This is a genomic window from Chitinophaga solisilvae (assembly GCF_009928525.1).
GTDB lineage: Bacteria > Bacteroidota > Bacteroidia > Chitinophagales > Chitinophagaceae > Chitinophaga > Chitinophaga solisilvae.
In genome coordinates this window covers 1-50,757 of record NZ_JAABOK010000028.1, presented here as the reverse complement: position 1 = coordinate 50,757, position 50,757 = coordinate 1, and the positions used below count along the sequence as shown (strand labels likewise).

Genomic DNA, 50,757 nt, shown 5'->3' with positions numbered 1-50,757 from the left:
CGCCCGTGCGGTACATGCTGCCGTTAGTTTCAAAAGGATGCGGTATGAACTTCTCTGCCGTCAGCGCGGGCTGATTCAGGTAGCCCATGGCCACCTGTATACCGCTGACGCACAGCTCCCCTGCAACACCTACTGGTACCGGCTCTCCGCCGGGTCCAAGAATATAGGTGCGGGTATGTGATACCGCGCGCCCGATAGGCGGCACCCGGTCGCCGTCAGCAGCCGTCAGTTCATAATAGCTGGTCACTACCGTATTTTCAGTAGGGCCATAGTTGTTTACCAAACGGTATGGCAGTCCTGACAGATCCACTGCCGGCAGGCGGTCGCCGCCGGTCAGCAGGTACGACAGGGATGAGGCGCGGCCGCGTAAACTATTCACCACCGAAGGCACCAGGCCTGTAGCCACAAAGCTGTGCGTGATGCCCGCAGACAGATAGAAAGCAGGTAATTTATCAGGAGATAAACGGGTATCGTCGTCCACCAGGTACAGCCCTGCACCCGCAGCCAGGTAAGGCCATACCTCCCAGCCGAAGGCATCGAAGCCGATGCTGGCCATCGCCGTAGCGCGGCAGGAAGGCGTCACCTCGTAGGTGGCGATATGCCAGTGCGCCAGATTCACCACACTGCAATGGCTCACCATCACACCTTTCGGGCGGCCCGTAGAACCGGACGTATAAATCACATAGGCCATTGAAGAAGGCGTAACGTTTACGGCAGGATCAGTAAGCGGTTGCGCTGCCAACAGCGCGGAGGCAGTATCCAGGCACAGCGTTTCCACATCGCCGCACAAGGCAGCGTGTGCGCTGGTTGTCAATACCAGCGAAGCATTTACATCGGACAACATGTAGGCTATCCTGTCCTGCGGGTAGCTCGTATCCACCGGAACGTAAGCTGCGCCGGCCTTCAGGATACCCAGCATTGCCATCACCAGTTCAGGCGTACGGTTGGCGCACACTGGTATCAGATCTCCTTTTTGTACACCCCGGCTTAACAGATAATGCGCCAGCTGTGCTGCGCGCGTTTCCAGTTCGCGGTACGTCCACGTGATGCCTGCATGTGTCAGCGCTGCTGCATCTGGCGTCTGTGCGGCCTGTGCAGCAATAAGGTCTGTTAACGTACGGTCAATATCTGCAGGGTACGACGCCAGAACGGAAGAAAATTCTTCCAGTAAGGAAGAACGTTCGGCCGCGGTCAGCATCGGCAGCACGCTGATTTGCTGCGAAGGAGCTACGGTAACAGCACGTAGCAGCTGTTGGTAATGGCGCGCCATCGCGGCCATAGTAGTGGCGGAGAAAAGATCTGTACAGTATTCCATGGACAGGAACAAGCCATCCGGCTGCTCCTGCAGGGTTACGCTGAGATCGAAACGGGACACGGTGCGGTCTGTTGCCTTCTCTGCAATGGTAACATCTCCCAGCTGCAGCGTAGCTTCTTCCGGTGTATTCTGCAAAGCGAACATCACCTGGAACAGCGGGCTGCGCGAAGGATCGCGCTCAGCCGCCACTGCTTCCACTATTTTTTCAAAAGGTATATCCTGGTGATCGTAGGCTTCCAGCAAGGAGGCTTTCACCTGCTGCAGCAACGTAGAAAATGCAGGCGTGCCGCTGAGGTCCGTGCGGATAGCCAGGCTGTTTACGAAAAAGCCGATCAGCGCTTCCGTTTCCTGCTGCCGGCGGCCAGCCACCGGTATACCCACCGTAATATCTTCCTGACGGCTGTAACGGTATAACAACACCTGGAATGCTGCCAGCAGTGTCATATACAGCGTTACATTCTCCCGCTGGCTGAATTGCTGCAGGGCAGCTGCCAGCTCACGGTCCAGCAACTCTTCATACACAGCGCCCCTGGTACTCTGCACTGCCGGTCTGCTGAAATCAGCCGGCAGCTCCAGTGGTGTTACGCCTGCCAGCTGCTTTTGCCAGTATGCCTGCTGTTGTTCCAGGATACTGCCGGCAATGTAACGGCGCTGCCACAGGGCATAGTCGGCATACTGCACCGGCAACGGCGCCAGTACTGCCGGCTGACCGGTAACAGCCGCGTTATACAATGCACTGAATTCTTTTACGATGATGCCCGTAGACCAGCCATCAGCGGCGATGTGGTGCAACACGCACACGAGTATATGTTCGGTGGGAGAACTGCTGATAAGCCCTGCGCGCAGCATATAATCTTCGCGCAGGTTAAAAGGACGGCTGATAAAGTTCTGAATGATTGTTTCCGGGTGCGCTCCGTCCAGCAGTTCCAGCTGCCATTGGTCCGCGCTGCGGATTTCCTGGGAAGCCGCTCCCCCTGTGGTATGCGGCGCCACTACCGTTCTTAACACTTCATGCCTGCCGACGATATGCTGTAAAGCCTGTTGCAACGCGGTAGCATTAATATGACCGCTGAGCTGTAATACAGCAGGCATATGATAATGCACCGAACCTTCCAGCTGATCGATCAACCATAAACGTTCCTGGCTGAAGGACAGCGGAATGCCGGCAGGTCGCTCCTGTACTATCAGCGCAGGCAGCAGGTTCTTTTTATCTCCCCGTTGTATCGCCGTTGCCATGGCGGCTATCGTACGATGCAGGAAAACATCCTTCACAGTCATCTCTGCAGATAATTCTTTTCTGATGGCAGCCACCAGCCGCATGGCGAGCAGGGAATGTCCTCCCAGCTTAAAGAATTCATCGTATATGCCTACCCGTTCTATTTCCAGCAGCTGCTGCCAGATACGTGCCAGCGCTGCTTCCTGCTCATTGCGGGGAGCGGCGTACGCGGCCAGTGAAACCGCGCCCATACCTGGATCAGGCAATGCCTTTTTATTGATTTTACCATTGGCAGTAAGCGGTAACTCTTCCAGCGACATCCACAGGTTGGGAACCATATAATCCGGCAGGCGTGCACTCAGCCAGCTGACGATCGCTTCTTCGTTAAACGCGCCTTTCGGCACCACATACCCTACCAGTCTTTTGTTACCGGTGCTGTCTGGTTTAGCGACTACTACACAACGGTATACCAGCCCGCTTTCCTGCAGCACATTTTCAATTTCACCCAGTTCAATGCGGTAGCCGCGTATTTTCACCTGGTCGTCTATACGTCCGAGGCAAACGATATTACCATCCGGCTCCCAGCGTGCCAGGTCGCCGGTAAAGTAAAGCCGTCCACCGGCTTTGAAGGGATGCGGAATAAATTTCTCCGCTGTCAGCGTCTCCCTGTTCAGGTAACCACTGGCCAGCTGTATCCCGCCGATACATAATTCGCCGGTGACCCCTATCGGGCAGAGGTTACCGTATTTATCCAGGATACATACATCCGTATTATGCAGGGGTTTACCGATAGTCACCATTTCCCCCGCCTTCAGTTCTTTTATGGTAGCCCAGATGGTGGCTTCTGTAGGACCATAGAGGTTCCATACTTTATGCTCGCCTGCAGCCACCAGTTTATCTTTCAGTTCTTCTTTAATTGCTTCTCCGCCGGTCAGCACCGTGATACCTTCGCGGTTCATCCAGCCTGCATCTGTCAGCATCTGCCAGGTGGCAGGTGTTGCCTGCATATAATCAGGACGGTGCAGGGACAGCTGTTCCATCAGCAGAAATGCATCCATTGCCTGTTCCCTGGAAGCAATGATTACTTTACCGCCTGCTGTGAGCGGCAGGAAAAATTCCAGGTAGGCGATATCGAAACAGAAGGTAGTTACTGCCAGCAATGATGCCTGCTCTTTCACCGCCAGCGTTTCTTTCATGGAAAGCAGGAAGTTCAGCAGCGAGCGGTGTTCTATGATAACGCCTTTAGGCATTCCGGTAGAGCCGGAAGTATAAATTACGTAAGCGGCGGTATCTGCCTGTAACTGAACCGGGGTGGTATCTCCGGGGCACAGGCTGATATGATACCAGTCAGCATCCAGCGAGATAATTTCTGCGCCGGCAGCCACCTGCTCTATAACGTCAACGCATACACTGCTGGTGAGAATAAATTTCCCGCGGGTATCTTCCAGCATATAGCGGATGCGGTCTTCGGGGTATACCGGTTCTACGGGTACAAATGTTCCGCCGGCCTTCAGCACACCCAATATGCCGGTGAGCATTTCCACGCTGCGCTGTATACATACCGGCACCAGCATACCCGGTTGTAATCCTTTACGGTGAAGGTAATGCGCTACTTTGTTGGCGCGGCTGTTCAGTTCACCATAGGTGACCTGCTGCTCACCGTATACCACGGCAATGGCATCAGGCGTATGTTGTACCCGGGCTTCCAGCACATCCAGGAAAGTATGGTAAGGATCCGTGACGGCGCTTTTACCGGCAAACTCCTGCAGCAGCACCTGTTTTTCCTGTGCGGTCAGCAATGATAATTCTCCCAGTACCGGTTCTTCCAGTGTTGTCAGCTGCAGCAGCAGTTCCCTGAAATGCCCTGCCAGCCGGCTGATGTAGCTGTCTTCCAGTAAAGCGGCATTATAGCTGAACTGAATCGTGATTTCCGCAGCCGCACTCACCATGATGCTGAGCGGATAGTTGGTATGTTCTTTTACGACAGGCTGTAATAACTCCAGTTTCCAGCGGCCCGAGGTCACCACATCGCTGACAGGATAGTTTTCATACACCAGGATGCTGTCAAACAGATCGCCGGTGATACCTGTCCAGCGCTGGATGGTACTCAGCGGCGTATATTCGTATTCCCTTGCTGTGATCTGATCCCGCTGAATCTGTTGCAGCCATGCAGCGGCTTTCGTTTGCCGGTCGATGTGCACATGAAAAGGCAGGGTATTGATATACAGTCCTACTTTTGTGTCAACACCCGGCAGGTCAACGGGGCGGCCGGAAACGGTGACGCCGTAGGCCACCGAAGCGGCGCCGGTATAATGATGCAGCAGCAAGGCCCATATACCCTGCATCACCGTATTCACGGTGATACCATGCGTTTGCGCATACCGTTGTATGCGGCCGGCGGCAGCAGCATCCAGGTGCAGCCATTCCGCCCTGTAGCTGCCGATACCTTTGTTACGGTCTGCCATAGTACCGATAAAAGGCAGCAGGGTACCGGATTCCAGCCCGGACATATATTTTCTCCAGTGTTTTTCTTCTTCTTCCTTATCCCTGTTTTCTATGTAACGGATGTAATCTTCATACAGGTCTTCTTCTTTCTTCACCGGTTCCTGGCCGCCTGTCAGCCGCTCATAGTGTTCAAGTAATTCTTCTATCAGCACGGGTATAGACCATCCATCCAGCAGGATATGATGCCAGGTCCAGATCATGTGATAATCTGCTTCGCCGGTCTGCAGCAGCGTAAGCCGCATCAGCGGTGGTTCGTTATAGTTAAAACCCTTGCAGCCATCAGCCTTCATAAATTCCTTGATGGCCTGCTCCCGGTATGCGGGCAGCATATTCCGGTAATCCAGTATTGCAAACGGAAGTGTTACCTCTTTATATACGCATTGCACCGGCATTCCCAGCTCTTCATAATTAAATCCGCTGCGCAGGATGCTATGTTGTTTAAGGAGCTGTTCCCAACTTTTACGCAAGGCTGTTACATCTGCATTTTTCACTTCACAGCTGAACTGTTCAATATATGCTCCGCCTTCTTCATCATACAGGCCGTGAAACAGCATACCTTCCTGCAATCCGCTCAGTGCATAGATAGCGGCTATTTGTTCGCCTCTCTTCTTTGGTACGGCGGCGGACTGGCTCGTGATATAACTCACCAGTTCATTCCGGTTGGCTTTTATATAACTGATTACTTCCTGATCTTTCCGGATCGCTGCTATCTGTTCTTCTCCCAGTTTTGTTTTATCTCCTCTCAGTATCAGTCTTCCTTCCTCTACAGCTAATGTAAAATGTGCGCGTTGCAGCCTGGTAACAAATTCCTTAATACTCATTATTAAAAATTTAGAATATCCTCTAATTCAGTTGAATCGCCATCGGTATCTCCGTTTAAAAACTGGTCCAGCTGTTCATAGCTGACAGTTGCAGACAGGCCGTAATCCGAAGGGGTGTATACCTGCTCCCGTTCGCCCTGCGCAACACAATGGCGGATCAATGCTGTCAGCACTTTCAGGTAGTCATCGGCCAGTTGCCGGATGGCGGCAGCATCAAAATGAAGCCGGGAGAAGGTCCAGTGCAGCGAGAGACATCCGTCCTGCACCACGCTGTTGACCGCCAGTAGCTCGCGTGTCTTATACGCGCTATGGATTTCATTGCCTGCAGATGCAGCAGCAGGACTTAACCTGCTGTTGGACCTGGAAACATTATCCAGCTGACCGAGGTAGTTAAAAACAATCTCCCAGGGCTGACGGCCCTGCAGGGATGGCAGCCGGTGAATATATTTCAGCACACCATATCCCAGCCCTTTGTCCGGAATCTGCCGCAGCTGTTCTTTGATACTTTTGATGAGATGGCTGTTATCTTCACAACCGGCAGTGTTCAGCAATACAGGGTACAGACTGGTGAACCAGCCAATGGTGCGGCTGATATCATATCCGTTACCGATTTCCTCCCTGCCATGTCCTTCCAGGCCGATAACGATTTTATCGCCGCCGGTCCAGCCGGTGAGCACACGCGCCAATGCAGCCAGCAGTATATCGTTGATTTCCGTATGATAAGCCTTCGGTACTTCCTGCAGCAGCTGTTGCGTGTCTTTCGCATCCAGCTGCACGGTATACTGCCCGTTGTCCTTTACGTATACAGGAGCAGCAGCAGCCTGAAGTAACGGCAACGCGGCATTTGCGGCTGCCATACTTTCCCAGTAGCGTTGCTGCGATAATAACCGCCTGCTTTGCCCGTAAGTCACCAGCTGCTCGTGCCACTGGCGGAAAGCGGTGCCTTTGGCTCCCAGCGACACCGGTGTTCCTTTGATAGCTGCCTGCAGGAGGTTTTCCATATCTTCCAGCAGAATGCGCCAGGATATGCCATCTACAGCCAGGTGATGTATAACAATCAGCAGCCGGTGATGTATGTCAGCCGCCGGTGTTTTAATCAGCACCATACGGATCAGGTCCCCGTTGCGGATATCCAGGTTTTCCTGGAAATACTGGCAGCAGGCGGTGAGCTGCGCTTCCAGCTGTTCTTCCCCGGCAGCGGAGAGATCCTTTACTTCCAGCCGGCTGTAATGCGCGCCATATTCCTGTATCCAGGTTCCTTCCTGCTGGTGATAGGTAAAGCGCAGTGCATCGTGGTGTTCCTGCAGCTGGCGCAGTACCTCTTCCAGTAGAACGGGCGTCACCTGCTTATCTATATTCAGCAGCGCACTCTGGTTGAAATGATTGACTACAGCAGCAGTATCCTGCTCCTGTTCAAAGAACCATTGCTGAATTGGCAGGAGTTCTGCTGCACCGGTAAGCAGTCCCTGCTCTCCGGTCACGGCAGTATCCTTCCCTTTACGGGTCTGCAATACCGCGGAGAGTTGTGCGATCGTCTGATGCAGGAAGATATCTTTCGCCTGCAAGGCATATCCCTGTCTTTTTGCGCGGCTGACCACCTGGATGGTGATAATGGAATCGCCGCCCAGTCCGAAGAAATTATCGTGTATGCCTACCCGTGATACTGCCAGCAATTGTTCCCAGATGGCCGCCAGCTCCTGTTCCGTTTCATTACGGGGAGCCATATACGCAGTATCTGTGAGTTCTCCTGCATCAGGGTCCGGCAGGGCTTTGCGGTTCACTTTACCATTGGAAGTGAGTGGTATTTCCTCCAGCGTTACCCATAATGCCGGCACCATGTAATCCGGCAGGCGTTCTTTCAGCGTTGTCATCACCGCTTCGCGGGTGAAGGTTTCTTTTGGCACTACATAGCCTACGAGCCGCCTGTTGCCCGACTGGTCTGTTTTTGCGAGTACTACTCCCTGGTTCACCAGTCCGCTGTGCTGCAGTACATTTTCTATTTCTCCCAGCTCTATACGGAAACCACGGATCTTCACCTGGTCATCAATGCGGCCCATGTATTCAATGTTGCCGTCTCTCAGCCAGCGGCCGAGGTCACCGGTACGGTATAACCGCTCTCCTTCCACGAACGGGTTCATGATAAAACGTTCCGCGGTAAGTCCGGGCAGGTTGAGATAACCTTTTGCGACGCCCGCACCGCCGATATATAATTCACCGGCGACACCCAGCGGCACCAGGCCCTGTTGTTCATTCAGGATATAGGCGCTCAGTGTAGGAATAGGCTTGCCGATAACGCTGGCACTGTTACCCAGGTGATGCCATTCCAGCTCCTGGAACGTAACGTGCACGGTTGTTTCCGTGATGCCATACATATTAATCAGGCGGCAGTCTTTATACAGTTGTTTCCATGGTTTCAGCTTACCCGGATTCAGCGCTTCACCGCCGAATATTACATAGCGCACCGGTAATGTGCTGGTACGTTCTGTCAGATAATCCTGTAATACATAGAAAGAAGAAGGTGTCTGGTTTAAAACGGTTACCCTTTCGCGGATGAGCAGTTCTCCGAACAATACAGCATCCTGTGTTACATGACGCGGCACCACAATCACACGGCCTCCGTAGAACAGCGCTCCGTACATTTCCCATACGGAGAAGTCGAAGCAGAAAGAGTGGAACATGGTCCATACGTCGCTTTCATCGAAATCATACAGCGGCGCATCGGTTTCAAAAAGGCGTACTACGTTTTCATTGGTCACCAGTACGCCTTTGGGGCGGCCGGTAGAACCGGAAGTATAAATCACATAGGCAACATCCTGTGGAGCAGCAGTTACGGCCACAGGGCCGGCAGGCATCCTGCTGATATGCGGTTCATCTGCGTCCAGTAATACCAGTTCGCCGGCATGTTCCATATCGCTGAAGATATCCGCACAGGCGGCGGTGCTGACCAGTACCGGCGCGGCCGTATCTTCCAGCATGTAGCTGATACGGTCTGCAGGATAGAGCGGATCTATCGGCACGTAGGCGGCGCCGGCCTTCAGGATACCTAATATACCGGTAATCATTTCTTCGCTTCTGTGCAGGCATATGGGTACCAGCATACCAGGCTGTACGCCTTTCTGCCGCAGGTAGTGCCCTAATCTGGTCGCCTTTTCATCCAGGCGGCGGTAGGTCAGCTGTTCATGTTCATATACCACTGCCACAGCATCTGGTGTACGCTGCGCCTGTTCTTCAAAGAGGCGTATAATTGTTTTTTCTTTCGGATACCCGGCAGCAGTGCCTTTCAGCACCTGCAGCAGGTGTTGTTCTTCTTCCGGCAGGAGCATGGACAGCGAACCTATTTTCTGCTGCGGCTGGCTGACGATGGCACGTAACAATTGTTCATAGTGCCTTCCCATCTGCCTTACCGTATCTTCCCGGAAAAGATCTTTACAGTATTCGATGCGCAATGACAGCCCGTCATGACCTTCTTCCATTTCAAAGACGAGATCAAATTTGGCGGTGGTATGTTCCAGCTCCTGCATGGTCAGCGTGATGCCATCCAGCTGCAATGCAGGCGTAGCGGCTGTCTGCTGCAGGGTAAACATCACCTGGAATACCGGCAGGCGGCTCATGTCCCTGTCTTTGGCCACAGCATCCACTACTTTTTCAAATGGTATGTCCTGGTGACTGTAGGCGTCGAGAAGATGTGTTCTCAGCTGCTGCAGCAATACGTGGAAGGGAAGATCGCCGGACAGCTGGCTGCGCAGTGCCAGCGTATTCACAAAGAAGCCGATCAGGTTTTCTGTTTCCTGCTGGCCACGGCCCGCTACGGGCGTACCTACGCAGATATCTTCCTGGCTGGTATAACGGTACAGCAATACTTTAAAGGCAGCAAACAATGTCATGAACAAGGTGCTGCCGAGGTGACGGCTAAGTCCGTGCAGATCTGCCGCCAGCCGGGTATCCAGCGATACCTGTATCGCTGCGCCCCTGGTGCTTTGTACAGCAGGTCTGGGGAAATCAGCGGGCAGATTCAGCGGTTCCAGTCCGGCCAGCTGCCGGGTCCAGTATTCGCGCTGCTGCGTAAGCATTTCACCGCTGATATGGGTACGTTGCCACAGAGCATAGTCTGCATACTGCACCGGCAGCGGTTCCAGCGCAGGTGTGCGTTGCTGGCTAAAGGCGTTATACAGTGCTGATAATTCCTTTAGCAGTATACCTACCGACCATCCGTCCGAAGCAATATGATGAATAGTGATGACCAGCAGGCATTTTACGGGAGAAAGCGTCACCAACCCGGCCCGCAGCATGTAGGCGGCAGACAGGGCAAACGGCTGTTCAATAAATTCGCGGATGGCTGCATCGGTATCTTCCGTAATAATATCTGTAAGCTGCCAGTTGTTCTCCGGTAATATCAGCTGCCGGGCAACATCATCTTCTTCCTGTATAATTACCGTGCGGAGTACTTCATGTCTGTTCACGATTTCCTGCAGGGCTGCTTCCAGCGCCTGCCGGTTAAGGCGCCCGTCGAGCTGCAGTACTGCCGGCATATGATAATGCAGGCTTCCTTCCAGCTGATCGATGAACCAGAGTCTTTCCTGGCTGAAGGACAAGGGAAGATGTTCCGGTCTGGGTCTGACAGCATATACAGCCGGCAAGGAAGCGGCTTTGCCTTTTTCCTGCAGATGATCGGTTAAAGCGGCAATACTGGGATAGGTGAAGATATCCTTCATGTCCAGTTCTACCTGCAGTTCCTTGCGGATAGCCGCCATCAGCCGGATGGCCAGCAGGGAGTGCCCGCCGCGTTCAAAGAAATTATCGTGTATGCCTACCCGTTCTGTCTGCAGCAGGGATGTCCAGATAGCGGCCATCGCTTTCTCCATGGCATTTCCGGGGGCTACGTATACATTGGTAACTGCATCTACCGGGTCCGGCAGGGCTTTGCGGTCAATTTTTCCGTTGGCATTCAATGGCAGATGATCGAGCGCGATGAGCAATGCAGGGATCATATAATCCGGGAGCGATTGCTGCAGGGAAGCGGTGATACCTGCTTTATCGAAAGCGCCTTCCGGCACTACATATCCTACGAGGCGCAGGTGTGCATGTTCTCCGGCGCTGTCCGGAACGGCCAGTACGACAGCCTGTTTCACCAGCGGGCAGGCTTCCAGCACATGTACAATTTCGCCTAACTCGATGCGGTATCCGCGTATTTTTACCTGGTCGTCTGTTCTGCCGAGGAATTCGAGGTGTCCGTCAGGCAGCCAGCGGCAAAGATCTCCGGTTTTGTACAGCCGTGCGCCAGGCTCCGCAGAAAACGGATCTGCGATGAAGCGTTCGCGGGTCAGTTCCGGGAGATGCAGATAGCCGGGGCTTACCTGCTTTCCGCCGATATACAGTTCGCCGCCGATACCGGCAGGAAGCGGGCGGCCATAACGGTCAAGCACATACGCACGCGTATTGCCCAGCGGCTTACCGACAGGCAGTATATCCTGTTTATGGGCATGCGTGTCTGTATACAGGTATTCTATAGCAGTTACCGTTGTTTCCGTAGGGCCGTACTCGTTATAGAAAAGGGCATACGGCGCCCAGGCGCGGGCCAGTTGTATACTGCAGGCCTCTCCTCCTGCTATGACGCGTTTTAATCCGTTGTAGGCTCCCGGCGTAACGGTGAGCAGGAAGCCGGGGGTAGCGTGCAGGTGCGTCACCTGCTGCGCGGCAAGCAGCTGCTCAAACAACTGCATGTCCGTACGTATATGCTCCGGCGTGAGTACCAGCGCAGCGCCGTTGAACAGGGCCAGGTACATCTGCTCTACTGCAGCGTCAAAAGAATAGCTGGAGAACTGCAGGATGCGCTCTGTTGCGTCTATACCGAATTGCTTCGTCTGGTACTGAATCAGATTCGCCACTGCATCGTGCTGTATCATCACTCCTTTGGGCTTACCGGTAGAACCGGAGGTATAGATGATATAGGCCAGGTCGCTGCCGGTAACCGGAATAGCGGGATTGGCAGCAGGTAATGATGCCCACTCTTCCTGCAACGTATCGATGCATATGATGCGGGCAGCAGGATTTATTTCTGTCAGCAACGACCGGTAACGGCTGGTGGTGACGATCATATTTTTGTCTCCGCAATCCTGCAGGATGAATTTTATTCTTTCTGCGGGATAGGCCGGATCTACCGGCACATACGCGCCACCAGCCTTTACGATGGCCAGGATGGCGATCATCATTTCCGGGGAGCGATCCGTACACAAAGGCGTCAGCGAGCCTGAAATGAGGCCCTGGCTACCTAAATAGTGGCTTAACCGGTTAGCGCGTTCATTCAGTTCTGCATAAGTCAGCCGTATACCTTCACAGATCAGCGCGGTGGCTGACGGCGTGGCGGCAGCCTGCGCTTCAAAGCGTGCAGGAATTGTTACCAGCGGCGCTTCCGGCATGGCGGTATCATTCCAGGTGGTTGTCAGCTGCAACTGTTCTTCGGGAGTGAGCAGGTGAATATTTCCCAGCGGCTGGTCAACACCCGCAATAAACTGTGACAGCACTTCGCGGAAGTGCCCGGCCAGCTGCGTTACATACACATCTTCCAGCAGGGAGGCATTGTAACCAAACTGCACATAGATCTCTTCTGCAGCTGCTATCAGGATACTCAGCGGATAGTTGGTCTGCTCCTTCACTTCAATATCTGCGATATCCAGCTTCCAGTTACGGGATTTCACGGCTTCACTGACCGGATAGTTTTCATATACCATGATGCTGTCGAACAGATCACCGGTGATGCCCAGCCAGCGCTGGATGGCATTGATAGAAGTATATTCGTAATCTCTTGACTGGATGCCGCGTTGCTGTATCTGTTCCAGCCAGGCTGTTACCGGCAGGTTACGGTCAGCGTGAATATGCAGCGGCAGGGTGTTGATATATAATCCTACGCGTTGCTCTACATTCGGTACAGCGCCGTTACGGCCGGATACCGTTACCCCGAAGGTAACAGTATCATTACCGGTATAGTTATGCAGTATCCAGGCCCATACGCCCTGCATCACGGTGTTGACGGTAAGTCTGTTTTTCTGTGCGTAAGCCTGTATAGCATTGGTTGCTGCGGCATCCAGCGTAAAGTGGATATTGCGGTATACGCCGTCTCCCCTGGTGCGGTCAGCAGCAGCAGGTATGAAAGGCAGCAGCGTTCCGGAGGTTGTTCCTGCGAGGTAGCTGCGCCAGTAGGCTTCTTCCTCTTCTACATCCCGGCTGGCGATATAACTGATATAATCCTGGTATTGGTCTGTTTCTGCCGGCGGCAGCTGTTTGCCCTGCAGCAGCAGATCATAGTACTGCAGCAGTTCTTCAAACAATATCGGAACAGACCATCCGTCCAGCAGGAGGTGATGATATGTCCAGATCATTTTACAGGTGGTGCCGGATGTTTTCAGCAGCGCCACCCGCATCAGCGGCGGCGTGTCATAGCTGAAGCCCTGTCTTCTGTCCTGCTGTATATATTGCTGTATGGCAGCTTCCTGTTCTTTTTCTTCCAGCAGGCTGTAGTCCGTGACTTCAAACGGTATGGCGGCGATATGATGCACGCATTGCACCGGGAGGTCCAGCGCTTCGTAGTTGAAGCTGCTGCGCAGGATGGTGTGCTTTTGCATGACAGCAGTCCAGCTGTCATGCAGCGCCTGCAGATCGGGATTAGTCACCTGGCAGATCAGTTGCTCTACATAGGCGCCGCCCTGTTCATTATACAGGCTGTGAAACAGCATACCTTCCTGCAGCCCGCTCAGGCGGTATACGGCAGAAATCTGCGTGGCCAGCTGATCCTGACCATACAGGAATGCATCCAGCTGCCGGTAATGTACGGCATTACCCAGTCCATAGTCAGATGGCGTACTTCTTGCGGTCTGTTTTCCCTGCTCCACGCAATGCATGATGAGCGCTTCCAGTTCTTCCTTCCAGGCGGCGGCCAGCTGTTCTATGACAGCCGGTTCAAAATGCAGCAGACTGTAGGTCCAGTCTACCTGTAACATCCCCTGCTGCACTCTACCGTTAACGCCTATACGTTCTTTTACAATTGTATCTTCATGTACATCGTTGCCGGTGGCCTCGGTGGCTATCGTCATCCATTCGCCTCCGGTGGTCATATTATCCAGTTGTCCCAGGTAATTGAACTCAATGTCCCATGGGTGCGGGCCGGCAAGAGCCGGGTGCCGGCGGATATATTTCAGTACGCCGTAGCCGATGCCTTTGTCAGGGATACTGCGTAGTTGTTCTTTTACGCTGCAGATCAATTCACCGGAGGTGTGATCGTTTTCTATGTTCAGCAACACGGGGAACAGGCTGGTAAACCAGCCAACCGTACGGCTTACATCGGCTTCCCGGCTGATCGCCTCCCGGCCGTGACCTTCCATACCAATCACGATTGCGGTTTGTCCGCTCCAGCGGGAAACAGTTTTGACCAGTGCTGCCAGCAGCAGGTCACTGATCTCCGTATGATAGGCCGCAGCTGTTTCCTGCAGCAACAGTTTTGTCTGCAGGGTATCCAGGCCGATTGTGAAGAAGCCGGTATCTTTCCGGGTAACGGGAACAGTGGTGGTTTTATCTACTGGCAGTGGCTGCCATGCAGCAGTTGTCTGTTCCCAGTAGTGCTGCTGTGACAGCAGTCTGCTGCTATCGCTCCAGGTTTCCAGCTGCCGGCGCCACTGGCGGTACGACCAGCTCTTGTCTTCCTGCTTCGGCTGCTGCCCCTGCATACAGGCCGACAACAGTTGGTTCATATCTTCCAGCAGTATACGCCAGGATACGCCGTCCGTTGCCAGGTGATGTATTACTATCAGCAGGCGGTGGTGTGTGGCTGTTTCCGGCGTATGTATTTTTACCATCCTGATGAGTGCGCCGCGGCTGATATCCGGACTTGCCTGCCACTGACGGCAGCAGCCGGTAATCAGGGAAGGTAATTCATCCGGAGTGGCGGCCGAGAAGTCAGCTTCTTCCAGTGGTGTATAATGATCGCTGTAAGTTTGTATCCATTGTCCGTTTTCCCGGTGGTAGGCAAAACGCAGCGCGTCGTGTTGCTGCTGCAGCTGCAGCAGTACCGCCGACAACACCTCGCTGCTGACACGTTTATCTATGGCAAATAATAAAGTCTGATTGTAGTGATGACGGATATCGGCGGTATCCGGTGTAGTATCAAAAAACAGTTGCTGTATGGGCAGCAGACCAGCCGCGCCATGCAATATTCCCTGCTCTCCGGCTTCCTGACGCAGCACGCCTTTACGGGCATCCATCGCGGCTGCCAGCAAGGCTACCGTCTGATGCCGGAATATTTCCCTGGCCTGCAGTTCATATCCCAGGCGTTTTGCGCGGCTTACCACCTGAATGGTGATAATGGAATCACCACCCAAAGCAAAGAAATTATCGTTAACGCCTATACGTTCTATGCGTAGCAGGTCCTGCCAGATAGTAGCCAGCACTTTTTCTGTTTCATTGCGGGGCGCCACGTAGGAAGCCTCCATCAGCACGGCTGTAGCAGGTTCCGGTAATGCCTTGCGGTCTATCTTTCCGTTGGGTGTCAGCGGCATTTCTTCCAGCGTTACCCAGACAGTTGGCACCATATACTCCGGCAATGTATCTTTCAGGTGCAGCTGTATAGCGTCGCGGTTGAAGTGAGGCTGTGGTACCACATATCCTACCAGCCTCCTGCTACCGTTTTCATCCGGCAGCGCCAGCACTACTCCCTGCTGTACCTGTCCGCTTTGTCTTACTGCATTTTCAATCTCTCCCAGTTCAATACGGTAACCGCGGATCTTTACCTGTTCATCAATACGGCCCAGGTATTCGAGTGTGCCATCCGGCAGCCAGCGTCCGAGATCTCCGGTACGGTACATACGCGCCGCATCATCGCTGCCGTATGGATTGGGAATGAAGCGCTCAGCGGTGAGCTGTTCCCGTTTCAGGTAGCCGCGGGATACGCCGATACCCGCCACACAGATTTCTCCGGCCACTCCTGCCGGTGTAAGCTGCAGGGCTTTATCCAGGATATAGATGTGCAGGTTCTGAATGGTGCTGCCCAGCGGCACGTTGATACGCTCCGGCGTATCATACATAAAGTAGTGGGTGATATCATCGGAAGCCTCCGTCGGTCCGTAGGCATTCACGACAGGGATATGCCCATATACGGGATGTGAAAACCATTGTTCCAGAATATGCCGGCTGATGACCTCACCGGTTACCAGCAGATATTGCAGCCGTTCCAGCGGAATGTTGATTTCCTCCTGCAACACAGAAGCCAGGTAAGACGGCACCAGCTCCAGGATACTCACCTGATGCTCTTTTACAGCACCCATCAGTACCGCAGGCTGGAAGATGATACTTTCAGTATATACAACGGTTTCGCCACCGGTAAGCAGGGCAGCAAACATCTGCCATACAGAAATATCAAAGGTATAGGAAGCAATATAGGCCACAATGGTATCGCTGTTCATCTGCAGATCATTGATTTTTGCATACAGATGATTCAGCATACCGCGGTGCTCCACCATTACGCCCTTGGGTTTGCCGGTGGAACCGGAGGTAAAGATCACGTAACAGAGATCTGCGGGCGATGGGGAGACGGACAGGTTATGCACCGGCTCACCGGCAATTGCTGCCTGCCTATCCAGTACTACCAGGGTTTTCACCGGCGGCATCTGCCGGCTGGTGGCGGTACTGCATACAACTGTATCCGCTTCGCAATCACTGATAATATAGCTGATACGTTCTTCCGGATAGGAAATATCTACCGGCACATAAGCCGCGCCGGCTTTCCAGATACCGAGTATAGCCACGAGCATATCTGCCGAGCGCTCTATGCAGAGCGGCACCAGCTTGTCGGTTCCTACCCCCTGCCTGCGCAGATAGTGCGCCAGCTGATTGGCACGGGCATTCAGCGCTCCGTAGGTCAGGATGGTATCGCCGCACCTTACCGCTACAGCATCGGGCGATTGCTGCGCCAGTTCTTCAAACACCGTCACAGCTGTTCCGGCAGCCGGGTAATCTACTACCGGGCCGGCAGCCTGCTGTATCAGCTGTTGCTGCTCCGCGCCGGAGAGGATAACGCTGCCGGCTATACGCCCTTCATATTCGTCCAGGTAAGCCCTGATAACATTGTCAAAATATATACGCAGGTCCTGCACGGTTTTGCCGGACCTGAATTGCTTGCGCTGCACGCAGTGCAGCAGGAAAACGCCATTGGTGATACTCGCTGAAAAGTCAAGCCACGTATTGGTTACCGTAAAGTCGTTGATAAAGGTCCCTTCATGGATGGCCTCCATCTTCATAAACGGAGAGATGTCTGCTACCTCGTTTTCATACACGTGGAAGTTGACAAAGTTGAAGATAACATCAAAGTAAGGGTTATCATCACCTGCTGGTTCCCTGGTGATTTTGGTGATTTCAAACAGGCTTGTTTTTTCCCGCTGTTTCATTTGCAGGAGCTTGTCTTCTATTTTACGGAAATAGGTTCTCCAGGTGGTTTGCTGCCTGCCTGTTTCAAAGCGGAAAGGAATGGTATTCAGGAAGCATCCCAGCAGCCGGTCACTGTCTTCTTTTGCCGGACGGTTGTTGGTCACCAGTCCTACCGTCACCTCATCTTCATACGTGAGCATCCCCAGCGCATATACGCAGGCGCCCAGGAAAAGTCCCTTGAGGGAGATGTTATCCTGCCGGGTTTTCTCTTTGAGCCTATCCAGGAAAGCAGCGCCATAGGGGTGGTCGAACACCTGGTAATCATCTTCGGTTGTAAAGATGTTGAGGCGTTTGTAATCATCCAGGTCTTTCCGCCAGAAATCCCTGTTGGTATCGTCTTTCTTTGCTGCCAGTGTTTCGATGATATAATCTTCATAGGAACATTGCAGCGGCTGCACGGATACAGGTTCTCCGGCCAGCAGGCCACTGCATAGCCGGAACAGTTCCGCATGCAGGGAAGCTACGCTCCATCCGTCCAGGATGGCGTGATGCACCTGTAAAACAAATACCTGGTCTGTCTGCAGACCAAAAAGCGTTGCGCGCCACAATGGTGCTTTTGTTATATCAAAAGGCCGGGTGCGTTCATCGCGGAGATAGTCTTCCACCAGCACCTTAGCAGCTTTCTCATCAGCATGGCTGATGTCCTTGAAGGCTACTGCCACCGACACGGATTTATAAACAATATGCAGGTTATGCCCGTCTACATCCAGTGCAAACGCAGTTCTGAGGGTACCATGTTTACCGACGATGAGCTGCATGGCCTGTTCTACCAGCGCTGCGCTGAATGCCAGCGGCAGGCGTACCAGGATCTGGTCATGGTACAGTGCTTCTTCCGGGCGCAGCTGGGAAAGATATACCATCCCGTGTTCTATATCGCTCATCGGGTAAATGGCTTCCACGTTCCCCGCATCGGGCAGCAAGGGTTTTACGGCTTCGGCAGTAAGACTGATCGTATTTCTTATTTCTTCGTTCAGGCGTTGCTGTTGTTCCGCGGCTGCTCCGTTCCTACTGTCTACCAGGGCAGCCAGCTGCTCGATGGTACTGGCTACGTATACATCGTAGGCGCTGATTTCCCGGTTAAACAGGCGGCGTATGCTGCTCACCACACTAATCACGCGGATGGAGTCGCCGCCCAGTTCAAAGAAATTATCGTATATGCCTGCCCGTGATATACCGAGCAGTTCCTGCCAGATAGCGGCAAGCTGCTTTTCTGTAGTGGTACGCGGCGCTTCGTATACCGTAGCGATGAGTTCCTGCGCATCGGGTTCCGGCAGTGCCTTGCGGTCTACCTTTCCGTTGGAGGTCAGCGGAATTTCGGACAGTATCATCCAGAGGGCGGGCACCATATAGTCCGGCAGACTTGCCTTCAGCCATTGCTGTGCGCCTTCTTTTGTAAAGGCGGCTTTAGGCACCACATATGCTACCAGCCGCTTGTTGCCGGCATGGTCTGTTTTAGCCAGCACTACGCCCTGGTGTACCAGGCCACTCTGCTGCAGCACATTTTCGATTTCGCCCAGTTCGATGCGGAAACCACGGATCTTTACCTGGTCATCGATGCGCCCCTGGTATTCAATGCTGCCGTCAGGCAGCCAGCGTCCCAGGTCACCGGTACGGTACAATCTTTCCCCGGAAATAAAAGGATGCCGGATAAACCGTTCGCTGGTCAGCTCTTCCCGGTTCAGGTAGCCTCTGGCTACGCCCGCGCCGCCGATATACAGCTCCCCTGTAGCGCCCACCGGCTGGTGTTCCTGTGATGCGCTGAGGATATAGGCGCTCAGCGTCGGGATCGGTTTACCGATTACGCTGGCGCTGCTGTCTACATGCGTTTCATTCAGCTCCTGGAAAGTAACGTGTACGGTGGTTTCAGTAATACCATACATGTTAATCAGCCGGCTGTGCTGATATTGCTGTTGCCAGGGTTTTATTTTGGCGGGGTTGAGAGCTTCTCCCCCGAAGATAACATAACGGATGGTGGTATCTTCCGTGCGGGCAGTCATATAATCCTGCAGCACGTAGAAAGACGAAGGTGTCTGGTTCAGTACCGTTACCTGCTCGCTGATCAGCAGTTCTGCAAACAGGCTGGTATCCTGTGTAACTGCCTTGGGTACCATAACGATGCGGCCGCCGTAGAACAGCGCGCCATACATTTCCCATACAGAAAAGTCGAAGCAGAAGGAATGGAACATGGTCCATACATCGCTGCTGTTAAAATCAAACAGGGGTGTATCGGTAAAAAACAGGCGTACCACATTCAGGTCTTCTATCAGCACGCCTTTGGGTTTTCCGGTAGAACCAGAGGTATAGATCACATAGGCCACATCATGCGGGCGGCGTGTAACCGTTACCGGTAGTACCGGTTCCTGTGCAATGCCGGCGCTTTCGTTATCGGCTATTACCAGCTGTATATTGTCTTTTACTTTTTCAAAGATGGTTGCGCTGTATCTGCTGCAGATAAGCAGGGAGGCGGCGGTATCCTCCACCATGTAGAAGATGCGGTCTTCCGGGTAGGCCGGATCTACCGGCACGTAGGCAGCGCCAGCCTTCAGGATACCCAGTATACTTACAATCATTTCTTCCGTGCGCTCCACACAAACGGGCACCAGCTGTTCCGGTTTTACGCCCCGGCGTATGAGGCCATGCGCCAGCTGGTTGGAACGCTGATCCAGCTCACGATAGGTAAGCTGTCTTCCTTCACAGCTCACCGCGATGGCATCGGGGTATTGCGTCACCTGCTGCTGAATGAGCGAGGTGATGGTCTGCGTGGCGGGATATCCGGCATGTGAGTGATGGAAGGTGCTGATGAGGCGGGCTTCGTCTTCGGGCAGTACGGAAATAGCGCGGAGCGGCAGTTCCAGGCTATGCTGGAATTGCTGCAGGATAAAAAGTATCCTTTTTATCCATAAGCTCATTTCTGTGGCGGTGAAGTAATCTTCCCGGTATCCGACGCGCATCTGCATGGGCTGTCTGCCGCCGTAGTCGAGCCACAGCAGTTCCAGCGGCGCCGGGGATGAGCCGCTGGGGATAAAGGTATGTGCCTGTATGCCTTCGCCGTAGTCAACCGCGAAATTGAGTGTGGCAAAGTTGATGAGTATCTCAAAAAGATTTTCTTCAGCTGTATTTATTTTCAGGTGACGGCTCAGGTCGGAGATCTGGTAGTGCTGGTAGCGATAGTCTTCGCGCTGGTCGGCAACGATCTGCCGGATGAGCGTTGCCGGATGCATGTCCGGATCGTAAGTTCCCTTAAAGGGGATAATGCCGGCGAACATACCGGCGATGCTGCGCAGCTGTTTTGTTCTTCGTTTATGCAGCGGCGTACCGAAAATGAAGGAGTTCTGGGGCGTTGTTTTACCAAAATAGGTAATGAGCGCCGCGATGGTCAGCTGCTGCAAAGTGCTTTTGGTAGCCTGCTGCAGGGCGTCCAGCGCAGCGAGTTCCGCTTCGCTGAAGTCTATCAGTAAACTATTGTAACGCTTTTGCGGCTGTGCAGCGGAACGCATTTTCCGTTGCAGGAGCGGCAATGGTTTGCTGTTGATTTTCTTTTTCCAGTAGGCGCCGTCTTCCTGGTAGGCAGCGGAGCGCGCATAGGACCATGCGGCGGCCATTTCCGCCTCATAGGAAGGATAGGAAAAATCTTCCGCTGCACCGGTTACCAGCGATTTATATTTACGGGCTACATACTGATTGAGTGCAGAAGTGCCGAATCCATCTGTTACCAGGTGGTGCGACTTCTGGAAATACCAGTGTTCATCCGGCGCTATCTTAATGAGGTATTGCTCCATCAGCAATACGGACTTATCGAAAACGAACGGTCTGGCCAGCTGCTCTTTTATCCATTGTTCGCAGTCTTCCCGTGTTTTTCCGGTATCGGAAAAATCCAGTTCCTGCAGAACGGCAGTAGTGAAACCATCATCCATGTATCCTGTTGGCACGGGATCTTTCAGGTCGAACCGCAGCTTAAAGGCATCAAATACCTGTGGCAGTGAATGCGCGGCCAGGATAAATTTTTCTTTATCCAGTTTTCCTGTCAGCTGAATGTATACACCCATGTTATAGTAGGATGCATCAGCGTTGAGCAGCTGATCTACATATACTTCCTGTTGGCCGGGATGCAGTGGGACAGCACGGTGTGACATAACTTTAATTATTTATGTTAGGTAAACATCAGGAGAACAGATAAAATACGATTGCAGCATAGCTCCCGTTGTTATAAACATCGGAAGGCTATTCAGCGGCAATCATTGTTCCCTTACTGTACTTGCTTTTGTGTCTTGGTTATGCTGATATCAATCGGGTAAAACAAAACCAATGTTATCACGCTGGGCTTTGCGGTAATAATATCCGCCGATGGCGATATCGAAAACGGCCATTCCCATAGGATTGAACATGATAGTGTCTGATTCTCCGTATTGCTGCAGGGCATCTTTACAGACTATATCAGCGATGGAGAGGGTCTGCTCTTCCTGCAAACCATTTTCCCTATGCATATTTTCTATGTCGGTGTTCTGGCGACAGACTTCTTCCCAATCGTCCACGATGATAGCGTTCATATGTTCCTGCATGGCAGTTTTGTAATCGCGGAGGGAAACGTTCAGCTGCAGCGATCCTTTCACGGGAGCGATGTTGATATAAGGGGCTGCGGAAACTGTACAGGTGATAAAAATATCAGCGGCTGTGTAAGCGCTTTCCCAGGAGTCGGCCACCTGAATTTTATCGCCGTATTCCGCAACGGCGGCAGCGGCATCAATGGGTTTCAGATCAAAGAGGGATACGCGTTCCAGGCGGTCGCCCAGTACAGACGTGACCATACTGAGATGTGTTTTACCGATGGGGCCAAATCCGTTGATACCTACTTTTAATGGGGTACTGCTTTTTCTGTTTTTAAGATATTCCTGTATCAGCAGGCCGGAAACCGCGGCGGTACGGATGGCGCTGATGCTGGCGGTATTGATGACACAGAGTGGAATGCCTGTATCGTGTTCATTCAGAATAGTGACAGAATGCGCTCTTAATTTATTATGGTGTATGTTATCCGGGAAGCTGGCGATCCATTTGATACCGGCTAAGGAGGCTGCACCACCGATATAGGCGGGCATCGCGATAATACGGTTTTTAGGATCTCCGTATCTCAGATAGGGTTTAATCGGCTGCGAATAGTCATTGGTTCCCAGTACAGTCACTGCATCCCGGATCACATCTATTAATTGATCCCAGTCAAGCCCTGCGGCTTTAATGTTGTCGGCATTCAGATATAACATAGATCGTATTTTAACAGTATTAATTATTGCATGGATGCTGCTTCCTGCATCTTTTGCGACAGTTGGATACCCCATTCCTTATTGTAAATGGTGTCCAGATATGTATGACCTTTATCAGGAAAAATAAGCAAGGCGGTTGGCGCGTCCTGCGATGAACCGGTGACAGGGAAGTAATGCTTGGCAGCGTAATATACTGCTCCGGAAGAGGCTCCGGCAAAGATAACCTGCTCGTGCAGCAGGTCCATAGCGCCTTTGATGATATCTGCCTGTGATACAATTACCACATCATCGATAATGGCGTTTTCAATAATCGGCGGTATTTTACTTGCACCGATACCGGAGATAAAACGTTTCATGGGCGGCTGGTTAAAGATAACGGAGCCTTCCACATCCACGCCTACAATTTTAATTTCCGGACGCACCTGTTTCACACTGTTGGAAATGCCGGTGATAGCGCCGCTGGAGCTGACAGCAATAAAGATGTAATCGAGTTTATCAAAGGAATCAGTGATTTCCTTACCCAGGTTATAATACCCTTTATAGTTATTGGGATCTGCGTACTGGTCGGCAATAAAGGAATCCGGCGTACCGGCGTGCAATTCATTTACTTTTTCGATGCGTGTCAGGAGGTAACCGCCGGTATAATCACGTGTGGTCACCTTCACTACTTTATAGGCAAGCATTTCCAGCAACAGTTCATAGGAATGATTAATGTTAGGATCAATAACCGGAATAAATTTTATTCCGATACGCCGGCAGATAGAAGCCGCGGCGATGGCAAAGTTACCGGAGCTGGAAGCGATGACAGTTGTGTTCTCATTAATGGCGCCCGATTTAATACCATTGTATATAATACTGTATGCAGCCCTGTCTTTGGAGCTGCCCGTAAAATTGTTATACTCCAGTTTGGCAAACAAGCGGCTGTTCTCACTGCTTAATTGAATCAGCGGTGTATTACCAATAAAATCAGACAGTTTAATAAGTTCTTCTAACATGTTGCATAATTTTAAAAGCTATCCTGCACCGGTGTAACAGCTACACCGGTGAATTGTATAATGAACTTCCTTTACTGTACAGCAGGGCATAAAAATCCCTGATCCCCCTGCGGGGGACAATAAAAGAAAATAAATAAAGCGTAAGGTCACCCGTAATGTATACAGATAACTACTGTCTGGCGCATACACCTATTGCATTGAATCCGCTCTTCTTCCTCTGTTCAGAATAGTGCTGCCAACTAAAGCATAATGGGTTACATTAATTTGTCTGGAACTGGTTTCATAGTATTAATCGTTGTTTTTACAATACATGAAATATAGCGCCTTTAGCATGGGTTATTAACGGCGGAAATTAACTATTACAACCTGCAATCACTGGTTATTTTATCACTGCGATGGCCTGCTTTTACCATTCTGCACAATCATCAGCAGCAACACATATGCATGTGCCGGTTAACAAAATCTGCTGAAACGAAAAAATGATTACAAGTCATAAAGATGCTAATAGGGTTGCTACGTTCATAAAAGGGGATACTTTAATGGTACTTTAATAGTATTAATCTTAAGTTAACATTAAAAGGTATTCTGTAAAAATACATGTTTTTTGCATTCAAAAAACAATGAACACAAAATTTTCTTCACTTCTGCTCTAACAGCGCACCCGTTAATTATAACTACTGCAAAATAGTGCATTCTTATTTCACAAAACATCTTCTTCCCAATACTTAAAACAGACTTAACACCAATTGCTGATCAGGAATCCAAACGCAATTTTATTGCAGCAGCAGCATCAACAAAAAGCACCAAACACCACTCAAAACAGCCACCACACTACATTAAAAGGCACACACAAAATACCATCCAATTATTCAACTACAAAATTGCCGGCTTTGAAATTGTAAAACAATACCCACATTCAGGTATTTTTAAAAAAATATTACAACACCCTTCCTTACTATACAAAAAATATCCGGCACTAAAAAGCACCGGATATTTTTTAAGCTCTTTTTAATTTCTGTCAGCTCTCCTATCAAAAAAAAGTTACAACACCTATCTTAACCCTGATGTATATACGAATTTATTGCAGGCTTCATCATTAATAAATGTACTGATTACGCTACCGGAATCTGCTGATGTTCCGCTACCTGCTGTAAATATTCCTGATACAGTGCAGTACCGGGATATAACCGCATCAGCTGTGAAAAGCGGGAGGCCGCTTCTGCCAGCAGGGGCAGCGCATGTTCGTCATCGTTATACATCTTGTAGCAAAGACCCAGCTTCCAGCTGGCCAATGCCAGGTTGCCTGTAATGATTTCATTATCCGGACACTTCTCCTGCAATGCCTGTATCTCCCGGTAGTAGGTTTCAAAAGACCGGAAGGTTTCCGGCAACAGCTGCATCGCTATATAAACATCTCCGAGCAATCCGCTGGCGACTGCCAGATCATTGCAGGCAATTTGCATATCGTCAGGCGCACCTGCATCATAAATTTCCTGCTGCCGTTGCCGGTATTGCTGATAGTAAAACAATGCATCGCTGTACTTTTCCTGCTCCATATAAATTTCTCCCAGCTGCTTTGCCGCGATGGCGACAGCCTGCCTGTAGGTATAATTTTCAGGGAACTGCGCCGCCAGTATCCGGGACACGCGGTAATACCTTATAAAATACCAACAAGCCTGCCGCAGCTCCCCCATCTGCCGGCACGTAGCGCCCAGGTCCTGATAGGCCACAGACAAGTCGTCCCGGTAAGTCGTATTCAACGGATAGTCTTTACACAGCTGCCGGCAGATGCAGCAGCTTTCTTCCTTCCGCTGCAATGCTGCATGGTAGTTCTTCTTTACGTCCTCTATCATTGCCATCCTTCCTAATGCAATAGCGTATATGCGTTTCAGTTCGGGATACGGACTGCTGTATTGCTGCATTCTTTCCGCTATATCAAAAAATTGCCGGTAGTACTTCTCAGCCATTTCCATGTTGTGCCATTCCTTATATATATCACCCAGATTCTGATGTACAACCGCCATGCCGTTATCCAGTTGTATGATACCAGGATTAGCCGCTACCAGCGCTGACTTCAGTGCCAGCGAATCCTGGTAGTATATCAGTGCGTCGTCATACTGCCGGAAGGACATATACAGATCCCCTATCCTGTTCAGGGAAATACTCTGCAGTTCCCTGTACCATATATTGTCCGGAAATTCTGCGCTGAGGTCGCCGAACATGGCGCCGGACATCAGGAAGCATCTTCTGGTAAGACGCTTTTTGTTCTGTGACAGATAAACCAGGCCTATACGTTCCAGTGTAACGGCATATACCTTTCTTATTTCCACCACATGATGATGAGCCTTCAGCATAGCCTTCATCAGCCGGGCAGCCTGTTTAAAGTTAACCAGCGCATCCTGAAAGCGGTTGATAGCCACCGCTATCTCTCCCAGGCTGCTGAATGATGCCGCAAGATCGAACTGCAGATCCAGCAGCGAAGGAAATTTTCCGCAAAGGTCTGCTGTCAGGCGATGGAAATGAGAGATACAGGCATGCGCGAGATCATAACGGCTGGCGGATAGCAGTATATCTCCGAGAGAACTGAAGGTATTGAGATACTCCCGGTAATACTCAATATGCAACGGGGCGGCCAGGTGCAGCTGTTGATAGATCCGGCTGGCTTTGGTAATAAATGAAATGGCTTCGGCAAATTTCTTTTCCCGCAAATGCAGATGCCCGAGCTGCCGCAACACCTGCGCGCGGGCATTACTGAATTCAACCAGGTTTATCGTGTCAGCATGTTCCTGTACGTACACCTTACTTGTTTCGAGATGCGTTTCATACTGCTGCTTTGCCATTTCCAGCTCCCCCATCTGCAGATTAATATCAGCGCGGTTATGGAGGCAGGTGAGATAAGCGATATGGCCCAGACTGCGGTAAATATCTTCCGCATCACCGATCATAGACATCGCTTCACCGAATTCCCCTGTTTCCTGCATTTTCGCGGCCACTGCCAGGTAACATGCGGCCAGGTTCAGTTCATCTTCAGCAGAGGTGGTTGTTTCCATATTCCCGGGGTTATGCTATTTTCTGGGAGAAAGTGTTTTCAGTTTTCGTAAAACAGTGGCGGAATATTGCTGATAGGCCCGCTGCTCCATTTCCGGCTGGCGTTTACCGGAGAATATGGCGGTGATGGTGGCAATCAGCGGTGCGCAGGAATGCATGTCCGGTTTCAGTTTCTCATACACGATTTCCTGTATCAGCGGATGCATTTTATATTGCAGGTTCTGCATACCAGCCTGATGCTGCAACGGTTCCTGCTTCCCTTTGATCCAGCCTATCTGCCGCAATTCGTCCAGTCTGTTTTCAAAGGTATTTTCTTCTGCGGGAGGCACTCCCCACAGTTTTTTCAGATGCGCCACAGGTATATCTACCGGCGGTAGCACAGAGAAGAAATGCAGCATAATTACTTTCTCCCTGTTTTCCTTGTCCGCCGCTACATTGCCAGTTTTAACCTGCAGCGATGTTGTATCAAAAATGCTCAGCATATACTTATGCATGGTTTCCTTTCTTCGCTGGTTATAGCTGCTTCTGGCATGCTCTCCTGTGAATACCGGCAGCGCCAGTTCCGGATGTTTTAAATCTTCTTCCCGCAAATGCTTTAACAGCATTGAGGGAGCTATTCCTTTCTTCTTTCCTGTTTTTGCCAGCAGTTCGGTGACCAGCGTATGCCGTCCGATATGCTCCAGCAGCCGTATGGTTTCCTCCCTGATTTGCGCCGTTTCCATGTAATGCATCAGCGCGGCGGCTTCCCGGCTTATGCTGTCGGGAACATAATAATGCATGAACAGCTGCAATGCGTCTTTCATCTCCAGTTCATCGACTTCTATTTTCAAATCAAATTCATCCGGTTGTGTTCTGGTGGTGATTAATATTTTCCATCCCGTTTCCCGGAAGTAATGCTGCATCCGCTGCAGTTCTTCGAAGTCTGATTCGTTTACATTATCGATGGCTGCCAGGTTATTGCCCCGTTGCTGCTTCATAGCGTACAACACAGCTTCCAGCTGCCGCGCAGGCAATACAATTTCTGTCAGGTTCAACTCCAGGCTTCTGGCTACTGACGATACAAATCCTCTTTCCAGATTTTTATTAACAGACACATAGATGATACGCTCAAAGTGTTCCTTACACCGGGCGCTGTTCAGGTATTCATGCAGCACTGTTGTTTTTCCCATCCCTCCCATACTACTCAGCAGCAGTACATTCCGGCGCTCTGCTGTATTGCTGAGCGCAGCATGTATCTCTGTCAGCATATCATCCCTGCCAATGAAACAGTCTGGTTTCTCGGGAGACAGGTGCGTGTACCGGACCAGCGCATCTGCATCCGTAACACTAACGTCAGTGGATACACGCTTATTTGCATCAGTAGTCATCTCTGCATCCACGGCAGTTTTAAAATCCTGATAGTTCCTGTACTCCAGATAAAAGGCCAGCTTATCCCTGGTGTCATTTCTGGGATTCTTCAGTTTCTGCATGGTTATATAACGTTGCAGCTGCGCCCTGGAAATGCCTTCATCATCCTGACTGATACGCGTTCCGTACATCAGTTCTCTTACAGGATTTACATGATTGTTTCCGGAAGCCTTTTTCCATACTCTTTCCCAGAGTATCTCATCATAGGCGGCATCTGTAAGTATCCAGTCTTTCATAACATATGTAATTGAAACAGCATTATAAAATATATAGTAAATGAAATGAATATACCTGCTTATGAGCAATACCTCCCTGCTTATGAGCACAACTCCTGTACTGATGAGACACCTCCCCTTTCCTATGAGAAAATTACTGTCTGACATGAGCAACAGCAGCTTCCTGTGAACGCCTGTTCTCACAGGGTATCCGGACATTTGAATCAGATTACAGCACCGCAAATCCTGGTTGCCGCAGCGCTGAAATTTTCGAAGGCAACGATGATACCGGTCATGTAATCCCTCCCTGGCGCGTAGCTCCGGTAAATGCTAAACACGCGGATTAGCAGTTTACGAAGGCCTGTGAATATCCGGACAGCCGCCGGGATTACATCACCATAGCTCCCCTGCACATACTGCTAAAAAAAGCAACTGGTCCCAACCGGCCGGCAGGGCGCTCTGTGGCTATTCTTCACCTTCAACACTGATTCAGATGAAAAAGATAATCATAGCGGCTTTTGCAGTTACCACTGCCCTGTTCAGCTGCACAGATAAAGATAACAATCCTTCTCCCGTTCTGCCACCCGTTAACAATACCGACTCCCTGTTCTCTGTGCAGGATGGCGAGGATGACGACAGGAGAATAATTATCAAACCCGTTGCGGAAGCTCCGGCTCCGGATTCATCACAGGCCGCACAGGACGGCGAGGATGACGACCGGAAAATAATTATCAGGCCGCAGCCATAACAGCATCCGCTGCACCTGCTGTTCTTCACATCCGGAATGTAACTATTCCGGATGTTTTCTTTATTTTTATCCCTTCCCCCAAATGACAATTATGGTATTCAGACAAGCGTTATTTTTATCAACCGTACTAATGTTCTTTTTTGGTTGCAATGCCCCCGTGCAGGACAAAACCCGGCATACCCTGCAGGTATTAACGGACAGCCTGGACAATAACAGCATACCGCTTCAACGTAAAATTACCCTGGCGCTTTACGCGGATTCCCTCGCAGCTACATCCGGATTTGACAGCCTCCATCAGGATTTCCAGCGCAGAACCGGCGTATTGTATTATGATCTCGGAGAAGCCACACAGGCTAAAAATCATTTCCTGCAGGCCACCACTATTGCCCGCCGGCTCAAAGACTCCTTGCAGCTGGCGATAGCGCTGAACAACACCGGTATAGCCTACGATGAACTACAGGAGAAAGACAGCGCCTTGACCTATTACATTTCCTCCAATAATATATTCCGTCTTATCAAAGATTCTGTACACCTGGCGCAGGGCCTCATCAACATCGGCATTCTCTATAAAAACGACGGAGATTACAAAAAGGCCCTGGATGCCAACTTTGAAGCAGCGCTGCTGCTGGAGCTTTCACCCGACAAACGCAGTCTGTCAGACGCCTACAGCAACATCGGCAATAACCTGAAAGACCTGCGGCAGTATGCTAAAGCCTTTGACTATCATCAGAAAGCGCTGGCCATCAGAACCAACGAAAAAGATTCCACCGGTATGGCCGGCTCCCTGAATAATATCGGTAACATCTACCGCTATCAGCGGAAATACCCGGAAGCTCTGGAACAATACCAGCTGTCGCTGGCCATTAAGAAAAAAACAGGCACGCCAAGATCCATAGCGACCAGTCTCGATAACATCGCCTCCGTTTACCTGCAACTGCAGGCCTATGCAGAGGCCGGAGCCTACTACCGGCAAGCGCTGGCCATCAGCCGAAAGTCCGGCGATAAAGAGGGCGCTGCCAATACCATCAACCACCTGTGCGAACTGCTGCTTGCAACCGGCGATGTAAAAGGAGCAGAAAATCTTGCCGGAGAAGCCGGCGTTCTGCTGCAGGAGCAGCCTTATTCTAAAAACAAACTGCACCATCTCGGTATTCTCAGTACCATACATCAGCGGACAGGCAGATACAAGACCGCCCTGCAATATGCGCAACTCCAGCTCAGCCTGAAGGACAGCCTTTACGCCCATACCGGCCTGACCCGCACAGCGACTGACATGGAAGCCAGATACGACACACAGCAGAAATTAATGACTGCCAATCAGCTGGCAGCACGGCAAACATCACGGATAAAAATACAGCAGGTATACATTTCGGTACTGGCCATACTGCTCATCACGCTCGTTATTACCGCTGTTCAGCTGAAACTGGCCAAACAGAATGTGGAAGGATTATTCAAGGAACTCAATCACCGCGTAAAAAACAGTATGCAGCTGCTCATCTCTATCATAAATCTTCAGAAAGCCAGGATACAGGACCCTGCACGGCTTCAGCTGTTAGACGCTATACAGGACAGGGTTTTTGCGATAAAGGATGTGCATGAATCCCTGCAATATAAGTCGCGGCCTTCCTCCACGCGGATGCAACCATTCATTCATGACCTTGTAGACAAAATCAACATCTCACATGCGGAAAAATCTGCCCGTTTCAATATCATTGTAACCGTGGCAGATATTTATCTGCCGGTGAATACCGCTGTTACAACAGGGCTGATCATCAATGAAGCCATGACCAACATCTATAAACACGGACAACTGCTTCACGACCATGGCGAAATCAGGATAACACTGGAGGCGCTTAACAACCGGTATAAATTATGCATATCAGATAACTGCGCTCCCTGGAAAGCCGCTCCCGGCACGCAGGGAATGGGATTAATACTGCTTAACCTGATGAGTAAACAAATACCCGGCAAGATGACCATCAGCAGCAATGATACAGGTTCCGTAACCGTCGTTACCTTCTGAGGAACATTTACGCCTGGCCGCCCCCCAGCCTGTTCAGCCGGCTCATGAGATTGGCTTTATGCGCGTCCGATACAGGAATTTCGTGTGCGCCGATCTTCACCAGATCTTTCCCGAAACTGTCTATCCAGTGAATATTGACATGAAAGGACTTGTTCGATTTCACCAGTGCCGGGCAGTTCATCTGCAGGATCACCCGCTTGGAAGTCAGGGATACCTTGAATTTCCGGGAGTTGGTGCAGCAGATATTTGTGTAGGAGCCGGCTGATTCAATGAAGAGAATATCGCTGAACAGTACTTTCTTGTAAGGTTGCGGACCGGAAGAATAAACAAATATGCCATCGGACACGCGGTCGCTCAGCTTATATACCGGCATGCCGGAGATAGCCGGCGGGCAAGGCTGGGACAGGGCCTGCTGTACTGTCTTCAGCAAAACACTATGCCTGAACGGTTTGGTAATGTAATCAAAAGGCTGGGAATTGCCGGCCTGTTTGTACACATGGCAATTTTCCTGGTCTGTAACAAAGATGATGGGCAGATTATGATTCTGCCGGATTATACCGGCGGTGGACATACCATCCAGCTTACCGTTCAGCCCTATATCCATCAGAATAAGATCAGGCACAAAGACCCCTACCTGATCGATAGCCTCATTGCCGGATGTTACCGCGCAACAGGTATAACCATTCGATTCCAGCATGACTTGCATGTCCAGGCTGATAACAAGATCATCTTCTACAATAAGTATTTTACCGGTATTCATACGTGTGGTTGTTGATGAGGAATAACAATGCAGTTTTCCAAATATAGGTATCTGCAGGAATATCCTGCGCGTTCAGCAACGTATTTTTTTTTAGTGCACAGGCTGCATTTTTTGCAAAATAACCATTCAGGCCTGTTTACAAAGTCAAACAGCCTGTGGAAAAAACAACCAGGAATAAATTGATTCAGGTGATACATATTGCAGCAGAGACAGACAGCAGGTATACAGCAGCAGTATCACAAAAATCAACCGGTAAAAAATCATCACCAACTAAATCAGCTAACGGGATGGAAACTCATTTAATCATCGGTATCGGTGGCACGGGGAGCAGAATCATTCATTCCTTAAAGTCCACCATAGAACAGAGTCATGGCAGTGCTTCACACGAGGGTGTAAACATCGACTATCTCTACATTGACACGAGCGCCACAGATCTTGACAATGCGCTCACCTGGAAGGAGAAAACCAATTCCATAGCGCTGGCGCCGGCCAATCTGGTACGCATCAATAAAACGGATATGGATGCCATTCTCCGCAATATAGATGCCTACCCCAATATAAAGCCCTGGATAGGCCATGCAGCAGATTGGGAAGGCAGCCTGAAAGCCGGAGAAATCGCCGCCGCGCAGATGCGCCGCTACGGCCGTTTCCTGCTGGCCGGCGACATCAACAAATTCATCAGCTCCCTGAATGCCATTGTTGCCAGCCTGATCAACCGTACGGAAGACCGGGTACGCAACATTACCTTTCATATCTGCTGCGGGCTGGCCGGTGGTACCGGCAGCGGTATGCTCATAGACATCATTGCCCAGATCAGGAAGATATATCCGTTCGATGAAGCCCGTTACCATAACTCTATCTTCCTGTATACCCTACTGCCCGAACTGACCCCCACCTCCTGGGCTACCGCCGGCGGGCTATATCATGCTAACGGTTACGCCTGTATGAAAGAGCTTAATGATCTTTCCCTGCTGAAGTATATTCCGCATGATCTCAGTGATCCCACCCGGCAAGGCAGAAGAATAAATCCTGTTCCCGCTGTATTCTTCAACGGCTGTTATGTATTCACCAACCAGAACGAAAATGATGTACAGCTGAATGTAGAAGAAGAAATTCCCGCGCTGGTAGGCAATTATATCTATCAGCAGATATATTCCATCAATAATCCGGCTGCACGCGAATGGATCAACCGGCTCTCCCGTTGCGAAAACGGTATCAACGACCCTGAAGGAGACGACCTGCATCCGGGAAAAGCTATGCGGAGCAAACGTTTCATCTCCTTCGGCATAAAACGTATCGGCATTCCGGAAGTGGAAATAAAATCGCATTTCACCGCGAAGCTCGCCGGACAAACCCTGCTGCAATTGCTGTACAACCGCTGGTTCGACGGACAGGGATTTGTCAACGAACCAAGAATAAAGGAGTTCAATGCCTATGTAGCCGCTCCGGAACAGCAGCACCGCTGGCTGCTGACAGACAGTCACAACATACTGTCCATGCTCTTCCTGCCGGCAGACCGCGAAAAAACATCCTGGGCATCCTTTGAACAGGCATGGGAGAAGAAAAGAACAGAATGCGCCACTATCGTCACCACCGAAGCAATTCCTAAAACAGAATGGATCATGGCACTGAAAAAACGCTATGACACGTACTATACAGAAACCTTCAGGGGCGAGGGCGTCAGCCGGTTCTTCCAGCTGCGGGAAAAGGATATGAAAGATACCGTACGTTACCTGGCCGGACATATAGACAAAGATCTTTTCAAACACTGGAACAACGCACAATACGGACTGGTAGAAACCGGGTACCTGCTGAACAGCCTGATACAGCTGCTCGAAAATAAAATCAATGTGGTGACAGGTCAGCACCTGGAGAAACTGATCCGCCAGGAAAAAATCTTCATAGAGAAAATAACTGCAGAAGATGCTTACTGGACAAAGATCGGCTGGATAAAGGACGTAGCTTTCAAGGACCGTATCCGCTCTTTCGAAAGACAGAATCACAACCTGGAGCAGCTATACCTGACCAGGACCATGATAGCCGGCTGGCATCATGCCCGTAAACTGCTGCCGGAAGTAAAGAAAAGCCTGGAAGAACTGCTCGACAAAATATACAAACTGCAGGCGAACCTGAACACGTTGCTGAAACAAAACCAGGAGCTGATAGACAAAACCTGCAATGACGGGCAGCCACGCATCAGCGACAACTTCGTCAAGTTCTACGACTCCGCCGCTATCCGCGATGTGACACGGTCACTGGTGCAAAGCGAAAACCTGCAGAAAAATCAGACCGCAGGATTCCGTGCCGCCGTAGAAAATATGCTGGAAGGTATTGCCTCTTTCACGCAGCTCAATAAAAAAGTAACCCTCAGCGAATTCGCCAACCAGCTGGAAAAGCACACCGTAGCCACTTCCGACATGGTGAATGAACAGATGAAAGATATTGTTGACGGAGGGAAAAAAGTATTGAATGTGAGCATCACCGAAAAGCTACGGGATACCTACCAGCATAGCAAGGAAGAGCTGGAATACTTTATACGCGGGCTGGTGGCGCAGGCCGCCGTATTTGGCAAATATGATCCTGTCCAGGAAAATCAGAATGCGCAATCCACCCGCACGATGGAGTTTATGGTAATACTGCCGCCGGATGCGCAGCCCAACGGTACAAAGGATAAAACCTTTAACCATATGCTGACAGACGCGTTTAAAACATCTCGCAATGCAGGGATTCCGGAGGAGAACATCATCTATACCGCTTCCAGGAACACAGAAATTGTACTGATTAACATTCATAATCTCTTTCCGCTCCGTATCCTGTCTGTAGCCGAAGGGCTGAAAACCAGGTACCAGCAGGCATTGAACAGTACAGACGGCAGCATTTCCCGGCGGGCCAGGATTACGCTGCATACCGAAGGAAGCAGCACACATTACCATGATCTGTTTGTAACAGAACGTAATAAGGAATCCTATATGCGGTATATCGTCATCGCCGACAATACCGGTCTTATTGACCTTCAGCCTAATCCGGAAACAGAAGAAAAGGAATACATCCTGATGCCGGAGAACATCCTCGAAGACGACATCATCGTGCTGGGCAGGCAATTACTGCAAAGCCATCACCAGCTCAGCTTCCAGCAGCTGGAACAGTTCCGCGAACGGGTGGAGGTACGGCTGCAGGAACAATACAAACCGCTGAGCAAACAGGCAGCGCTTAAAAGCAGTATCCGGGATAAGCTGGCAGCCTTCCTGCTGATGGTCAGCAACAATCCCCGGCATCCTGAATTCATCAGATACAAGGATGCCTGCACCCAGGCAATAGCAGTGATTGATACGTTCAATAAAAAATAATACGATGCCATCCGGGAAAAAGATATTCATCTGTAATAATACAGACCTGCCCTGCAGGTACAGCCTGGAAGCCACCAGGTTTCTGCTCAACGAAGGAGAAGAAGAGCAATGCCCGGTGTGTCATAAAGCGGATATTACGCCCGTACAGGGACCGGCACGCGCACGCGGAAAGCTGCCGCTGCTGGCCGGATGCGCAGCCGCGTTACTCTTAGCCGCCGGTCTACTCCTGTACGTGAATAGGAACAGATCGTCCGCAGCCACACAGGAACTGCCACCGGAAGTACCTGCACGCGATACTGCTGCCCCGAAAGAAACCAGTCCTGTAAAAATACAGGATACCCTTCCGGCACAGGTAGCCACTGAAGCACCGCCGGTAACCGGCTTGCCGGAAACGCCGGAAACGGAAGCAATAAAAAAAACCAACAGGAAACAATACCGGCAGCAACGCGAAACGCCTGCCGGCGCCCTGCCCGCCCATCCCGGCGATTCAGACAATCCGTTGTATAAAGCCCAGCATCATCATCAGCAACAATATAACGTTCCGAAAAAATAAGTATATGAAAAAGCTACTGTTCCTTCTGCTGCTTGCCGCAGTGAATACGTATGCACAGCAGGACCTGTCCACCGCATGCAGACAAATAAAAGCCGCCAATACCCTCCGGGAAGCCCAGCAATACGAGCTGGCGGAAGATTACCTGAAAAACGGGCTGGCAGCCGTGAAAGCCGCCGGTGGCAAAGAAGCCCGCTATTGGGAGGCCGCCGCCTACGAATATATGGCCCTGCTGAACCGGGATCAGGAAAACAATCCGGAGAGCGTGCGCAACTTCAGCAAAGCCAGAGAGCTTTACCGCAATAATGGTTACGATGTAAGCGCCAAAGCCATGGACATACTGCTTGGCCATGTGCGGGAAGGAGATGATATTTTTGGCGGCATCGATATCGGCGCAAAAGGAACCAAACTCAGTATTGTAGCCGTCAAGCCGGGAAAAAACGGCGGGTATACCTACAAGATTATCCGGAAGCTAACCTTGAATCCCCAGACCAGCACCGGTACCGATAATGCCTTTCATGAAACAGCCACCGCACTGCGCGAGCTGGTAGACACCCTGAAAAACAGAGGCATTCCGGAGAACAGAATATTTGTGGTTATCAGCAGCGGGCTGGCACAGGCGTTACAGCAATCAGGCAATAACACCGTGAGCCGGCTGCAGCAAGTGCTTGCAACGGAAACCGGAAACTACAGGGGACCACTGAATATAATTTCCGCCGCAGAAGAAGGCCGCCTGGTCACCAAAGGCGTACTTCCCTCCCGCTATCTTTACAACAGCACCAGTATCGATATAGGCAGCGGCAATACGAAAGGAGGATATTACGCTGCTGACAAACGCTTCGAGCCGCTGTCTTTTGAATACGGTACCATTACCCTGACTGAAGCAATTAAGGCATCCAACACCGGGCAGCTTCCCTTTCATGAAGCGGCGGCACAGTATTTTAACACCAGGCTAAAACCTGTTATCAGCAAGGAGCTAAGCCGCAAACCTGGTTTTAAAAACAGGAGAAATGTATTCATCATGGGCGGCTGCGTCTGGGCACTGGTGAGTTACCTGCACCCGCAACAGGAAGGCGAGTCCTTTGTTTCCTTCACCCTGAACGATGTAAAGCGACTGAAAAAAATGGCGGTGGAAAATTACGAAGTGCTGATTAATCCTGACCTCTCTGCACTGGATAATACGCCTGAAAAGAAGGAAGCCGCTGCCGCTGCTATCAGGGAAGTCAGAGACAAGGTTTTCAATCAGGAAAACATCATTGCCGGCGCAACCCTGCTGGAAGGTATACTCACAGACCTCAACGGTACGCTGCCGCCCAAAACCTTTTACTTTCCGCGGTATGGCGTGGTAGGCTGGATAACCGGCTACGTAGTGGAGTCTGTTACAGACGAAGTGAAAAGCAAAACTGAATAATCCTGTTTCTTATCTCATCCTGTCCAAAATCTTATTATATGATTTTAAATAAAACGATCGCTCCCACAGAAGGGGAAATCTCTATCAAATCCTATTTCTGTACTTCATTCAATTCTTTTCTGTTCGGCATAAAAGCAAACGGTTTTCTGGAAGTCACCAACAAACGCCTGCTCTTTCAGGCCATGGGCAGCGGCATTACCCGCACTCCCAGTGTTATTCACAGCGAAGTGCCCATCTCTGAAGTAGTAGGTATCAATATTTACAAAGGCAAAGCCTTCAATCTGCTGCGACTGATTGCCGGAGTACTGATCTTTGTCATCACCGCCATGCTGGCCGGCTTCCTCCTTACTTTCCTGCTTTCCGCGCTGGACAACAGCCCGGTATTTTACCAGTTCATCATCTGGGTGCTTTTCCTGGCCTCCCTGTTCCTTGCCTATTTCTATCATCAGCAACCTGGCCTGGATGACGACAGCAGAGGGCTGGATGCGAAAGATAACTCCCTGCAGGAACTGCTGATAGTGGCTGCCGGTACAGGTGCGCTCATCAGCATGGCTAAAGGCGCCATGTCGTACAGTCCTTACGGTTCCGCCAAAATAGCCTTGCCTGTTATCTTTCTTACCTTCCTGTATGCGTTGTACCGCTACTCCAAAAAACCGGCCTTCTCCCTGATGGTACATTCCAAAAGCGGCAGCAATGCGATCGTAAAAATTACGGGACCCTCTCCTATGGGTGCTGCCAATTCCGTTGCTTCCAAAGCACTCAGCGCCAGGCCGGCGAAAGACAGTATCCTCGTTCTGAAAGAACTGGGCGCCCTGGTACTGGATATTCAGAATCTGGGAGAATATGGCATCGAAAAATGGCGCGTAAAATAAATGTTTGTTTCAGCTAAACAGCCTCACTGATGACAACAGATCCAAATAAAAACAGGCATTATAGTCCGCTGAAGGGCAGGTCCGTTCCTTTTGCGTACGCACACGTGCAGACTCCGAAGGGCGCTAAGACAGATCCTGCTGCCTACAATGCCTATCAGCAAGTGCTGAAACAGGAGCATAAGGATTTTCACGCCGCCGCCCAAAGCATGCGGCAACAGCCCAACAGCTGGAAAGTAACAGCATCGCCGGAAAACTACAGGAACAGGCATAAAGATGCAGCGGCCAGAAATAAAGCCAAACACACCGCCTACAAGGGAGAAAACCTCTCCAAAGTTACCAGCAAACCGGTGAACGGCATGGAATCACATGCTATTATGGATAATAAATCAGGAAAGAAATGGGGAGATAAACCTGTAAGCGTTGCACAGCGTGCAAAAGAAAACAGCTTCAGGGACCGCGGTAATAATATGACTGCCAAAGGCAAAACATCCGGTCCGTCTTCCGGCGGAGGAAAAGCGCCGCAGTCGAAATTAAAAGGAAGCCAGGGAAATGCTAAGGGACCACAGGCAACCACACCGGGCAGCAAAATGGGCGGAGGCGGCATGAGTGGCGGCAGACCATCACCGTCATCAGCATTAAAAACGCCTCCCTCCGCTGCTCCGGCTAAAGCGGCTGTCCGCGCTCCTTCTTCCGGACAAAGTAATAGTTCAGGTAAAGGTTCAGGTAAATCCAGATAACACATGAGTGAATTCAAGGATCATTTCAGGCATGTAGAAGGCCTGGAACTAATAACAGACGCCAGCCGGCTGGTATTACCACCGGTAACACCCCGCTGTATACTCAGCGGCGCCGATGGCCGCAGCATACCTTTCCGGGTACCGCTCAGTGAAGAACTGATGAGTAAACATCTTTTGCTGCTGGGGAACATCGGTACCGGAAAAACAACCGCTATCTCACAGATCATCCACCAGATAAAAAATACCATGACAGCAGACGATGTTATGGTGATATTCGATACCAAAGGCGATTTCTATGAGAGATTCCATACAGATAATGATATCGTTATCAGCAATGACGTCTCCCGGTTTAAAGGCAGCAACTACTGGAATATCTTCCGGGAAATCACGATAGACGGCACACCGCGGAGCATACGGGAGAATGCGCTGGAGATAGCGAACAATCTTTTTGCAGATAAAATCAAAAACACCAATCAGCCGTTTTTTCCGCAGGCGGCTAAAGATATACTGGCGACCTTTCTGACGCTCTGTGCGATGGATGAATCAGCCGTGGAAGAAAACAGTAATGCAGGACTGGTTCATTACCTCGAAAACGCCACCAGGCACGAGTTGCTGGAATACTTCTCAGAGAATGGACAGAACCGCATCAGCAGCTACCTCTCCCCTGACGCCGCCGCACAATCCGACGGCGTACTCGCTGAACTGTATCAGCTGCTGTCTGAAATATTCACCGGCGATTTCAGGGAGCATGGCAGTCTGTCTATCCGCGACCTGATCCGGCAAAAAGGCGGGCGCATCATCTTTGTAGAATATGATATTACCGTAGGCAGCATCCTGGCGCCTGTTTACCGGCTCCTATTCGACCTCGCCATCAAAGAAGGCATGGGCAAAAACAGGTCGCGCGGCAATACCTGGTTTATCATTGACGAATTCCGGCTCATACCCAACCTGCAGCATATCGACAATGGCATCAACTTCGGCCGCAGCCAGGGGCTTAAATTTGTACTCGGCCTGCAAAACATTCCGCAGGTATATAATGCCTATGGCGAAGCCATTGCAGAAAGCCTGCTGTCCGGCCTCTCCACCACCATCTCCTTCCGGGTAGACGATAAAAAGTCAAGAGATTTTATCCAGCACAGATACGGCAGCTCTCTCAAAAAACTGGTATTCCGTAAATCAGGCCAGGTAGCACAAGGCCAGATCGCGGAAGAAGTAAGAACCGCCAAAGTCATAGAAGACTGGGACATCTCCCGCCTTGGCACCGGCGAAGCAATTATCGGAATCCCCAATGTACAACCGTTCATTTTCCGGTTCAACCAATAATTTGATTTATGGATTTTTTGATTTTGAAATTTTGAGATTTAAAATGCAGCAAAGGATACTCCTTGCTTATTCGCTGCATTTTAAATCTCAAAATTTCAAAATCAAAAAATCCGTAAATCAAATTATTGGGTCGTCAATTTTCTGCGTAGCATCCGCCAGGCCATACAGCTGAGCAGTATGGTGAACAGCAGTACAGATAAGAGCTGCCAGCATTTTTCCGTTGAATATTTCCGGAAGAAGGTGATACCGAACTGATTCCAGTCAACATCTTTGACGGTACTACCTTTGAAGATGAAGGGATAAAAATACAGGCGGATATTTTCGTGGTATTGCTGCAGGGCTGCCTGAAAATCCAGGTGGTGCTGCAGGTCGGTGCCGGCAATTTCATTCAGGCGCAGGGTTGTTTGTATGCCAGGCAGGAACAGCGCTGCGTTATTGGCAAATTGCTGGCGTTGCTGCAGTTTCGCTGCCATGGCTGCTACGCCGGATGCAGCTTCGTCATCTCCCATCTGCTGCATGGCATAGTACCAGCTCCAGCTGAAGGCTGCATCCTGCGGGAACGAATATTTTCTGAACTGCGGATAGTGCTGATAAAAGCGGGTCATTGTTACCTGCTTGTCTTTATCCCATTTTTCATGATAGCCTTCACGCTGTTGTACAACGGTCTGCAAAGCCTCCGGCACCGGGTATTTCCAGCTCACGATGATGTTGACTAACGCCGGCGCCAGTATGTTCAGCCCTACCCAGCAGGCAATGAGCGTAGCTACATTGAAATCAGATGATCTGCCCAGCGCCGTTACGAAGAAAGACAGTGCAAACCAGAACAGCAGGTAACTGCTGACAGCCAGGAATACCCACAGCAACCGTATATCGGCAGGCAGCGGCAGGTACAGGCAGGCGATCAGCAATAGCAGCCATGCTACTGCAAAAACCACCACTATCCTTACCAGCAGCTTTGTCAGCAGTATGCCTGCCGGACGTTCCGCATGCGGATGAAGCAGCCGCCATACACCCGACTCTTTTTCTGCTGACCACAGGTTGTACGTAAAGGCAATAATCACCAGGGGGAACAAAAAAATGAATACAAAGGCCAGATCTATATTACCATATAACAGGGTTACCGGATTACTGAGATCTGTATCATACAGCTGCCCCTGCAGGCCCAGCATACTGACAGACATGATATAGGGATTGATGTCCCGCTGCCCGTTGGAAAAGGCGGCCCAGTTACCGGGCTGGTCTGCCATGGTGTAGCGGTTATGATATAACAGGGTGCCCAGTTCCTTTCCGAAATACTGAATATTGCGGCGGGTCGTTTCCGGCTGCATTGCAGCCGCTTTCCGGATCATTGCCTGCTGCCTGTTGATAAAGGTACTACCCAGGTACAACCCTGCAATACCGCTGACCAGCAGGATGAGCACACCTGTCAGCGCTGTTCTGCTTCTGCAGAATAATATGAATGCATACTGAAAAAGTCCTTTCTGCATAGCGGATGTTTATAACGTTTTAACAAAGCGGGATGCCAGCTGCACGCCTGCCAGCACCAATACCAGCCATCCCAGCAGGGCGGTGATGGTGGCGGTCTGCGTTGGCAGTACCTGTCCGGTTTTCCTGAAATGAAAAGTAAAGTCCGGCATTTCTTTCCAGTGATCGTGACTGATGGCTGCCGGTTTATCGTTGGCCGCGGGTGTTTCGTTGCTGATGTATTTCATCTGCAGACTGTTCATGCGCTGGGCCAGCTGGTAGCGGTATGATTCCGCCTGCTGCTGGAAATCGGCATAGGTTGTAAAGTCAGCGCCGGTGAGGGCCATAGACAAATGCCTGATAGCCAGGTAAGGATTGAGGAAGCCTGCAGCCATCGTGAAATGATTCTGCCGTTCATAGATATCAATCAGCTGTTGCTGATGGCGGTCGTAGATAGCTGCGGATATTTTTTCGCCTTCCGCCATGACATAGCCGCTGTAGTTAAATGGCAGCTTCTTCACGTCATCAACGCCATATTGCTGCAGCAGCGAGGATTTCAGCTGAGCGTAATGCGGATCATCCGGATTGTGGCTGTCTCCTTCGCGGTGCAGGTCTGCTTCCACCGCTGCGGCGAATTCAATTTTGGCGGGCGACGGATACAACCTGGCGCCGATAGCCTGTGTGAGCCGTGGCAATATTACCAGGAAGAAAACCCAGCAACCCAGCAAAGTAGTTAATGCTGCCCTGGAAGTGCTGCTGAAAGCGGATACCAGCACCGCTATACCTGCGCAGATAATAAAATATACCGCATAGGATACTACCAGCAGCAGCAGGCGCAGCGCGGCATCCGCCGAAACGTGCCAGTGGCTCAGCGCTGCCCACAACAATATTGTCAGCAGTATCACGGGAATAAACAGCGTAAAGGCAACGCCGATGATTCCCAGCATCTTTCCTGCTAAAAGCTGCCGCCAGCTGATGCCCTGGCATAATAATATTTTCAGCGCACCGGATTCTCTTTCTGCCGCAATGCTGTTGAAGCCCAGAAAAAATATCAGCAGCGGCACCAGCAGTTGCAGTACCATGGCTACGCTCAGCTCGCCGAAACGCAGCATACCATTGGAAAATCCTGCTTCGCTGAAGTTCGCGGTATTCTGTTTGTGCGCCTCCAGGAAAATGCTGACACCGGCAAACTGCTCGATCCCAAAATCAAAAAAACTGAGTTCGTGTTTATCCCTGAACACCAGGTAGCCATAGTGTGCCATCCGGTGCGGATGCTTGTCCGGCTTCGACTCCCACTGTTCCCTTACAATAGATTTATAATGCTGCTGTTGCTGCTGCTGCGTTTTAAAATGCTGCCAGCCGATCCAGGTGGCGATACAGAGGATAATGCCCAGCAGCAGCGTGAGTGCAGCGGCGGCCCTGTTCTGCAATACCGTTTTCCAGGTACGGACAGCGATCAGTAATGTTATCTGCATAATCAGAATCTGTAGGTTACGTTGAACATAATATTGCGCGGTGTGCCGGGAAACAGCCGCAGATAGCTCTGTGCGCCTACCCAGTACGTTTGGTTAAACAGGTTGCTGACATTCATGGCCAGCTGCACATGCGATCCGGGCGGCGTATAATACAAGGCTGCATCGGCAATGGTATAGGCGGGAATAACAAAATCACGGATATACCAGGGCAGCTTATCACCGCTGTATTGCACGCCGATACCTGCTCCCAGTCCTTTGAACCATTTGCTGCGGCGGATATCATAACGTGTCCACAGGCCCGCGCTGTGCTGCGGGGTATTCTGCACCCGTTGTCCGGTCAGGGCTGCATTATTATCGGCAGTGATCACCGCATCTACATAACTGTATCCTGCATTAAACTGCCAGGAAGGGGTGACAAACCCTGCAGCTTCCACTTCTATCCCCCGGCTGCGCTGTGCGCCGCGTTCTGTCAGCTTGTTAACATCGGCCGGATCATTGGCATTCATCAGCAGGTTTCGCTGGTTGATTTCAAACAGTGCCACGTTGACCTGCAACATATCCTGCAGCCAGGTGGTTTTAACACCGGCTTCTTTCAGGTCGCTTTCCAGCGGTTTGAATGCTACGCCCGGTGGCGGCGGCAGTATCACCAGCGAGGAGGTATTGCCCTGTGGCTGGTAGCCGCGCAGGTAAACGCCGTAAACATTGATATGGGAGCCAGCTTCATAGGTCAGCCCGATACGTGGCAGCAGTTGTTGCTGCGCTATCTTTTTTTCACCGGGCTGTTTGTAATTCGTATAGTCTTCATACCATTCCTGGCGCAGTCCCAGCGTCAGCAGGAATTTCCCGTACCTCGCCTGATCCTGTGCATATATGGCATTGACTATATAACCGGCAGGCGGAATTTCGCTGGCTGTAAAAATATAATGGCTCAGTTCCGGCATGGCATAGGTGGGCGCTGCCAGGTTAAAATGCGGCACATTAGGTACTGGTGCATTGATGCCGTTGATTTTTCTGAAGAGATAATTATCTTTTCTGGCAGGATCATATTTTGCAGCGATGCTGCCATCTTTAAGGCGATAGCCGCCGGCGCTGCTTTCTCCGCCTCCCCTGAATTTCTGTGTATGGATGCGGTCATAGCCGATTACCAGTTTATGTTGCAGGGGACCTGTGGCAGCGCTGATATTAAAGTAGGCGCTGACGTTATCCGTATTCCAGCGCTGCTGCCGTAATACAGCGCGCATACCGGCATATGTGGGGATAGGCTGGTTATCTTCATCTACGGCAAAGGCATTGGTGGTCCGGTGTTCCTGCAGGTCTTCATTCCAGGTCTGCTTCATATATGCCATGCTGAAAGTAACCTTCGATGAGAAGGCATGGGAAAAGCTGGCCATCAGCATCAGGTCCTGTGTATTGAAATGATCGTTGCTGCCACCCATGTTGAATGTAACGGGTGTGCTGCCGAGATCTGTTTTTCCTGCTACCGCGCCGAAGATCGCCTGTCCGCGGTCCAGGCGTGTTTTCGTGTCGTTAAGCACCAGTTCCACATTGAGGCTGGTAGCGGCATTGGGCACATAGGAAAAGGAAGGCGCTATCAGGAATGCCTTACGGTATTGCAGATCCCGGAAGCTGCGGCTGTTATCATAGCCGGCATTCAGCCGATACAGCAATGTTTTTTCCTTGTTAAGCGGCCCGGTGATATCCAGCGCGCCCCTGACAGTACTGAAGCTGCCGGCGGAGATGCTGATCTCTCTCCTGCTTTCTGCCAGCGGCTTTTTAGTCACCAGGTTGATGCTGCCTCCGGGGTCCACGCTGGAAAAAGTAGCGCTGGCCGGACCTTTAATCACTTCTATTCTTTCGATGTTGGTGGTTAGCGGCTGATTGAAGTAATACTGGCGGGTACGCATACCGTTGATGATAACACCTTCCTCATTCTGACTGATGCCGCGGATGGAAAACTGATTATAATAACTGCTCTGCGATACGCCGGCTACATGCTTCAATGCATCGCCCAGCGTAAAAGCCTGCCTGTCTGCTATCAGCTCCTTGGATACGGTGGAGATAGCCTGTGGTATATCTTTATTCAGGGTGGCAGTTTTAGTGGCAGCGAATGAATAATCGCTGAAATATTTACGTGTGCGCGTACCTGTTATCTCTACGGTTTGCAGGTCTTCGCGCCGCTGGCGGGCACTGGTGGTATCTGCCTGCTGCGCGTAGGCGGACAGGCTGCATAATAGCGCGGCAGCGTATAAGCCTGTATGCTTATACCTTCCGGCTGGTGAAAATATTTTCACGGAGATGATTTAAATAGTTTGCAGATATAATTTCTGTAGATCGCCGGCATTGATGTCGGACGCATTGAGCGTATGAATGAGCTGCCCGCGGCGCATGATGCCGATATGCGTTCCCAGGCTCACCGCATTGAAAATATCATGGGTGGCCATTAGCACCGACTTTCCCTGCCGGCCCAGTTCCAGCACCAGCCGGGTAAATTCGTCGGTTGCCCTGGGATCCAGTCCGCTGGTAGGTTCGTCCATCAATATGGCGCTGGCATCTTTGGCCAGTGCAATGGCAATGCCTACTTTCTGCCGCATGCCTTTGCTGAAGCCTTTCAGCGCACGTCGATGCGCTTCCTCGTGCAGTCCGCAGCGTAAAAGGAAAGCAGACAGCTGCGCCTGGCTATAGATAAATCCTGCCAGCCTGCTGAAGTAGTCCAGGTTTTCCAGGGCGGAGAGCTGCTCATATAACATCACCACTTCCGGTATGTAGGCAATATGCCGGCGGGTGGCGGCGGCGCCGGGCACTACTTCCTGGCCGTTTACCAGCGCCTTCCCGGAGGTGGCGGCGGTGAAACCAAGGAAAAGGTTGATAGTTGTGGTTTTTCCGGCGCCGTTTTGTCCAAGCAGACAAAATACTTCTCCTGCTTTTATTTCCAGATTAAGATTATCGAGTGCGCGGAAAGATTGATATTGTTTTGATAATGAAATTGCCTGAAGCATGTGATTAGGTTATAGCATACGTTGCTGAATGCCCGGCGGGCATCAGTACAAAAAACAGGTATCCGGAGTATGGTCAAGAACAAATATGATACGGCGGACCTCTGTTGGCGTATGCTGCCGCGGATGCTGCGGCTACTGTTTCCTGCAGTTCCGGGAAACAGCGGCTGACGGGCAGCAGGACCACGGATACAGAGATGCAGGCAGGAATATACGGATCATGGGGTTGCAGTTTTACCAGGTCGCATATGCTGCAGGACTGATAAGGGAGATGGATGTACGCAGCGCTATGGCTGTTATGATGCGCGATGGGCGAATGTACAGTACATACGTGCTGATGCACCGTTTCCACCAGTACAGGACCGAGGAACAGTGTCAGCAGCAGCAAAGCCTTTATGCGGGTGGCGTTCCTGCGGGCGGACAAAAGCGATATATGAAGATGCCGTCGCATGAAAAATTTCCAGGGTGCAAATTAAGCATAAAAATTTCACATGCAACATTGTTGCAAATAATTTTATACAGAAAAAAGGCTGACATGTATGTCAGCCGCTACATTTTTCCGGTTACCAGTATATCAGTGTATCATCTACTTTTCCATCTTTTGACAGCACCACCTTCCGGTCATGCGGTTCTCCGTCCAGCTCTACCTGATACCAGACCTTTCCGTTCATTTCCACCTGTTCAGCATCATCGATACGAAAGCCTTTATATTGGTTGCTGATCGTATTTTTTACGGCAGCGGGCAGCGCAGATGCAGGCACATCACGTTTGTACCTCAGCAGTTTGCCGGTACTGTCCAGCAATGCTTTGTGCTCCAGGCGATTTACCCGGAACTCCGCCTCATATCCTTCCATCTTCTGTTCCCACTCCAGGCCGGCAGCGGTGGGAAATCTGGCATGAAATGTTGTTATCACCGGCGCAGGCACAGCTGCAGCCGGGATGTCCTGCCCGGCAACATGCAGCGATATCAATACCGCAGCAAATAAGGTAAGCATCTTCATAAATACCGTTTTGATCCGGTTTTCTACCACATTTACCATGCCGGGAGAATAAGGCGGGCAGTGCCATGAAGGGCCTCAGATATAAAATCCGGCTCCGCCTGCCACCATCCCCAGCATACCACCGATGATACTGGCAACGGCATCCATTACATCGTAATGCCCCCTGCCGGTAACCAGGGAGAACAGTTCAAAACCATAACTGATTACAATGACGACCGAGAGGGCTGCCAGCGAAGCAATCAGTGGTTGTCCGGGAAAAAGCAACATGGCAGCCACTTCCAGCACAATACCCATTCCGATGCCGACGATAAAATGCTTCCATTTATCCGGCGCTATTTTTTTCAGAAAATTCAAATCAGACAAATTTATCAGTATGTTCTTCCGTAATACGGTACTGTTTTACAGACAAAATATTCTCTTCTTCACGTCTTAAATATATACAATCGGTAAAGTAATATTACATTTCTGCCGCATAAATAAAGCATTCCCTGCGGGCAGCTTTACTTTCCACAAAACGTATACTTATCAACACAATGCAACGGCAGTATAAGACAGGAAGCCCGCCAATGCGCAATATTCGTATTTTTACAGCTGACCAGACCATGTAACAGCATAATGGCCAGAGATAATATCATATTACACCAGGAGGAACTGGACGGTGGTGTGGAAATACTGCCGATGAAAATCATGACTACCATTGTGCAGCCGCCGCACCGGGACGATCACTTTATGTTCATCCTGCAGCTGAAAGGCGTATCCGTCTGGGAACTGGATTTCAACAAGGTAACCATGAACGGGGCGGTTATATGCTTTATAGCGCCGGGACAGGTGCATCGTTATCTCCACAGTAAAAAAACGGAAGGCTGGCTGATTTTCGCCAACCCGGAATTTGTTTCCAGATCAAGCCGGGAGATATTTGACACGGTACTCCACAGCCGGCAGAACATCACTGCCACCGAAAAAGATCCGGTATACGACCTGTTGCCGCTGCTGGAAAAGCTGCTGTATACCAGAGGTATGCCGCTTAAAAAACAGGTGCTTCATTCAATGACAGACACCATTACGGGTATGATTGCCGCCAAGATTATTCAGGGCCAGCATGCCACCCATACCTTTGGCAGCCAGAAGTATACTACTGCCACCAGATTCAGGCAGCTGGTGAAAGAGCAATACAAGGAAAGCAAACAGGTAAAGGATTACGCTGCCCTGCTTAACATCACGCCCCTCTACCTCAACGAAGTCATGAAAGAGATCACCGGGCTGGCGGCCAGCTACTGGATACAGCAGGAAATTATGCTGGAAGCCAAACGGCTGCTGTACTATACAGACCTGGATATCAAAGAAATTGCCTATCAGCTGGGTTATGAGGACCATGCCTATTTTTCCCGCTTTTTCAGGAAACATGCCGGCATGACTGCCTCCTCCTTCAGGGACAGAGAACCATGATTTGTCCAATTATCACCATAGAATAGCTATCGGCCACACCTGTTGAACTGTCTAATTTTGCATTCGTAACACATAGTTTAAATACGATACAAAATGACAGAAACGAAAAAATTTGTCCTGGTTGCAGACAGCAGCGGGGATATGGTGGAGGATATTATCATTCAGAAAAGCAACACCACCTTTTACCAGGTCATCATACCCATTATCGTCGCGGTTTTCGGGGTATATCTGACCATTGGCATGACCCTGGGTGTTCTTCCGGCCTTTGTGCAGCATGAATTAAAATCCGGTAGTATAGCCGTTGGCGTTGTTATCGGATTGCAGTCGCTTGCCACCCTGCTGACGAGAGCCTACTCCGGCAAACTCACGGATACCAAAGGCGGCAAGCATAGCAGTCACCTTGGCATCTGGCTGGCGCTGGTTACCGGCGTATGCTACCTGCTGGCAACCTGGACCAGCTTCAATCCTACGCTGGCATTAATACTGATCCTTGTATCAAGAATAATGCATGGCGTCTCTGAAAGCCTGTTTGTAACAGGTGCGTTAACCTGGGGTATTGGCCTGGTAGGTGCAGATAAATCCGGGAAAGTGATGACCTGGAACGGGATTGCGATGTATGCCGGCATAGCCGTTGGCGCGCCGCTGAGCATCTGGCTGCAGCATGTTTCAGGCATACAGGCCGTTTTCCTGGTCGTAATTCTGTTATCCGTATGCAGCTGGTTAGCCACCAGCAGGCTCCCGAACCTGGCGGCAGATCCGGATCATATCAGAACGCCGTTCTACCGGGTAATAGGTAAAATTGCAGGTCAGGGACTGGGCCTGGCATTTTCTTCCATCGGCTTTGCCTGTATTTCCTCTTTTATTGCTTTGCTGTTTAGCTCAAAGCAATGGGGCAATCCATCCCTGGCATTTATGTCCTTTGGCGCCTGCTACATACTCACACGTGTTTTCTTCTCCTCCTTCCCGGATAAATTCGGCGGGTACCGTGTAGCGCTGATATCGCTGGCAGTGGAAATCATGGGACAGCTGCTGATCGGCTTCGCGCCTTCCAAAGCGGTAGCCATCATCGGATGCAGCGTTACCGGCGTAGGGTTCTCCCTGATATTTCCGGCGCTGGGTGTTTTAGCTATCAGCAAAGTACAGCCACAGATGCGGGGAACAGCACTGGGAGCGTATGCCGCCTTCTTTGATCTTTCCCTGGGGCTGGCCGGTCCGATAGCCGGTATCATTGCCGGATGGTACAATTATCAGGCTGTCTACCTCTTCGGTGGCGCCAGCTGTCTCATCTCTATCTTAACATTACTCATCACCAGAAAAAAATCATCATGGAAATAAAACAAAAGAAAGTTATCCGCTCTCTGTTTGTTGTCAAAGAAAAGATATTCCTGACACCTCATTATATACGGATAGTATTCGGTATATCAGCCAGACAGGCGGAGCAGCTGAGGAAAGTGAGCATCGGCGGGAACAACAAGATATTCGTTCCTGCTGCAGGCGCCGTCATTGATCCTATGGATGAACAGGTATGGGATACTGGTGTATTCACCGCCAAAAGAACTTATACTACGCGGTATATTGACTTTGACAGTCAAACCATGTGGGTTGACTTTGCAGCGCACGGCGATAACGGCCCGGCATCAGCGTGGGCGCTGCGCGCCGTTCCCGGCGATGTACTGGGTATCGGCATGAAGGAAAGCAGCAAGCCCCTCGTTCCGGCAGCAGTGGAATACCTGCTGGCAGGCGACATCACTGCACTGCCGGTTATCGGGGCCATACTGGAACAGCTGCCACCCTACGTCAAAGTCAATGCAGTCATCGAAGTGCCCGGCCAGGCAGATGAGATGGAACTCTATACCCGCGCACATTGCCACATCACCTGGCTGCATAACCCTCATCCGCAAAACGGCAGCACGCTGGCACAAACAGTAAAAAGCATGCCGCTGCCACAGGGAAACAGGTACGTTTTCATGGCAGCAGAATATAATACCGTACGGCAATTAAGACAATACCTGAAAGAAGAACAGGGCTGGAACACCAGCGAATTCTCCGCCACCGCCTACTGGCAGTCAGGCGCTACAGAAGATCAGTCGTCGGCATCGCGCCAGGCGGAACGCAGTTAGATGATAATTACGAATTGCGAATTACGAATTACGAATGAGGGCGAAGATCTAAGCGGATAATACTGTTTTAGTATTCGCTTAGATCTTCGCCCTCATTCGTAATTCGTAATTCGCAATCATTGGTGTCCGGTAAAAATCCAGGCTTTGGTTAAAGCGTAAGATTATTGGGACACCAATGATAAAAAATCATTGTTTTCTCATTTCCAAGCCTCTATGTAGCAAAAAGAGACGGCGGTATATA

The 50,757-nt window shown here is 50.8% G+C and carries 25 protein-coding genes; 11 read left to right on the top strand and 14 right to left on the bottom strand.

The window, feature by feature from the left end; all coding sequences use genetic code 11:
- The 6 genes from GWG06_RS29905 to GWG06_RS29880 form a co-directional block, all read right to left on the bottom strand.
- The coding region (locus tag GWG06_RS29905; RefSeq protein WP_160718118.1) for a non-ribosomal peptide synthetase at positions 1–5,857 on the bottom strand (5,857 nt) is incomplete at its 3' end.
- A gap of 2 nt (positions 5,858–5,859) precedes the next feature.
- On the bottom strand, positions 5,860–21,459 hold the full coding sequence (locus GWG06_RS29900) for a non-ribosomal peptide synthetase (protein WP_160718117.1): 15,600 nt from the start codon (positions 21,457–21,459) through the stop codon (positions 5,860–5,862).
- A 150-nt stretch (positions 21,460–21,609) separates the two neighbouring features.
- The gene (locus GWG06_RS29895; protein ID WP_160718116.1) at positions 21,610–22,581 is read right to left on the bottom strand and encodes a 2,3-diaminopropionate biosynthesis protein SbnB; all 972 of its coding nucleotides are present in this window, start codon (positions 22,579–22,581) and stop codon (positions 21,610–21,612) included.
- A gap of 23 nt (positions 22,582–22,604) precedes the next feature.
- Positions 22,605–23,576, bottom strand: a complete 972-nt coding sequence (locus GWG06_RS29890; protein WP_127034268.1) for a pyridoxal-phosphate dependent enzyme — start codon at positions 23,574–23,576, stop codon at positions 22,605–22,607.
- A 1,112-nt stretch (positions 23,577–24,688) separates the two neighbouring features.
- Positions 24,689–26,626 carry a tetratricopeptide repeat protein gene (locus GWG06_RS29885; RefSeq protein ID WP_160718115.1) on the bottom strand — a complete coding sequence of 646 codons (1,938 nt, stop codon included), beginning with the start codon at positions 26,624–26,626 and terminating at the stop codon, positions 24,689–24,691.
- Positions 26,627–26,641: 15 nt separating this feature from the next.
- Positions 26,642–28,267: an NB-ARC domain-containing protein gene (locus GWG06_RS29880; protein WP_160718114.1), complete on the bottom strand. Its 1,626-nt coding sequence runs from the start codon at positions 28,265–28,267 to the stop codon at positions 26,642–26,644.
- 472 nt (positions 28,268–28,739) lie between these two features.
- Between GWG06_RS29880 and GWG06_RS29875 the strand changes: the two genes are divergently transcribed.
- Positions 28,740–28,994 carry a hypothetical protein gene (locus GWG06_RS29875; protein ID WP_127034274.1) on the top strand — a complete coding sequence of 85 codons (255 nt, stop codon included), beginning with the start codon at positions 28,740–28,742 and terminating at the stop codon, positions 28,992–28,994.
- A 130-nt stretch (positions 28,995–29,124) separates the two neighbouring features.
- The gene (locus GWG06_RS29870; RefSeq protein WP_160718113.1) at positions 29,125–31,017 is read left to right on the top strand and encodes a tetratricopeptide repeat protein; all 1,893 of its coding nucleotides are present in this window, start codon (positions 29,125–29,127) and stop codon (positions 31,015–31,017) included.
- A 7-nt stretch (positions 31,018–31,024) separates the two neighbouring features.
- Here GWG06_RS29870 and GWG06_RS29865 read toward each other — a convergent pair whose 3' ends face one another.
- Positions 31,025–31,777 (bottom strand): response regulator, encoded by a 753-nt coding sequence (locus GWG06_RS29865; protein WP_160718112.1) that lies wholly within the window; start codon positions 31,775–31,777, stop codon positions 31,025–31,027.
- Between the two features lie 287 nt (positions 31,778–32,064).
- Between GWG06_RS29865 and GWG06_RS29860 the strand changes: the two genes are divergently transcribed.
- Genes GWG06_RS29860 through GWG06_RS29835 form a run of 6 tightly spaced genes read left to right on the top strand, consistent with a single transcriptional unit; the run spans position 32,065 to position 40,017 of the window.
- Positions 32,065–35,124, top strand: a complete 3,060-nt coding sequence (locus GWG06_RS29860) for a tubulin-like doman-containing protein (RefSeq protein WP_160718111.1) — start codon at positions 32,065–32,067, stop codon at positions 35,122–35,124.
- 4 nt (positions 35,125–35,128) lie between these two features.
- Positions 35,129–35,677 carry a hypothetical protein gene (locus tag GWG06_RS29855; RefSeq protein ID WP_160718110.1) on the top strand — a complete coding sequence of 183 codons (549 nt, stop codon included), beginning with the start codon at positions 35,129–35,131 and terminating at the stop codon, positions 35,675–35,677.
- A gap of 4 nt (positions 35,678–35,681) precedes the next feature.
- On the top strand, positions 35,682–37,085 hold the full coding sequence (locus GWG06_RS29850) for a hypothetical protein (protein ID WP_127034284.1): 1,404 nt from the start codon (positions 35,682–35,684) through the stop codon (positions 37,083–37,085).
- 38 nt (positions 37,086–37,123) lie between these two features.
- The gene (locus GWG06_RS29845) at positions 37,124–37,957 is read left to right on the top strand and encodes a hypothetical protein (protein WP_160718109.1); all 834 of its coding nucleotides are present in this window, start codon (positions 37,124–37,126) and stop codon (positions 37,955–37,957) included.
- A gap of 29 nt (positions 37,958–37,986) precedes the next feature.
- Positions 37,987–38,694 carry a hypothetical protein gene (locus tag GWG06_RS29840; protein WP_160718108.1) on the top strand — a complete coding sequence of 236 codons (708 nt, stop codon included), beginning with the start codon at positions 37,987–37,989 and terminating at the stop codon, positions 38,692–38,694.
- 3 nt (positions 38,695–38,697) lie between these two features.
- Positions 38,698–40,017 carry a type IV secretory system conjugative DNA transfer family protein gene (locus GWG06_RS29835; protein ID WP_160718107.1) on the top strand — a complete coding sequence of 440 codons (1,320 nt, stop codon included), beginning with the start codon at positions 38,698–38,700 and terminating at the stop codon, positions 40,015–40,017.
- Positions 40,018–40,139: 122 nt separating this feature from the next.
- On the opposite strand, the gene GWG06_RS29830 is transcribed toward GWG06_RS29835, so the two are convergent.
- The 7 genes from GWG06_RS29830 to GWG06_RS29800 form a co-directional block, all read right to left on the bottom strand.
- On the bottom strand, positions 40,140–41,504 hold the full coding sequence (locus tag GWG06_RS29830; protein WP_160718106.1) for an ABC transporter permease: 1,365 nt from the start codon (positions 41,502–41,504) through the stop codon (positions 40,140–40,142).
- Between the two features lie 9 nt (positions 41,505–41,513).
- The gene (locus GWG06_RS29825; RefSeq protein WP_160718105.1) at positions 41,514–42,956 is read right to left on the bottom strand and encodes an ABC transporter permease; all 1,443 of its coding nucleotides are present in this window, start codon (positions 42,954–42,956) and stop codon (positions 41,514–41,516) included.
- Between the two features lie 2 nt (positions 42,957–42,958).
- Entirely contained in the window at positions 42,959–45,247 is a 2,289-nt protein-coding gene (locus GWG06_RS29820; RefSeq protein WP_160718104.1) for a TonB-dependent siderophore receptor, read from the bottom strand.
- Positions 45,248–45,256: 9 nt separating this feature from the next.
- A complete protein-coding gene (locus GWG06_RS29815; RefSeq protein WP_127034298.1) occupies positions 45,257–45,952 on the bottom strand; it encodes an ABC transporter ATP-binding protein in 696 nt (231 codons plus the stop codon).
- Between the two features lie 73 nt (positions 45,953–46,025).
- Positions 46,026–46,400: a hypothetical protein gene (locus GWG06_RS29810; RefSeq protein ID WP_160718103.1), complete on the bottom strand. Its 375-nt coding sequence runs from the start codon at positions 46,398–46,400 to the stop codon at positions 46,026–46,028.
- Between the two features lie 112 nt (positions 46,401–46,512).
- Entirely contained in the window at positions 46,513–46,950 is a 438-nt protein-coding gene (locus tag GWG06_RS29805; RefSeq protein WP_160718102.1) for a PepSY-like domain-containing protein, read from the bottom strand.
- Between the two features lie 75 nt (positions 46,951–47,025).
- Positions 47,026–47,304 (bottom strand): hypothetical protein, encoded by a 279-nt coding sequence (locus tag GWG06_RS29800; protein WP_127034304.1) that lies wholly within the window; start codon positions 47,302–47,304, stop codon positions 47,026–47,028.
- 261 nt (positions 47,305–47,565) lie between these two features.
- On the opposite strand from GWG06_RS29800, the gene GWG06_RS29795 reads away from it, so the two are divergent.
- The 3 genes from GWG06_RS29795 to GWG06_RS29785 all read left to right on the top strand — a co-directional run bounded on the left by GWG06_RS29795 (position 47,566) and on the right by GWG06_RS29785 (position 50,516).
- Positions 47,566–48,396, top strand: coding sequence for a helix-turn-helix domain-containing protein (locus tag GWG06_RS29795; RefSeq protein WP_160718101.1), 831 nt, complete (start codon positions 47,566–47,568; stop codon positions 48,394–48,396).
- A gap of 93 nt (positions 48,397–48,489) precedes the next feature.
- A complete protein-coding gene (locus tag GWG06_RS29790) occupies positions 48,490–49,731 on the top strand; it encodes an MFS transporter (RefSeq protein WP_160718100.1) in 1,242 nt (413 codons plus the stop codon).
- Positions 49,722–50,516 (top strand): siderophore-interacting protein, encoded by a 795-nt coding sequence (locus tag GWG06_RS29785; RefSeq protein WP_127034310.1) that lies wholly within the window; start codon positions 49,722–49,724, stop codon positions 50,514–50,516. The genes GWG06_RS29790 and GWG06_RS29785 overlap by 10 nt, the downstream gene beginning before the upstream one ends.
- Positions 50,517–50,757: the final 241 nt, after the last annotated feature.

Bases quoted from the DNA above. Each gene is read 5' to 3' on its own strand.
- GWG06_RS29900 (WP_160718117.1), bottom strand. From the start codon at position 21,459: ATGTCACACCGTGCTGTCCCACTGCATCCCGGCCAACAGGAAGTATAT.
- GWG06_RS29895 (WP_160718116.1), bottom strand. From the start codon at position 22,581: ATGTTATATCTGAATGCCGACAACATTAAAGCCGCAGGGCTTGACTGG.
- GWG06_RS29890 (WP_127034268.1), bottom strand. From the start codon at position 23,576: ATGTTAGAAGAACTTATTAAACTGTCTGATTTTATTGGTAATACACCG.
- GWG06_RS29885 (WP_160718115.1), bottom strand. From the start codon at position 26,626: ATGGAAACAACCACCTCTGCTGAAGATGAACTGAACCTGGCCGCATGT.
- GWG06_RS29880 (WP_160718114.1), bottom strand. From the start codon at position 28,267: ATGAAAGACTGGATACTTACAGATGCCGCCTATGATGAGATACTCTGG.
- GWG06_RS29875 (WP_127034274.1), top strand. From the start codon at position 28,740: ATGAAAAAGATAATCATAGCGGCTTTTGCAGTTACCACTGCCCTGTTC.
- GWG06_RS29870 (WP_160718113.1), top strand. From the start codon at position 29,125: ATGTTCTTTTTTGGTTGCAATGCCCCCGTGCAGGACAAAACCCGGCAT.
- GWG06_RS29865 (WP_160718112.1), bottom strand. From the start codon at position 31,777: ATGAATACCGGTAAAATACTTATTGTAGAAGATGATCTTGTTATCAGC.
- GWG06_RS29860 (WP_160718111.1), top strand. From the start codon at position 32,065: ATGGAAACTCATTTAATCATCGGTATCGGTGGCACGGGGAGCAGAATC.
- GWG06_RS29855 (WP_160718110.1), top strand. From the start codon at position 35,129: ATGCCATCCGGGAAAAAGATATTCATCTGTAATAATACAGACCTGCCC.
- GWG06_RS29850 (WP_127034284.1), top strand. From the start codon at position 35,682: ATGAAAAAGCTACTGTTCCTTCTGCTGCTTGCCGCAGTGAATACGTAT.
- GWG06_RS29845 (WP_160718109.1), top strand. From the start codon at position 37,124: ATGATTTTAAATAAAACGATCGCTCCCACAGAAGGGGAAATCTCTATC.
- GWG06_RS29840 (WP_160718108.1), top strand. From the start codon at position 37,987: ATGACAACAGATCCAAATAAAAACAGGCATTATAGTCCGCTGAAGGGC.
- GWG06_RS29835 (WP_160718107.1), top strand. From the start codon at position 38,698: ATGAGTGAATTCAAGGATCATTTCAGGCATGTAGAAGGCCTGGAACTA.
- GWG06_RS29830 (WP_160718106.1), bottom strand. From the start codon at position 41,504: ATGCAGAAAGGACTTTTTCAGTATGCATTCATATTATTCTGCAGAAGC.
- GWG06_RS29825 (WP_160718105.1), bottom strand. From the start codon at position 42,956: ATGCAGATAACATTACTGATCGCTGTCCGTACCTGGAAAACGGTATTG.
- GWG06_RS29815 (WP_127034298.1), bottom strand. From the start codon at position 45,952: ATGCTTCAGGCAATTTCATTATCAAAACAATATCAATCTTTCCGCGCA.
- GWG06_RS29810 (WP_160718103.1), bottom strand. From the start codon at position 46,400: ATGCGACGGCATCTTCATATATCGCTTTTGTCCGCCCGCAGGAACGCC.
- GWG06_RS29805 (WP_160718102.1), bottom strand. From the start codon at position 46,950: ATGAAGATGCTTACCTTATTTGCTGCGGTATTGATATCGCTGCATGTT.
- GWG06_RS29795 (WP_160718101.1), top strand. From the start codon at position 47,566: ATGGCCAGAGATAATATCATATTACACCAGGAGGAACTGGACGGTGGT.
- GWG06_RS29790 (WP_160718100.1), top strand. From the start codon at position 48,490: ATGACAGAAACGAAAAAATTTGTCCTGGTTGCAGACAGCAGCGGGGAT.
- GWG06_RS29785 (WP_127034310.1), top strand. From the start codon at position 49,722: ATGGAAATAAAACAAAAGAAAGTTATCCGCTCTCTGTTTGTTGTCAAA.